General features: G+C 68.7%; 51 protein-coding genes and 4 pseudogenes (1 of these 55 running past the window's edge). 24 read left to right on the top strand and 31 right to left on the bottom strand.

All coding sequences use genetic code 11. From position 1 onward, the window contains the following. The 3 genes from ACWGO0_RS29015 to ACWGO0_RS29005 form a co-directional block, all read left to right on the top strand. Positions 1-15: the 3' end of a DUF4331 domain-containing protein gene (locus ACWGO0_RS29015; protein ID WP_453541355.1), read on the top strand. 1,659 nt of this gene lie to the left of the window's left edge; only the last 15 of its 1,674 coding nucleotides appear in the window; its start codon lies off the left edge, out of view; its stop codon occupies positions 13-15. A gap of 101 nt (positions 16-116) precedes the next feature. Beyond that, a complete protein-coding gene (locus ACWGO0_RS29010) occupies positions 117-713 on the top strand; it encodes a class F sortase (RefSeq protein ID WP_453541352.1) in 597 nt (198 codons plus the stop codon). A 36-nt stretch (positions 714-749) separates the two neighbouring features. Beyond that, positions 750-2,108, top strand: a complete 1,359-nt coding sequence (locus ACWGO0_RS29005; protein ID WP_453541349.1) for a tetratricopeptide repeat protein — start codon at positions 750-752, stop codon at positions 2,106-2,108. Positions 2,109-2,132: 24 nt separating this feature from the next. Here ACWGO0_RS29005 and ACWGO0_RS29000 read toward each other — a convergent pair whose 3' ends face one another. Then, positions 2,133-2,489, bottom strand: coding sequence for a DoxX family protein (locus tag ACWGO0_RS29000; RefSeq protein WP_453541346.1), 357 nt, complete (start codon positions 2,487-2,489; stop codon positions 2,133-2,135). Between the two features lie 236 nt (positions 2,490-2,725). Between ACWGO0_RS29000 and ACWGO0_RS28995 the strand changes: the two genes are divergently transcribed. Continuing rightward, the gene (locus ACWGO0_RS28995; RefSeq protein ID WP_453541344.1) at positions 2,726-3,019 is read left to right on the top strand and encodes a hypothetical protein; all 294 of its coding nucleotides are present in this window, start codon (positions 2,726-2,728) and stop codon (positions 3,017-3,019) included. 301 nt (positions 3,020-3,320) lie between these two features. Further along, entirely contained in the window at positions 3,321-3,857 is a 537-nt protein-coding gene (locus tag ACWGO0_RS28990) for a hypothetical protein (protein ID WP_453541361.1), read from the top strand. A gap of 174 nt (positions 3,858-4,031) precedes the next feature. Here the strand turns inward: ACWGO0_RS28990 and ACWGO0_RS28985 are convergent, their stop codons facing one another. Next, positions 4,032-4,436, bottom strand: a complete 405-nt coding sequence (locus tag ACWGO0_RS28985) for a hypothetical protein (protein ID WP_453541341.1) — start codon at positions 4,434-4,436, stop codon at positions 4,032-4,034. A gap of 614 nt (positions 4,437-5,050) precedes the next feature. Next, on the bottom strand, positions 5,051-5,320 hold the full coding sequence (locus ACWGO0_RS28980; RefSeq protein WP_453541367.1) for a hypothetical protein: 270 nt from the start codon (positions 5,318-5,320) through the stop codon (positions 5,051-5,053). Between the two features lie 8 nt (positions 5,321-5,328). Between ACWGO0_RS28980 and ACWGO0_RS28975 the strand changes: the two genes are divergently transcribed. The 3 genes from ACWGO0_RS28975 (at position 5,329) to ACWGO0_RS28965 (ending at position 7,571) form a co-directional block, all read left to right on the top strand. Next, positions 5,329-6,624 (top strand): MFS transporter, encoded by a 1,296-nt coding sequence (locus ACWGO0_RS28975; protein ID WP_453541338.1) that lies wholly within the window; start codon positions 5,329-5,331, stop codon positions 6,622-6,624. Between the two features lie 291 nt (positions 6,625-6,915). Next, complete coding sequence (locus ACWGO0_RS28970) at positions 6,916-7,344, top strand: hypothetical protein (RefSeq protein WP_453541336.1); 429 nt, start codon at positions 6,916-6,918, stop codon at positions 7,342-7,344. Beyond that, positions 7,341-7,571 (top strand): hypothetical protein, encoded by a 231-nt coding sequence (locus ACWGO0_RS28965; protein WP_453541333.1) that lies wholly within the window; start codon positions 7,341-7,343, stop codon positions 7,569-7,571. Before ACWGO0_RS28970 ends, ACWGO0_RS28965 begins: the two co-directional genes overlap by 4 nt. Before the next feature lie 362 nt (positions 7,572-7,933). On the opposite strand, the gene ACWGO0_RS28960 is transcribed toward ACWGO0_RS28965, so the two are convergent. Beyond that, positions 7,934-8,302 (bottom strand): VOC family protein, encoded by a 369-nt coding sequence (locus ACWGO0_RS28960; protein WP_453541358.1) that lies wholly within the window; start codon positions 8,300-8,302, stop codon positions 7,934-7,936. A 215-nt stretch (positions 8,303-8,517) separates the two neighbouring features. Here ACWGO0_RS28960 and ACWGO0_RS28955 point away from each other — a divergent pair. Further along, a pseudogene (locus ACWGO0_RS28955) lies at positions 8,518-8,849 on the top strand (transposase); the annotation flags it as partial. A gap of 158 nt (positions 8,850-9,007) precedes the next feature. Here the strand turns inward: ACWGO0_RS28955 and ACWGO0_RS28950 are convergent. The 16 genes from ACWGO0_RS28950 to ACWGO0_RS28875 form a co-directional block, all read right to left on the bottom strand. Next, positions 9,008-10,177 (bottom strand): agmatine deiminase family protein, encoded by a 1,170-nt coding sequence (locus ACWGO0_RS28950; RefSeq protein ID WP_453541330.1) that lies wholly within the window; start codon positions 10,175-10,177, stop codon positions 9,008-9,010. A gap of 47 nt (positions 10,178-10,224) precedes the next feature. Further along, entirely contained in the window at positions 10,225-11,655 is a 1,431-nt protein-coding gene (locus ACWGO0_RS28945; RefSeq protein ID WP_453541327.1) for a purine-cytosine permease family protein, read from the bottom strand. A gap of 195 nt (positions 11,656-11,850) precedes the next feature. Further along, positions 11,851-13,335: an APC family permease gene (locus tag ACWGO0_RS28940; RefSeq protein WP_453541324.1), complete on the bottom strand. Its 1,485-nt coding sequence runs from the start codon at positions 13,333-13,335 to the stop codon at positions 11,851-11,853. A 55-nt stretch (positions 13,336-13,390) separates the two neighbouring features. Further along, the gene (locus tag ACWGO0_RS28935) at positions 13,391-14,536 is read right to left on the bottom strand and encodes an agmatine deiminase family protein (RefSeq protein ID WP_453541321.1); all 1,146 of its coding nucleotides are present in this window, start codon (positions 14,534-14,536) and stop codon (positions 13,391-13,393) included. 107 nt (positions 14,537-14,643) lie between these two features. Then, a complete protein-coding gene (locus tag ACWGO0_RS28930) occupies positions 14,644-15,441 on the bottom strand; it encodes an ABC transporter ATP-binding protein (protein WP_453541318.1) in 798 nt (265 codons plus the stop codon). Then, positions 15,434-16,438: an ABC transporter ATP-binding protein gene (locus ACWGO0_RS28925; protein WP_453541315.1), complete on the bottom strand. Its 1,005-nt coding sequence runs from the start codon at positions 16,436-16,438 to the stop codon at positions 15,434-15,436. Before ACWGO0_RS28925 ends, ACWGO0_RS28930 begins: the two co-directional genes overlap by 8 nt. After that, positions 16,435-17,289 carry an ABC transporter permease gene (locus ACWGO0_RS28920; RefSeq protein WP_453541312.1) on the bottom strand — a complete coding sequence of 285 codons (855 nt, stop codon included), beginning with the start codon at positions 17,287-17,289 and terminating at the stop codon, positions 16,435-16,437. Before ACWGO0_RS28920 ends, ACWGO0_RS28925 begins: the two co-directional genes overlap by 4 nt. Beyond that, positions 17,286-18,245, bottom strand: a complete 960-nt coding sequence (locus ACWGO0_RS28915) for an ABC transporter permease (protein ID WP_453541310.1) — start codon at positions 18,243-18,245, stop codon at positions 17,286-17,288. Before ACWGO0_RS28915 ends, ACWGO0_RS28920 begins: the two co-directional genes overlap by 4 nt. Then, a complete protein-coding gene (locus ACWGO0_RS28910; protein WP_453541307.1) occupies positions 18,242-19,852 on the bottom strand; it encodes an ABC transporter substrate-binding protein in 1,611 nt (536 codons plus the stop codon). Before ACWGO0_RS28910 ends, ACWGO0_RS28915 begins: the two co-directional genes overlap by 4 nt. A 143-nt stretch (positions 19,853-19,995) precedes the next feature. Further along, complete coding sequence (locus ACWGO0_RS28905) at positions 19,996-21,009, bottom strand: agmatine deiminase family protein (protein WP_453541304.1); 1,014 nt, start codon at positions 21,007-21,009, stop codon at positions 19,996-19,998. A 162-nt stretch (positions 21,010-21,171) separates the two neighbouring features. Continuing rightward, positions 21,172-22,923, bottom strand: coding sequence for an urease subunit alpha (locus tag ACWGO0_RS28900; protein WP_453541301.1), 1,752 nt, complete (start codon positions 22,921-22,923; stop codon positions 21,172-21,174). Next, a complete protein-coding gene (ureA, locus tag ACWGO0_RS28895) occupies positions 22,920-23,615 on the bottom strand; it encodes an urease subunit gamma (RefSeq protein WP_453541298.1) in 696 nt (231 codons plus the stop codon). Before ureA ends, ACWGO0_RS28900 begins: the two co-directional genes overlap by 4 nt. Positions 23,616-24,028: 413 nt before the next feature. Continuing rightward, on the bottom strand, positions 24,029-24,730 hold the full coding sequence (locus ACWGO0_RS28890; RefSeq protein ID WP_453541295.1) for a SpoIIE family protein phosphatase: 702 nt from the start codon (positions 24,728-24,730) through the stop codon (positions 24,029-24,031). Positions 24,731-24,884: 154 nt separating this feature from the next. Next, positions 24,885-25,472: a TetR/AcrR family transcriptional regulator gene (locus tag ACWGO0_RS28885; RefSeq protein WP_453541292.1), complete on the bottom strand. Its 588-nt coding sequence runs from the start codon at positions 25,470-25,472 to the stop codon at positions 24,885-24,887. A gap of 87 nt (positions 25,473-25,559) precedes the next feature. Continuing rightward, a complete protein-coding gene (locus ACWGO0_RS28880) occupies positions 25,560-26,720 on the bottom strand; it encodes an agmatine deiminase family protein (protein WP_453541289.1) in 1,161 nt (386 codons plus the stop codon). Between the two features lie 101 nt (positions 26,721-26,821). Then, positions 26,822-28,411, bottom strand: coding sequence for a serine/threonine-protein kinase (locus ACWGO0_RS28875; protein WP_453541286.1), 1,590 nt, complete (start codon positions 28,409-28,411; stop codon positions 26,822-26,824). Positions 28,412-28,562: 151 nt separating this feature from the next. Between ACWGO0_RS28875 and ACWGO0_RS28870 the strand changes: the two genes are divergently transcribed. Together ACWGO0_RS28870 and ACWGO0_RS28865 are read left to right on the top strand one after the other, a co-directional pair. After that, positions 28,563-29,144 carry a TetR/AcrR family transcriptional regulator gene (locus tag ACWGO0_RS28870; RefSeq protein WP_453541283.1) on the top strand — a complete coding sequence of 194 codons (582 nt, stop codon included), beginning with the start codon at positions 28,563-28,565 and terminating at the stop codon, positions 29,142-29,144. Positions 29,145-29,587: 443 nt separating this feature from the next. Then, positions 29,588-30,742, top strand: a complete 1,155-nt coding sequence (locus ACWGO0_RS28865; RefSeq protein ID WP_453541280.1) for an agmatine deiminase family protein — start codon at positions 29,588-29,590, stop codon at positions 30,740-30,742. 371 nt (positions 30,743-31,113) lie between these two features. Here the strand turns inward: ACWGO0_RS28865 and ACWGO0_RS28860 are convergent, their stop codons facing one another. The 3 genes and pseudogenes from ACWGO0_RS28860 to ACWGO0_RS28850 form a co-directional block, all read right to left on the bottom strand. Then, a complete protein-coding gene (locus tag ACWGO0_RS28860) occupies positions 31,114-33,798 on the bottom strand; it encodes a SpoIIE family protein phosphatase (RefSeq protein WP_453541277.1) in 2,685 nt (894 codons plus the stop codon). Between the two features lie 142 nt (positions 33,799-33,940). Beyond that, positions 33,941-34,486 (bottom strand): thioredoxin family protein, encoded by a 546-nt coding sequence (locus ACWGO0_RS28855; protein ID WP_453541274.1) that lies wholly within the window; start codon positions 34,484-34,486, stop codon positions 33,941-33,943. 360 nt (positions 34,487-34,846) lie between these two features. Then, positions 34,847-34,959, bottom strand: a pseudogene (locus ACWGO0_RS28850) (IS5/IS1182 family transposase); the annotation flags it as partial. 912 nt (positions 34,960-35,871) lie between these two features. Here ACWGO0_RS28850 and ACWGO0_RS28845 point away from each other — a divergent pair. Continuing rightward, on the top strand, positions 35,872-37,947 hold the full coding sequence (locus ACWGO0_RS28845; protein WP_453541271.1) for a SpoIIE family protein phosphatase: 2,076 nt from the start codon (positions 35,872-35,874) through the stop codon (positions 37,945-37,947). 590 nt (positions 37,948-38,537) lie between these two features. On the opposite strand, the gene ACWGO0_RS28840 is transcribed toward ACWGO0_RS28845, so the two are convergent. Further along, a complete protein-coding gene (locus ACWGO0_RS28840; RefSeq protein WP_453541268.1) occupies positions 38,538-39,053 on the bottom strand; it encodes a hypothetical protein in 516 nt (171 codons plus the stop codon). Between the two features lie 61 nt (positions 39,054-39,114). Between ACWGO0_RS28840 and ACWGO0_RS28835 the strand changes: the two genes are divergently transcribed. Together ACWGO0_RS28835 and ACWGO0_RS28830 are read left to right on the top strand one after the other, a co-directional pair. Beyond that, positions 39,115-39,402: a hypothetical protein gene (locus ACWGO0_RS28835; RefSeq protein ID WP_453541265.1), complete on the top strand. Its 288-nt coding sequence runs from the start codon at positions 39,115-39,117 to the stop codon at positions 39,400-39,402. A gap of 672 nt (positions 39,403-40,074) precedes the next feature. Further along, the gene (locus tag ACWGO0_RS28830) at positions 40,075-40,884 is read left to right on the top strand and encodes an ArsR/SmtB family transcription factor (RefSeq protein ID WP_453541262.1); all 810 of its coding nucleotides are present in this window, start codon (positions 40,075-40,077) and stop codon (positions 40,882-40,884) included. A 150-nt stretch (positions 40,885-41,034) separates the two neighbouring features. On the opposite strand, the gene ACWGO0_RS28825 is transcribed toward ACWGO0_RS28830, so the two are convergent. Together ACWGO0_RS28825 and ACWGO0_RS28820 are read right to left on the bottom strand one after the other, a co-directional pair. Continuing rightward, positions 41,035-41,547 carry a YbaK/EbsC family protein gene (locus tag ACWGO0_RS28825; RefSeq protein WP_453541259.1) on the bottom strand — a complete coding sequence of 171 codons (513 nt, stop codon included), beginning with the start codon at positions 41,545-41,547 and terminating at the stop codon, positions 41,035-41,037. Continuing rightward, positions 41,517-42,446, bottom strand: a complete 930-nt coding sequence (locus ACWGO0_RS28820; RefSeq protein ID WP_453541256.1) for a DMT family transporter — start codon at positions 42,444-42,446, stop codon at positions 41,517-41,519. Before ACWGO0_RS28820 ends, ACWGO0_RS28825 begins: the two co-directional genes overlap by 31 nt. Before the next feature lie 80 nt (positions 42,447-42,526). On the opposite strand from ACWGO0_RS28820, the gene ACWGO0_RS28815 reads away from it, so the two are divergent. The 6 genes from ACWGO0_RS28815 to ACWGO0_RS28790 all read left to right on the top strand — a co-directional run bounded on the left by ACWGO0_RS28815 (position 42,527) and on the right by ACWGO0_RS28790 (position 47,161). Next, the gene (locus tag ACWGO0_RS28815; protein WP_453541253.1) at positions 42,527-43,465 is read left to right on the top strand and encodes a LysR family transcriptional regulator; all 939 of its coding nucleotides are present in this window, start codon (positions 42,527-42,529) and stop codon (positions 43,463-43,465) included. A 199-nt stretch (positions 43,466-43,664) separates the two neighbouring features. Then, the gene (locus ACWGO0_RS28810; RefSeq protein WP_453541251.1) at positions 43,665-44,255 is read left to right on the top strand and encodes a helix-turn-helix domain-containing protein; all 591 of its coding nucleotides are present in this window, start codon (positions 43,665-43,667) and stop codon (positions 44,253-44,255) included. Between the two features lie 4 nt (positions 44,256-44,259). Next, on the top strand, positions 44,260-44,922 hold the full coding sequence (locus ACWGO0_RS28805) for an SRPBCC family protein (protein WP_453541249.1): 663 nt from the start codon (positions 44,260-44,262) through the stop codon (positions 44,920-44,922). 703 nt (positions 44,923-45,625) lie between these two features. Continuing rightward, complete coding sequence (locus tag ACWGO0_RS28800; RefSeq protein ID WP_453541246.1) at positions 45,626-45,946, top strand: ArsR/SmtB family transcription factor; 321 nt, start codon at positions 45,626-45,628, stop codon at positions 45,944-45,946. Then, a complete protein-coding gene (locus ACWGO0_RS28795; RefSeq protein ID WP_453541243.1) occupies positions 45,943-46,425 on the top strand; it encodes an SRPBCC family protein in 483 nt (160 codons plus the stop codon). The genes ACWGO0_RS28800 and ACWGO0_RS28795 overlap by 4 nt, the downstream gene beginning before the upstream one ends. Positions 46,426-46,546: 121 nt before the next feature. Beyond that, positions 46,547-47,161 (top strand): maleylpyruvate isomerase family mycothiol-dependent enzyme, encoded by a 615-nt coding sequence (locus tag ACWGO0_RS28790; RefSeq protein ID WP_453541240.1) that lies wholly within the window; start codon positions 46,547-46,549, stop codon positions 47,159-47,161. A 361-nt stretch (positions 47,162-47,522) separates the two neighbouring features. On the opposite strand, the gene ACWGO0_RS28785 is transcribed toward ACWGO0_RS28790, so the two are convergent. Together ACWGO0_RS28785 and ACWGO0_RS28780 are read right to left on the bottom strand one after the other, a co-directional pair. Next, complete coding sequence (locus ACWGO0_RS28785) at positions 47,523-47,699, bottom strand: hypothetical protein (protein ID WP_453541237.1); 177 nt, start codon at positions 47,697-47,699, stop codon at positions 47,523-47,525. Positions 47,700-48,275: 576 nt separating this feature from the next. After that, a pseudogene (locus ACWGO0_RS28780) lies at positions 48,276-48,446 on the bottom strand (pirin family protein); the annotation flags it as partial. A 116-nt stretch (positions 48,447-48,562) separates the two neighbouring features. Between ACWGO0_RS28780 and ACWGO0_RS28775 the strand changes: the two are divergent. Then, a pseudogene (locus ACWGO0_RS28775) lies at positions 48,563-49,294 on the top strand (hypothetical protein). An 814-nt stretch (positions 49,295-50,108) separates the two neighbouring features. Continuing rightward, positions 50,109-51,416, top strand: coding sequence for a glycoside hydrolase family 10 protein (locus ACWGO0_RS28770; protein WP_453541234.1), 1,308 nt, complete (start codon positions 50,109-50,111; stop codon positions 51,414-51,416). Between the two features lie 1,427 nt (positions 51,417-52,843). Here ACWGO0_RS28770 and ACWGO0_RS28765 read toward each other — a convergent pair. Continuing rightward, positions 52,844-53,809: a pirin family protein gene (locus ACWGO0_RS28765; RefSeq protein WP_453541231.1), complete on the bottom strand. Its 966-nt coding sequence runs from the start codon at positions 53,807-53,809 to the stop codon at positions 52,844-52,846. A 154-nt stretch (positions 53,810-53,963) separates the two neighbouring features. Here ACWGO0_RS28765 and ACWGO0_RS28760 point away from each other — a divergent pair, with 154 nt between their 5' ends. Next, a complete protein-coding gene (locus ACWGO0_RS28760) occupies positions 53,964-54,317 on the top strand; it encodes a tetratricopeptide repeat protein (RefSeq protein WP_453541228.1) in 354 nt (117 codons plus the stop codon). A gap of 91 nt (positions 54,318-54,408) precedes the next feature. Here the strand turns inward: ACWGO0_RS28760 and ACWGO0_RS28755 are convergent, their stop codons facing one another. Next, the gene (locus ACWGO0_RS28755) at positions 54,409-55,149 is read right to left on the bottom strand and encodes a TetR/AcrR family transcriptional regulator (protein ID WP_453541226.1); all 741 of its coding nucleotides are present in this window, start codon (positions 55,147-55,149) and stop codon (positions 54,409-54,411) included. 39 nt (positions 55,150-55,188) lie between these two features. Further along, complete coding sequence (locus tag ACWGO0_RS28750; RefSeq protein ID WP_453541224.1) at positions 55,189-55,986, bottom strand: SDR family oxidoreductase; 798 nt, start codon at positions 55,984-55,986, stop codon at positions 55,189-55,191. A 145-nt stretch (positions 55,987-56,131) separates the two neighbouring features. On the opposite strand from ACWGO0_RS28750, the gene ACWGO0_RS28745 reads away from it, so the two are divergent. Next, a complete protein-coding gene (locus tag ACWGO0_RS28745) occupies positions 56,132-56,635 on the top strand; it encodes a GNAT family N-acetyltransferase (RefSeq protein WP_453541221.1) in 504 nt (167 codons plus the stop codon). Positions 56,636-56,675: the final 40 nt, after the last annotated feature.

Below are 56,675 nucleotides of genomic sequence, written 5' to 3'. Positions count from 1 at the left end.
GCCGGCCAGGCATGACCGGCCCCGCCTCCACAGGTCGCCCGCTCTCCTCACTCGAGAGCGGGCGACCGCCGCGCCACAACTGGCCCCGCCCCGCCCGCCGTCGGCGAATACTCGCGGTGACGGCCTTCGCCATGGGCATAGCCCTGGCCGCCTTCGGCGTCTCCACCCTGGTGACGGCCCCGGCCCCGGGCGGCTCGCCGGCGCGAGTGGACATAGGAACGCTCCCCGCGAACCACGGTACGAGCGAGGGCACTTCGGCCGAATCTGGTCCCGCGGCACCGATACGCATACGCATCGCCTCCATCGGACTGGACAAGACCCTCATCGGCCTCCGGGTTCAACAGGACGGGCGCCTCGCTGTACCCAAGGATCCGGCCGATGTCGGGTGGTGGAGCGACGGCCCGCGGCCGGGCGCCCCGGGCGCGGCGGTCGTCGTCGGCCACGTCGACTCGGCCACCGGTCCCGGTGCCTTCCACGGCCTCTCCTCGCTCCGTCCCGGAGACAAGATCACTGTCCGCCGCGACGACCGCACCAACGTCACCTTCACCGTCCGGGCGCTGCGGCAGTACGAGAAGGACGCCTTGCCCGACAGCCAGGTGTACGCGACCTCCGGGAACCCGGCGCTGCACCTGATCACCTGCGGCGGCGCCTACAACCGCGAGCGGGGCGAGTACCGCGACAACCTCGTCGTCTACGCGACGCTCGCCGACTGAGACCCGGCCCCACTCCCACCGGATCAGGAATTGACCATGCTCCTCCGTCGGCTCCCGAAATACCGGCGCTCCCTGCTGTCCGCCACTGTGGCCACCGCCCTCGGCCTGGGTCTCTTCCTCGCCGGGGGACTTGGCCTCGCGCCCTGGCCCGCGCCGCGCAGCGACCCGGACACGGCCGCGGAAGCGGGCGGACCTGTGATGTCCTCGGACCCGCTGTCCGAGGACATCACCGCCCTCCAGGCCCGGCTGCGCCGGACCCCGCGCGACCCCGTCGCCCTGGGCGCGCTCGGGCTGAACTACGTCCAGCAGGCCAAGACCACCGCCGACCCGACGTACTACCCCAAGGCGGAGAAGGTCCTCAAGCGCTCACTGGCACTGGACACGGCGGACAACTACACCGCGATGGGCGGCATGGCCGCTCTGGAAGCGGCCCGCCACAACTTCAGCCGATCCCTCGACTGGGCCGAGCGCGCCATCGCCGTCAACCCGTACAACTCCACGCTGTACGGGACCCTCGCCGACGCGTACACCCAGCTCGGCCGCTACGGCGATGCCGCGGACGCCGTGCAGAGGATGGTCGATCTCAAACCCGGCACACCGTCGCTGGCCCGCGCTTCCTACGCCGCCGAGCTGCGCGGCGACACCGACATCGCCCGCAGGGACATGCGGCGGGCCCTCAAGAACGCCGGCGGCACGGCGGACCAGGCGTTCGCCCGCTACCACCTCAGCGAACTCGCCTTCAACAACGGGGACCCGGCCACCGCACTCACCGAGGCCGAGACGGGCCTGCGCGCCACCCCCTCCCACACCCCCCTGCTCCAGATCAAGGCCAGGGCACAGGCCGCACTCGGGAAGACCGACGAGGCCGTAACCGATCTCGCGCGAGCCGTACAACAGCTCCCGCTGCCCGAGTACGTTCTCCAGCTCGGCGAGCTCTACCAGTCCCTCGGCCGTCGCGAGGAAGCCGCCCAGCAGTACGAGATCTTCAAAGCCGAACAGAAACTCTTCGCCGACAACGGCGTCAGCTCCGATGCCGACGCCGTCCTGTTCGAAGCCGACCACGGAGACCGCGAGCGCGCCCTCGTCATCGCCCGCCAAGGCATCGAGAAACGTCCCTTCCTGGACTCCCACGACGCCCTGGCCTGGGCCCTGCACGTCAACGGACAGCACAAGGAAGCCCTCGCCGAATCCGACCGCGCCCTGGAACTCGGCACCCGTAACGCCCTTTTCCACTACCACCGCGCGATGATCCAGCAGTCCCTCGGCAACACCTCCGCCGCCCGGAGCGAACTCACCGAGGCCCTCGCCATCAACCCGCACTTCCATCCCCTGCACGCCCCCAAGGCACGAGCGGCCCTGACCGCCATCGGACCTGCGGGCAGCGAGCGGGGATAGCCCTCACCCAATACAGCCGCGCATTCACCAGTGACCGTGATAAGCGAGGTTCACGACCAGAGCGGCCGTGGGCAGGCAGAAGAACACGAACCAGGGGCCCAACACATAGTCGCCGAGCCGGAGATGGACCCAGAGGGCGCCGATGAAGTACAGCACGAGACCGGCAGCGGCGAGCACCCCCAGCACCGGCACGACAAACCCGGCCAGCAGCCCCAGCGCGCCCGCCCCCAGCAGTATCCCGAGCGGTCGCATCCAGGAGTGGGGCACGCCCAACTTGTCTGCCTGGCTCTTCGGGTAGTCGTGTCCGATGAGGTTGGCGACGGCGGCCATGCCATTGACGACCGAAGCGAGGAGGGTGACGACGAGGTAAGCGGCGAACACGTGGGTCTCCTTCTTTCTGCGCGCGAAACGACAGCTGGATGTTCACCACATCGACGAATCGTGCCCCTGAAACGTGACATGCCAGATGCCACAACGGGCCCTTCCCCAACCACGCTCGCCCCCTGGCAGGGCGGCATCGCCCTCGTCAGCGATGCCGGCCGGCTCCGTCGTTGCACTCGCCGATGAGGAAGCCTCGATGCGGCGACAGCCCGCCGCAGCGCTCGTAGGATGCCTGGATGCCTAAGCCAATACGGAGGAGCCGCCGCACGTGGGTTGTCGTGTGGGCGGTGCTGTGCGCGGCCGGCCTCGCCGCCACTGCCGAACTGAAGGCCTCCTCGGCACCGGACCCGCAGCCCGAGAAGCCTGTCAGCGCCGAGTGCGGCGAGTACATCGCGGACATCGAGATGCAGCTGGCCAAGGCAAAGCAGGAAGGCAAGGGAGACGGAATACTGGCCTTCTCGCGAGTACCGGTCGGCACCGGGGACGACTGCCGCGACGAGCTCCGCAACCTCTTCCGTGGCGATCAGTGAGCAGCGGTAACAACGTATCCGGCTGAGTCGAGCGGACCGTGGACGCGCACGGCTGGTTCAACCTCGCCAAGCACCGAGTGAAGATCCGCGCAGAAACGCGCGAAGACGCTCCCTTCACCCCTTCGACGTCGGCGAGCGTCCGAGACTTCTCGGCGCCCGCGCCGCGGCAACGCAGTCGCCACCACCGCCGCTTGCCGTCACCATCGAGCGGAAGGCCCCGCGCGACGGCGTCGTCATGGTGTCCCGCCAGCGTCTGCGGGACGATGCCGAGGTGCTGCGGTGGTGGTCTAGGTTGACCGGCATGAGCGTGCCGCGGCGTTACCGGTATGTCGGACCAGCTGAAGTGAGGGCTGCCGTCCAACCCGGGCGCGGTGGGTTCCGCATCCGCTCCGCGGCTGACTTCGCGACATGGGTTATGGCGCGGACGGCGGAAGAACTAGCTGATCCCTTCACCTTCGTCATCGCCTCTGACGGGGTCTTGACGCTGGCTCCCCGCCAAGGTGAGCACGTGGCCTGCGCGAGCGGGGAACCGGTGCTGAGCGCCGGCGAGGTGAGCTTCCACGACGACTCCGGACAATGGGTAGTTGACGGAGTCAGCAACCAATCGACCGGCTACTGCCCGGACACGGCTTCCTGGCCAGCCGTAGCGCATGCGCTGGACCTGGCCGGCCTGCGGCACCCGTCCGGGTTCACGCACGAGGTGGTGTTCCGACGCTGCCCCGAATGTCAGGAGCACAACATCGTGAGGGAGGAACACTACGTCTGCGTCTTCTGCGACGCCGACCTTCCTCACCACTGGAACGTCGACTCAATTGCAGCCGGCCCAGTGGCGTCCTGACCACCGGTTCGGCTGCCACCGCCCGCCCGAACCACTCCCTCACCGTTCATTTCGTGTGCAACGTCTTCTCGGTGATCGAGAAGGACACCGGGGAACCGCTGGAAATGGGTCGACTGGAACCGCGCCTTTGCGATGCCGGGCATGTGCAGCTCCCTCGACCGCCCCGCAACCGGGTCAACTCGCCGGGCTGGTCAGGACGCAGTTCGGATAGTCGTTGTCCGGATCGCCGATGGCGGCCCAGAGTTTCAGGACCTTGCCTTGCCTCAAGGCGGCGTAGGCGTCGGGCTCTCGCTCACGCACTTCGGGGTGATCGGCGTCGAAGGTCACACCGACGAAGGTTTGCTTCTTGTCGGCGCCTCGCTCCCACGTGCCTGTTCCGGACCAGGCCAAACTGTCGTACCAGCCGACGGCGACGCAGACCTTATCGGCGATGAACGTCCCGTCCTGCTTCAGCGTGAGGGTGCCGCCGTCGGCATCGGTCCACGTGGTCGCAATTTCGGCCGGCTTCAGTACGACCGGTTCGCCGTCGGGCGGCGGCATGACGGTGAACCTGCCGCAGGCCGTCAGGGCGAGGGCCATGGCGAGCAAGATCAGCGCTGCACGAAAGGAACGCAACACACTCCACCCCTAGCGGGTTCCGCAGGCCGCATGCGCGACCGATGGACTCATCTCAAGAACTCATGCCGTACCCTGGCACGAAGTTTGAACACGTTCAAGTCTCAGTCTTCGGTGACCGCTCTTCACGAGGCGAGGCGTGAGGCAGCACGGCAGCGAAGTACCGCCACCCCAGCGGCCGATCGCGGTCGGGCCGCAACAGCCCATGGATCACCTTCCTCGCGAACCGCATCCTGAGCCGACTGTCTGTGCCTCTCTCGGAGCATTCCTCCCTCGATCCGAATTCGCGGACAGTGTCGATCATCCGGCGGGGCCGTGCTTTCCGTGCGAGCGGAGGTGGGTCGTTCCGAGGCGGCCCGAAATGCAGCCTGGCTCCCAACAGCGCGCCCATCGCTTCGCGAAGCTGCACGCAGGAGGGTGGCTCGCCCGCCGACGGCCACCACCTGTCCCAGCCGCGGAGTAACTGCTATCGGCCCCGCAGGAGTTCAAGGACTCCCAAAGAGCAGCTCCACCCACTACAAGCAGGGACAGCTGCGTAACTGGGCACGAACCCGAAAGGCGGAGAAAGACGGATTAGCTCAGGCCAGTGCCCTGCCCAGGACATCACCAACGACGCGTTGGGCAGCATGGGTAGCGACTGCGCTACCGGCCTGTGTGGGGTCGCGATCACTCTGTCGTCGGGTGAGGTCGTTGAGCCAGATCATGGAGGCTCGGAGGTGGAGGCCGACGTCGTAGCTTTCGGGGGTCTTGTCGTAGCGGCTGACGGCGGCGGCCCCGGCCCGCCGCCGGAGGGCCATGACATCCGGCAGGTAATTCCGTTGTACGGGGCCGACGTTGTGGGAGATCATGCGCGTTTGTGACCTCGCGAGCAGATGAACCCATCCACGACGCGGCCCCGCCCGCCCCCGCCGTGGCCGTCACCCCCTCCACCCCGGTGCACCGGGACGGCAACGTCCTGCGCTGGCTGATCGCCTACACCTTCTCCGTGGTCGGCGACGCCGCCTACTTCATGGCGCTCGGCTGGGCCGCGCAGAAGGTGGCCGGACCGGCCCAGGTCGGCCTGGTGATGGCGGTCGGCGCGATACCCCGGGCGATCCTCATGCTCGGCGGCGGTGTGATCGCCGACCGGTTCGGCCCGCGCAGGGTAGTCATCTCGTCCGACGCGGTCCGCGCTGTGGTGATCCTCGCGGCCGCCGCAGCGCTCGCGTTCAGCACCCCCGGCCTCTGGTTGCTCGTCGCGCTCGCCCTCGTCTTCGGCGTCGTGGACGCCCTGTTCATGCCGGCGGTCGGAGCCATGCCGCCCCGGCTCACCGGCCGCGACCAGCTGATGCGGGTGCAGAGCCTGCGCAATCTGGTGCAGCGGTCCGGCCACATCGCCGGTCCGCCGCTCGCCGGATTCTCGATGGGGCTCGGCGGCCCCGCCGCCGCGTTTGCCGTGACCGGCGTCCTCTTCACCCTCTCGCTGTTCCTCCTGGTCGCGGTCCGGCTCGCCCCGCTGCCGCCCGAGGAACAGCCCGCCGCGGACTCCACCGCCCGCCGCGACCTGGTCGACGGCATCGTCTACCTGCGCCACGAGCCCGTCGTCGGCCCGCTCGTCCTCTCCGGACTGCTCTCCATGATCGGCTGCATCCCGCCGATGGCGATCGGCGTCATCATGCTCGCCGAGGAACGCGGCTGGGGCCCCTCCGGGGGTGCCTGGGTGAACGCCGCGCTCAGCACCGGCGTCTGCACGACCTCGCTCCTGCTCGTCGTGCGCGGCCGCTTCCCCCGGGCCGGCCACTGGCACAACGTAGCCCTGCTCGTCGCCTCCGCCGGCATCGGCCTGATCGGCGTCATGCCGAACCTCGCCCTCGCGGTCGCCTTGGCGCTCGTCTCCGGCCTGGTCTCCGGCCTCTGCGGCGGTCTCGCCCTGGCCCTGATGCAGGCCAACACCGCCCTCGCCTTCCAGGGCCGGGTCGCCTCCGTCCAGGCGCTCAGCGCGGTCGGCATCACCCCGGTGATGTTCCCGCTCTTCGGCCTTTTGGTGGAAGGGTGGGGTGCCGGCCCCACCTTCCTCCTCTTCGGCTGCATCAGCATGCTCGGCGCCACGGTCTCCACCGCCTCCCACGCCGTCCGCCATGCCGACCTGGACTTCACGAAGACCGCGGACTGACTCCGGCCCCCGGCCGGGGCCCGCTACGGCCTGTGTGACGTTGTGATCAGTGCTGAGTTCTGCCCCGTTGAGAGGCTGGAGCCGATAGAACAGGGCTGTGACGCGTAGGCAACTCACGGACAGACATTGGGAGTTCATCGGGCCGTACATGATCTGGATGGACGACCTCCTGCAGACCACCAACTGATCACAACGTCACACAGGCCCTGGTACGCCAGCTATCGATCACGACCTTCCTCGTGGCTTGGGTGGGTCGGCTTGATCAGTCGCCTGTCGGCTACGGTGCAGGCCATGGACAGCCGCGTGTACGTGCCCTGGTTCTCAGTAGGAGAAGCCGACGAGGACGCGTTCGAGACGCTGGATCGCACACGGCGCAGGTTCGTGTCCGTACTACGCGAGCGCGCCGTCACCTGGCCGTGCGACCCGGACGACACTCTTGTCCTCCGCCCCGAGGAGACGGGGTTCGAGCATCTGCTGGCCCTGCTCTATGCGGTGACGCCGGAAACCAATGTCATTTCCCATGTCTTCGGTGCGTTCTTCGACGGGCAGGGCGTGCTCGGCACCGAACTCCACGACCAGATGTACATCCCTCTCCAGGGGTCTGTCGTGGGGACACTCCGCGTGGCCGGTTCACCTGGTCGATGCGCAGAACTGACTGCGGACTGGTTCGAACGCATTGTGCGCGGCCAGGCCGGCCCCCTGGCCGCCCCAACGTCGTGATCTTCATGTCCGAGGTGCAGCTTGTCGCCGGTAATGACAGTTGCGTGGTCATTCCTGATGGCGGCGTCGCCAGTGGTGAAGAGGCGGTGGATCTCGTTGCAGTCGCACCGCGTCCGGCCGAGAGCTTCTGCCCGGCCGTCTTCGGCACCTTCTCGGCCAGCGCATCGGCACGGAACCCGCCCGCACCGGTGGTCGTTTCGGCAGAGCAGGCCACTGCGCGAACGTAGCCGATGCCGCGTTCGATCATCGTGCGGGCCGGCTCCGGCCTGGTCGCGAAGGCGGTGCTGGGCGGCGACGGGCGGGTGCCCTTCTTCATGTCGCCGGTCTCCGCACGTCATCACGGATGGCGTCGGCGTCCCAGACGGCCCTGGGCAGCAGGTGCTGCATGCCGTGCGGGCTGCTCTCCCCGACGCACTCCGAGGTGGTCCAGGAGTAACTTGTGCGGCAGGCCGGACAGCAGCCCCACTGACCCCGCGCGCGCCGCTCACCTGTTTCGCGCGTTGCTCGTCCTGACGAACATCGAGGCCACTACCGACAATTGATCTCTACCGCAGGTAGCCCACGATCAGCACATGCCCCCAGGACACCATCAGCGGGCCGGGATCGGCTGAGTGAGGTTCACCGGGTTGCCGTCGGGGTCCTGAATGTGGGCGACGCGCTGTCCCCACGGCATGTCGTTGGAGCCGCCGCGGACCGAGCCGCCCAGCGCCTCCACCCGTCCTAGCGTCTCGTCGACGTCGTCCACACCGATGCTGAGCAGGATCCGCGAATCCGCCCCAGTCCCCGGGTTCTCCTTGGCCACCAGCCCGAGGTCGGTATCGCCGATGCGCAAGCCGAGATAGAAGGCCGGTCCTTCCGCCGGAATCCGGAAGATCTCCTCAGCGCCGAACAATTTCGTATAGAAGCCGAGCAGAACGTCCTGGTCGGCAGTCACGATCACTGGCTGGATGGTGGACATGGCACTCCTGTCGAGAACGGTCGTGTCGCTGGGTAGACCGTTCAACGGCGGTGAACTCATCGGCAGAACCACATCGCCGGACGGTCTACAACACAGATTGCCGCCCACGACCAGCACGAGCACCACGCTGACCAGCCACTTCAAGATGACGGAGCTTCGCTGCGAGCACAAGCATTCCTCGGTGGCCGAAGTGCTGCACCGCACAAGATCGTTGACGGTCCCACGACGGTCTGACCACCAAGATCCACCTCGCTGCAGTCAGTCGCTGCCTCCCACTCGCGTTCGCCATCACCCCCGGCAAGGCCGGGACGCACCCGCATTCCCCGAGTTCATGGCCTGCTGACGAGTACCCCGGCCAGTCGGCCGACCCAGAACCACGCCGGACATGGTCCTGGCCGACAAGCCCTACTCGTCCCGCGCGATCCGGACCCATCTCCCTCGGCGCGGAATCCTGACACTGATCCCGCAGCCCGCCGACCAGGCCGCCAACCGCAAACGCCGCGGCAGCCACGGCGGCAGACCGCTGGCCTTCGACCGCGATGCCCATACCTACGACTGCCGGGCGGAGCCCGCCCAGGCCCTGAGCACGCTCCAGGCCCGCGTCCGGGCCTCCTTCGAGGTGGGTGCCCTGGCCAGCGGCGCGGAATCGGTCCACGGAGGGAGACCTGGAGCCCGGGCCCCGAAAGCGGGACCCGGGCCCGTAGCTCAGCGGTTGGGCTCCTGCATCGTGACGCAGTGCGCGCCACCACCCCCGTTGCCGTAGAGATTGTCGAGGTTGAGCTGGACGACGGGCCTGCCGTAGGCGGCGGCGATCGCCGTCTTGGCCGCCGCGTCCTTGGCGGTGTCGCCGAACTGGGTGGTGATCACGGCTTGGTTGGTCACCGTCCAGTTCATGTAGGAGCTGAGGAAGTCCGCCCGCTTGCCCGCAGGTATCCGGGGCAGGGTGTCGGGTCCTTCGATGGTGAGGACCTGCAGGCGGCGCCCCTTGGCGTCGGTCGAGTTCACCAGTACGTCATGGATGGCCCGGGCGTTTTCGGTCCAGACGTCCGGCCGCACCGCTCCGGCCAACTGCACCATCGCTACACCGGGTTTGATGTAGCGGGCGGTGCCGTCGATGTGGCCGTCGGTGACGTCCTGGCCGGTGACGCCTGGCAGCCAGATCATCTTCGAGGCGCCGAACCGGGACAGCAGCTCTGCCTCGATCTGGCTTCGCGACTTGCCGGGATTGCGATTGCTGTTCACCCAGCAGCTCTCGGTCGCCATCAGGGTGCCGTCGCCGTCGTACTCGACGCCGCCGCCTTCGCCGACCACGGAAGCCTTCGCGAACGGGACGCTCGTATAGGCGGCGAGCCTCTGCGCGACTGCGCGATCCTTGTCGTAGGCGGAGGCGGGGATGCCGTAGAACCGGGTGGCGTTCTCGCCCCAGGCGTTGAAGTTCAGGCCGAAGGCGTCCAGACCACCGGCGTCGTCGACGCGGAACAGCGGGCCGGTGTCCCGCATCCAGCAGTCCGAGACGGGAACCGAGCCGATGACCGTGACGGTGGATCCGCACATGCTGCGGGCCTGCGACGCGGCCGTCGAGCCGTCCGCGCACATGACGACCGGCTCGTACTTGGCAACTTCCCTGGCGAGCTTGGCGATGTCGGCCTGGATCTTGGACAGCGTATTGCCCCAGATCGTGTAGCTGGACGGCCAGGACATCCAGGTCCGCTTGTGCGACACCTCTTCCCCCGGCACTCGCCAGGACGCGGCCCGGGCCGGCTGGATGCCGCCGAGTACAGGCCCTGCCGCCAGCGCGGCCGCGGCCGCTCCGGTTCGGGCCAGGAGGGTTCTGCGGCTCATTCCGGGTCGGTCGCCGTCGTTCTCTGTCTTCACGTGGTGCTCCTTCTCACGGAGGTTCCGTACGTGCGGGCGCGGGTTGCTCAGTGGAGTGGTGCCAGCAGTCCCTCCTCCCGGACCATCCGGCGTTCGGTGGCCAGATCGAGGCTTCGGGCGAAGGCCCAGTAGAGGACGCCGGCCACGGGCAGGCCGACGAAGATCGAGCAGTCGACGCCGCCGAAGAACTCCGCGACAGGCCCGACATAGAGTCCGGTGATGACCATGAACGGGGCCATGCAGGCCAGACCGATCCCGTAGGCGAGGTTTCCGCGCCATCCCCATCGGCCGTAGATGCCGTTCGGGTTGAAGATCTCCTTGACGACGTACTGGCCGCGCCGGACGAGAAAGAAGTCGACCAGGTTGATGGCCGTCCACGGGATGAACAGGTATGTCAGCACCACCACCACGTTGGCGAAGAACCAGTTGAACTGGTCGATGCCGACCACGGTGGAGACCGTCCCGACGGCCACCAGCATGATCCCGATCGTCACCACCCGGATGGTCCGTGTCGGCTTGACCGGCCGGAACGAGTCCATGATCGAGATCATGGTGAGGCTGCCGCCGTACTGGTTGATCGCCATGATGGAGAGCAGCCCGACCAGCAGGACGACGACCGCGACCGTGCCGAACCCGCTGAACAGTCGGTCGGCAGCCAGCTTCAGGGCCGTCACCGGGTCGGTGCCCTCGGGGGCACCGGCCGAGACCACGGCACCGAGGAGGAACACCCAGATCCCGGAGATCGCACTGGGCAGGTAGGTCCACCAGAAGGTGCTGCGGACCGGGACGTCGGGTCTGAGGTAGCGCGAGTAGTCCGAGACGTACGGCGCCCAGCCCAGTTGGAAGCCTGCGACGAAGACGAACACGAGCATGAACGGGGCGAGGTCGAACGGGCCCGCGTCCCACACTCCGTCCGGCAGCCCTCCGCCGAACAGGGCGGACACGGTGATCGCCGCGGTGACCACGACGAAGGGCCAGGTGAGCCACTTGTTCAGCCGGTGGATCCACTCGTACCCGAACAGGGCGATCACGGTAGCCACCCCGGCGGCCAGCACGTAGCCGAGCCCGTTGGGGATCCCGGTGAGCAGGTTCATGGCCTGGCCGGACAACAGGGCGTCGGACGTGTTGAAGCCGACGTAGTTGACCAGAGCGAACACCCACACGGTGAGCGCGGCACCCAGGTACCCGAACTGTGCGCGCGACTGGACCAGTTGGGGCAGTCCCAGCTGGGGTCCCTGAGCCGAGTGGAACGCCATGAAGAACGTACCGAAGAGTGAGCCGAGGACGGTGGCGACCACCGTCCAGACGAGCGAGGCTCCCATCGAGAGGGTCACGACACCGGTCGCCAGGCCGGTGAGGTTGAGGCTGCCGACGAACCAGATGGCCCCGACGTTCGAGGGTTTCCCGTGCCGTTCCGAGAGGGGCACCCAGTCGATCGAGTGCTGTTCGATGCCCGCAAGCGGTGCGGAATCATCCATCGGCGAGTCAACTGGCCCCATTTGGGCTCCTGTCCAGGGGTGCGTCCATGAATCCGCTCGGCGACCATGACCTTCCGGGGCCGACCGGGTGCGCTCACCCTAGGGACTGACTTAAATTTCAGTCAATGCCTAGGACAAAGGGAGTTGACGAAAATTTCAGTTCGGCTGTTTCTTGGGCGTCAAGGGCGGTGACGTTCAGAAGTCGGACAAGAGGCCCTCCCGTCGGCGCGCGCCGACGACCGCCTCGACATCTCCTGCGTGCTCGTCCTCGCGGTCCACGGCCCTCGGATCAAGTCGCCGGGGACGGAAGAAGGAACGCCCTCCCCGGAGCCGCGCGATGGTCACCGGTACCAGTCCGAGGGCGAGCGAACCGAGGCCGATGGCCAGTTGCGTACCGGTCAGCCTCGGAATCGACGCCGCGAAGATCCAGATGTTGAAGACCGTGCCGGCGAGCGGCCACAGGCCGAGGAGGATCAGGTTCCCGGCGGATGCGAACAGCAGGCTCCGGTAGGCGACCACGACCGCGATCCCCGCCAGCGCGTAGTAGAACGCGACGAGTAGACCGATCCCCATCAGTACGTCCTCCAGGAGGACCACGCCGGCGTCTGCGACAAGGACGCAGATCAGGGACGTCACCGCGATCGCGCCGACGGTCAGCGTCGAGGCCACGGGGGTGCGCCGCCGGGGGTGGATCCGGCCGAGGAACGAGGGAACCGTGCGGTCACGGCCCATGGCGAACAGCGTGCGGGTGGCCTGGAGGAGCGTGGTCTCCAGCGTGGCGACCATCGAGAGCGGCACGGCGATGACGAGGAGCGTACCCCCCACTCCGGGCCACGCGGCGTCGCCGAGTTGGACGAGAAAGCCTCCGTCCTTCGACGTGGCGGCGTCCGGCCCCAGGATCACGTTCGCGCTGACGGTGAGAGCGAGGAGTGTCATGGCAACGACCAGAAGGCCGATCAGGCCGCCGAGCCCGGATGCGCGCCGGCCACCGCGGGTCTCCTCGCTGAGGTTGGCCGTGACGTCCCACCCCCAGTACAGCGCGCCCGCGACCAAGGCGCCCGCGGTGAAGGTGTGGGTCGCGTCGTAGTGCCCGAAGCCGAACCAGGTGAAGGAGAACGCGGCCGCGTGCTCGTCCCGCATCAGCGCCGCGACCGCGACGGAGAACAGCAGGGCCAGCTGGGTCCCGACGGCCACGGCCCGAACACGAGCGGCGACCCTGGCCCCTGATGCGACGAGGGCCGCGATGAGCAGGACCCAGCCGAGTCCGACCGCCGTGGCCACGACATCGTTCTCGGCCAGTTCTTCGTCGATGAGCGACAGGGTGGCCCTTCCCGCGGCTGCCGTCGACGCGGTGATGAACAGAGTGGTCGCGGCGACCACGGCCCACCCGCTGAGGAATCCGAGGAAGGGGTGCAGGGTCCTGGCGACCCAGGAGTAGGAGGCACCGGAGTTGACGTCGAGTCGCCCCAGGTGCCTGAAGGCGAGGGCGATGCCCACCATCGGGATCGCGCCGTAGAGCAGAGCCGCGGGGGCGGCCAGGCCGACCGCTGCGACAAGTGCGGGAATCAGTGCGACGACGGTGTACGCCGGTCCACAGCCGGCTACTGCCATGACCACAGTGTCGAACGTTCCCAGGGCATTTGTTCTCAGCCCGTGCCCACCGTTGCCGGTTCTGTCCATTGGCTGTAGGCCTTTCCGCGGTTGTGTCGAACAGGGGCGGTCCGGTCGGCTGTTCTCAGGCGACGGGCTGCTGCTGGGTCACGCAGTGGATGCCGCCGCCACCGGTGCCGAGGCGGTCGATGTCGATCTGCTCGATGACGCGGTCCGGGTAGAGGCGGGCCAGGGTCGCCTTCGCGGTCCTGTCCGCCTGCGCGTCGCCGAAGTGGGCGGAGATGACGGCGCCGTTGCAGAGGTAGTAGTTGGCGTACGAGGCAAGGAAGTTCTGGTTGGTGGAGCGGATCCTGTTGTAGTCGGGGCCCTGAAGCTTCGCCACTGTCATCGCGGTGCCGGTGGCCGTCCTGGACGTGGACAGAACCTGGTGCTGCCGGCGCGCGTCCTTCGCGTACGCGTCGTTGTCCGACGCGAGGGGCATCTGGACGAGTGCCTTGCCGGGGCCCAGGAAGCGGGACGTGGCGTCGACGTGGTCGTCGGTGATGTCCTGGCCGTAAACCCCGTCGAACCAGATGACCTTGGAGGCCCCGTACGCCTCGCACATCGCGGACTCCAACTGGCTTGCCGACATCCCGGGGTTGCGGTTGCGGTTCACCAGGCTGCTGCGGGTGGCCATCAACGTGCCGCCGCCGTCCTGCTCGATGGCGCCGCCCTCGCCGACCAGATCGGCGTAGGTGAACGGCACACGCACGTGGGCGGCGATCCGCTCGGCGACGAGGGCGTCCTTGGCGTGGGCCTGCTTGTTGCCCCACCCGTTGAAGTTGAGGCCCACGGTGTCGAGGCGGCCGGCCCCATCGGTGCGGAAGACGGGGCCGGAGTCGCGCATCCAGCAGTCGTCGACGGGGATGGAGCTGATGACGGTGACCGAGGAGCCGCACATCGAGCGGGCCTTGGCGGCGCTCGCGGAGTTGGCGCACATGACGACCGGCTCGTACTTCGCGATCGTACGGGCGATCAGAGCGATGTCCCTCTGCACTCCGCTCAGCTTGCCGCCCCAGATCGAGGTGCTGTCCGGCCAAGCCATCCACGTACGGGTGTGGCGGACGTCTTCGAGCGGGACCCTGAAAGTGCCGGCCGCCCTGGCAGCCCCGGCCCAGCCCTGGGCCGTTGTCGCGACGGCGGCGCCGGCGGCGGTCAGCCCGGCCGCCGCGAGGAATGCTCGCCGGTTCAGGACCCGGCGTACGTGGCGGCCTGAGGTGTGATCGTTCATGGTTGCCTCCTGTGTCGACTTGCTTGCGCGGTGGGGGGGTTACCGAGGGACATGCGAGCGGCCGCGCCGAGGGACCGAGCGGCGGCCGCTCGCTCGTCAACAGGCGGTCAGAGTGCCCGGCGGGCGGCGGCGATCGCTTCGGGGTCCCAGCCGGGGCGGGGCACGGATTCCAGCAGGAGCCGCGTGTAGGGGTGTTGGGGTGCGGCGAGCACCTCGGCCGTGGGGCCCGCCTCGACGACGCGGCCCTTGCGCATGACGATGACGTCGTCGGTGACGCACCGGACCACGCCGAGGTCGTGGGTGATGAACAGGTAGCCGATCCGGGTCTCCTCACGGATGTCGGCGAGCAGGTTGAGGATCTGCGCCTGTACGGAGACGTCGAGCGCGGCGACCGCCTCGTCCAGGACGAGGACGGCCGGTTCCACGGCGAGGGCCCGGGCGATGGCGACGCGCTGGCGCTGGCCGCCCGAGAGCTGCCGCGGCCGGGCGTCGGCGGCGCGGGTTCCCAGGCCGACCTGGTCGAGGAGCTCGCGGACGCGCCGGTCGTGGTCCGTGCCGGGGAAGTGCAGGCGCAGGGTTTCGCGCAGCACCTGTTCGACGCTGGTCCTCGGGTCGAGGGAGAGGTACGGATCCTGGAAGACCATCTGGACCTCGCGGGCCCGGGCCAGGCGCCGGGCCCGGCCTCGGCCTCGCGCGCTGCGGGCCCGGCCGCGTACGAGGACGTCGCCGGCCTCGGCCTGTTCCAGACCGACGACGATCCGGGCGGTGGTGGTCTTGCCGGACCCGGATTCACCGACGATGCCCAGGGATCCGCCCTCGGGAAGGGCGAAGGACACGTCGTCGACGGCGCGGACGCTTCCGTAGGTGCGTCGGAGGCCGACGGCCTCCAGTACGTTCTCAGGCATCGACAGGGCTCCCTTCGAGACGGTCGCTGTGATGGCAAGCGGCCTGGTGGTCCGGGAGGCCGGGTGCGGGCAGCGGCCTCGGAGCCTCCTGGTCGCAGATCTCCGTGGCGAGGGGGCAGCGGGCGGCGAACGCGCAGCCGTGCAGTTCCTGCCGGAGATCGGGGGGCTGGCCATCGATGGCGGCAAGCCTCCCCCGAGGGGCTTCCAGTCGGGGGGTGGAGGCGAGCAGCGCTGAGGTGTAGGGATGCCTGGACTGCGCGAAGAGGGCTTTCGCGGGGCCGCTCTCCGCGATCCGCCCGGCGTACATCACGTAGACGCGGTCGCTGATGGCGGCGGCGAGGTCGAGGTCGTGGGTGACGAAGAGCAGGCCGGTGTCGAAGCGTTCGCGGAGCTCGGCCAGAAGGGCGATGACCTCGGCCTGGGTGGTGACGTCGAGCGCGGTGGTCGGTTCGTCGGCCAGGAGGAGGGCGGGGTCCCCCATCAGCGCCGCCGCGATCATGACGCGTTGCAGCATGCCGCCGGAGACCTGACCGGGGTACTTGTGCAGGGCGGAGTCGTCCAGACCGACCGCCTGGAGGAGTTCGGTGGCCCGGGCGGTGGCGTCCGTCCGGTTCATGCTCCCGGTCAGGGTCACGCTCTCGGTGAGGAAGTCACCGATGCGGCGCAGTGGGTTGAGGGCGGCGCGCGGGTCCTGGAAGATCATGGCCACCGTGCTGGTGCGCAGGGCGCGCAGCTGGCCGGCGTTCATGGTGAGCACGTTCTGGCCGCAGACGCGGACGGCGCCCTCGACCTCGGCGCCGGGCGGCAGCAGGTTCAGAGCGCTGCGCGAGGTGAGGGTCTTCCCGGACCCTGACTCGCCGACGAGGGCGACGGTCTCGCCGGCGGAGACGTGGAGGTCGACGCCGTCGAGGACGGGGCGGGCCGTACCGGGCAGGGTGATGCGCAGTCCTTGGATGTCGAGGGTGCGCGTGGGTCTCATCGGGTCCCTCGGGTTCATGGGGTCCTCCTGGCGACGCGGTCGGCCCAGCGTTCTCCGACCACGTTGAAGGCGACGACGGTCAGCACGATGAACACACAGGGCAGGACCGCGGAGAGCGGGTAGCCGTGCTGGATGGCGGTCTGGCCGTCGAAGACCATGCGGCCCCAGTCGGGGGTGAGTGCGGGTACACCGAGTCCGAGAAAGGACAGGCTGGCGAGGTCCATCAGCGCGTAGCCGAAGTTGATGGTGGACTGGGCGAGGACGACGGGGGCGATGTTGGGCAGGATGTGGCGCAGGCAGATCTGGAGTGCCGAGTGTCCTTGCACCTGGTAGGCGCTGACATAGGGGCGTTTGCGTTCGGCCAGGACGAGGGAGCGGGTGAGGCGGCTGACATAAGGCAGGTAGGCGATGGAGAGGGCGACGACGGGGGCGAGCAGTCCTTCCCCGTAGATCGAGATGACCAGAATCGCCAGAAGCATGCCGGGGAACGCGAAGACCAGTTCGGTGCTGCGGGACAGGACCGAGTCGAGCCAGCCGCCCCGCCAGCCGGCGGCCATTCCGATCGCGACACCGGCGAGGGTGGAGAAGACCACGACCCCGAGGGGCCCGAGGAGCGAGGTGCGCGCGCCGAGAAGCAGCCGGGAGAGGGTGTCGCGCCCCGCCGCGTCGACGCCGAGCAGGTGCTCCGGGGAAGGGCCGGCCAGCGCGTTGCCGAGGTCGACCGCGTTGGGGTCGTAGGGCACGACCCATGGCGCGAGGAGCGCGGCGGCGGTGACGAGGGCGACAAGGCCCAGGCAGACCAGGTACAGAGAGGACCGGGCGGTGCGGATCCTGGAGAGTCCGGGCCGGCGGGTCAGGACGGCGGTCATACGGAGGAACTCCTCGATCCGAGGGTGATCCGCGGGTCGACCAGAGGCAGCAGCAGGTCGACGATCAGGTTCACGGTCATGAAGAGAGCGACGATGATCAAGGAGATGGCCTGGACGGTCGGGAAGTCCTTGGTCGTGGTGGACAGCTCCAGGAGCTGGCCGACGCCGCCGATGCTGAAGGCGGTCTCCACGAGGATCGTGCAGACCAGCAGGGTGGCGACGATCAGTCCGCCGGTGGTGAGGACAGTGCCCAGCGAGTTGCGGAACACGTGGCGGCGGATGACCTGGCGCTCGGGGACACCCCTGCTGCGGGCGACCGTGACGTGCTCGCTGTCGAGGGCTTCGAGCATGGCGGACCGGGTGACCCGGGCGAGCATGCCGATCAGATAGAGCGCGAGGGCGATCGCGGGCAGGGTCAGGTGCCAGACCATGTCACCGAAGCCGTCGCCGGAACCGCTGCTGGGGAACCACCCCAGATTCACGGCGAACAGGCCCTGGAGCAGGACGGCCGCGACGAAGGACGGGGTACCGACGGCGAACGTGGTCCCGACCAGGATGGCGGAGTCGGTGCCACCGCCGCGTACGGCGGAGACCCATCCCAGCAGCAGGCCGATCACCGCGACCACGACCAGCGCCATCACGACGAGCAGCAACGTGGTGGGGAGGCGGTCGGCCAGGAGACGTGAGACGTCGGTGCGGTAGGTGATGGACCGCCCGAAGTCTCCCTGGACGATGTCGCCGAGCCAGCGGAGGTACCGGACGAGGAAGGGTTCGTCCAGGTGGTATTGGGCGTTGATCGCGGCGAGGGCCTCCGGTGAGGCCGAGCGTCCGGAGAGCAGGAAGCTGGCCGGGTTGCCCGGTGCCAGGTACATGGCGCCGAAGACCACGAACGACGCACCGAGCAGGGTGGCGGCCATCTCCGCCACCCGGCGTACGGCGAATCTCGCAAAGTTCACTTCGTGGCCCCCACGCCCGCTGCCCCGACATCCGCGGCCCACGGGTAGTACATGTACGAGATGGTTGTGGGGGCGCCGGTGATCCTCTTGTTGAGGAAGACCGCGGTGGGCCACTCGGCAACCGGGATCCAGAGCAGCTGCTCGGCAGCGTGCTTCTGGAGCTCGGCCTCGATCTCCATCCGCTGCTCCGGCTGGTAGACGGCGGTGGCCTGGTCGACGAGCGCGTCGTAACCCTTGTCGCTGTGGCCGGCGTAGTTCATGTAGGCACCGGTCTTGAAATTCTGCAGCAGGTCCAGTGGGTCGGTGATCGAGCCGTACTGGGTGAGCGGGAACATGTCGATGCCCTCGCGCGCCTGGGGATCGGTGAAGAGCGCCGTGAAGGCGTTCGGAGCGATCGTCTTGAGCTTGATCTTCAACCCGATCTGGGTGCCTGCCGCCTGGACTGCGGTGGCGAGGAGGGAGACGTCCTGGCCGATGGCACTGGTGGCGACGGTCAGGGTCTTGCCGGTGGCCCCGGCCTCCTTGATCAGCGCCTCGGCCTTCTCGATGTCCTGGGTACCGGGCGGCAGCTCGCCGAAGGCGGTCTGTCTGGTCTTCTCCGAGGCTCCGGCCCAGGCGGCCCGGGTGGTGAGCGAGTTGGTGACGGTGCCCGCGCCGCCGAGCCCGGCCTTGACGAACCCGGAGCGGTCCAGCGCCAGGGACAGCGCGCGGCGTACTCGGACGTCACCGAGCGCGCCCTTCATGTTGGTGATGTTGACGTTGACCGTGCTCAGGCCCTCGCCGAAGTACAGGGTTCCCAGGCCGCTCTCGCTCAACCGGCCGTAGCTCTCGGTGGGGATGAGGTAGCCGCCGTCGGCTTCCCCGCTGAGCATCGCGTTGGTGCGCGCGGACGGGTCGGTCAGGACCCGGAAGACGGCCTTCTTGGACTTGGCCTTGGTACCCCAGTAGCCGTCGAAACGCTCGAGTTCGATCGACTGGCCCTTGCTCCAGGTGCCGAGCTTGAACGGGCCGGTGCAGGCGAGGTCACCGGCGGTGCCGTAGTCCTCGCCCGCTGCCTCGACGCCGGCCTTGGAGGCGACCACACCCGCGGCGGTCGCCATGTACTGCGGGAACTGGGAGTCGGGCTTCTTGAGTTTGACGGTGACCTGCAGCGGTCCGGTCCTGGTCAGCGAAGCGACGTTCTGGAAGACCTGGGCCCAGGCCGCGGCGTTGTCCGGGTCCATCTGCCGCCCGAGGCTGTGGACCACGTCGTCTGCGGTCATCACCTTGCCGTCGTGGAAGCGCACGCCGGAGCGCAGGTCGTAGACCCAGGTGGTGGGGTCCGGGTTCGATGCCTTCTGCGCCAGGCCCGGCTGAAGGGTGAGCCCCGGTGTCCAGCGCATCAGGCTCTCGCACACGTTGGACAGGATCGTGTTCTGCGGGTAGTCGAACGCCAGCGTGTAGTCGAGGGTGGGCGGCTCGGCGTAGACGGCCCAGGTGAACGAGTCGATCTCGCCGCGGGCCCGCGGCGTGGAGGCGGAGAGCTTGACCTCGGTGCCGCTGGTGTCGCCGCCCTTGGGCGGGCCGGAGCAGGCCGCGAGTGCGGCGAGGGAGGTCAGGGCTGCCATCGCCGCGGCGATTCGTCCGCGTCGGCCGCGGGGGCGTCTACTGCCGAGGGGCTGGGGTGTGGTCATCGTCGCGCTCTCATTCCTGAGGGGGGCGGGGCCGGAGGGCCGCTGGAGGGGCACTCCGGGAGCGGTCCGTTCTCGATTCAGGCGGTGGCGGCTACAGCGGGGATCTGCTGGGTGATGCAGTGGACCCCGCCGCCGCCGAACGCGATAGCGGGTGCCCGCACGCCGACGACCTTGCGGCCGGGGTACGCCGCGGCGATGACCGCGAGGGCTTCGTCCTCCTGGGGCACACCGGCCACCGGGACGACGACTCCCCCGTTGGCCACGTAGTAGTTCAGGTAGGACACCTCGACCTCGCCTTCGGCCATGTCGGCGAACGCGGTCTGCGGGACGTCGACGATCTCGAACGGCCTGCCCTTCGCGTCGGTGGTGACCTCCAGCACCGCGCGGTTGGCGCGCATCCGGGCGTAGTCGGGATGCGCGGGGTCGTCGGGCAGGGAGACGACGACCTTGCCGGGAGCGGCGAAGGCGCAGACGCCGTCGACGTGCCCGTCGGTCTCCGTGTCCAGCAGGCCGCCGTACGGAAGCCAGACAACCTTGTCGATTCCGAGCCGGGATTTCAGCTCGGTCTCGATCTCGTCCCGGTTCATCCCTGGGTTCCGGTTGGGGTGCAGCAGACACTGTTCGGTCGTGATCAGCGTGCCTTCGCCGTCGACCGTGATCGCCCCGCCCTCGAGGATCATGTCGGAGGCGATGCGCTCCACGCCGAGGTGCTCCAGGAGGAGGCCGCTGACCCGGTCGTCGGAGTCGTAGGGGTGGTGCTTGCGGCCCCAGGCGTTGAAGCGGAAGTCCACCCCGGCGCGGTTGCCGTCACCGTCGAGCACGAACAGCGGGGCGGAGTCGCGGAACCACGAGTCGTCCTGCTCGATCTCCACCACGGTGATCTCGTGGCCGCACCTCGTCCGGACCTCCTCGCCGTGGCCGGGCGGCGCGACCATGGTCACCGGCTCGAACTCGGCGATCGCGCGGGCGACGTTCGCGTACTCCTCCTTGACGTCGTTCAGCACGCCGCCCCACAGGTCCTCGCGGACGGGCCAGGCCATCAGGCACCCCTCGTGCTCGGACCACTCGGCAGGCATACGGAATGCAGTCATCACGGGTCTCTCTTCGTTTCGTCAGAAGTACCCGTCGGCGATGGCCGGCTCAGCCTGGCGGAAGCACAGGACAGGTACGCGGTGTGAACAGCATCTTCCTGCCGACTGAAAATTCAGTCAAGAGGAGAGGCATGTTTTTGAAAATTCAGTCAGCCGGGCAGGTCACAGGAAGTACAGGCGACTCAGTGAGACCTGCTGCGCCGGTTCGGAACGCATCGGATCGCCGTCGAGGGTCACGAGGCCGCTGCGCGGGTCGACGTCCACTTGCCCCAGCCGGGCGTTGTGCAGCATGTCGGCCGGGCCGATACCGCGGGTCCCCCGTACGGCCACGCGCCTGCGCCGGGTGCCCAGAGCGTCGGACGGCGAGCCGAAGGAGCCCGATTCGGCGGCGGCGCGGCTGACGAAGGCCACGGAGAGCTCCGCCGGGGCGGCTCCGTGGGCGCCGAACAGCGGGCCCAGGACCAAGGGCTCGCAGGTGTCGGTCGCGGCGTTCGGATCGCCCGTGACCCCGTATGCCGGGAATCCGGACTTGAGGACCATCTGCGGTTTGGCGCCGAAGAACGGCGGGCGCCAGAGCACGATGTCGGCCATCTTGCCGATCTCGACGGAACCGACCTCGTGTGCGAGGCCGTGGGCGATCGCCGGGTTGATGGTGAGCTTGGCGATGTAGCGCAGGACCCGGGCGTTGTCGTCGTGCGGACCGTCGCCCTCCATCGGGCCCAGCTCGGCCTTCATCTTCCCGGCCATCGCGAACGTGCGCCGGACGGTCTCCCCGGCCCGGCCCATGCCCTGCGCGTCGGAAGAGGTGATCCCGATCGCGCCGAGGTCGTGCAGCACGTCCTCCGCACCCATCGTCCCGGCCCTGATCCGGTCACGCGCCATGGCGGCGTCGCCCGGCAGGTCCGTCTTGAGCGCGTGTACGGAGACGATCATCCCGTAGTGCTCCGCGATGGCGTCCCGGCCGAAGGGCAGGGTCGGGTTGGTGGAGGAGCCGATGACGTTCGGGACGCCCGCCATCTTCAGGACGTTGGGTACGTGTCCGCCGCCGCAGCCCTCGATGTGGAAGGCATGGATCGTCCGGCCCTCCAGGACCCTCAGTGTGTCCTCCACCGACAGGCACTCGTTGAGGCCGTCGCTGTGCAGGGCGACCTGCACGTCGTGCTCCTCGGCGACCCGCAGGGCCGTATCGAGCGCGCGGGTGTGCGCACCCATGTCCTCGTGCACCTTGAAACCGCAGGCACCGCCCTCGGCCAGCGCCTCGACCAGGGGCGCTTCGTGGGACGCGGACCCCCGGGCCAGGAAGCCGATGTTGACGGGCCAGGCGTCGAAGGCGCCGAAGCCGAGCTTCAGCGCCCATGGGGAGTTCACGCCGACGCCCCAGCTCGGCCCGACCTCCTGGCCAATGATCGTGGTGACGCCGGAGGCCAGTGACGCCTCCATGATCCGCGGGGAGAGCAGGTGGACATGGGTGTCGATCGCACCGGCGGTGGCGATCAGGCCCTCGCCCGGGATCATCGTCGTGCCCGTCCCCACCACCACGTCGACGCCGTCGAGGGTGTCGGGGTTACCTGCCCGCCCGATCGCGTGGATCCGGCCCTCCCGGATGCCGATGGACACCTTCCGGATGCCGAGCACCGCGTCGATCACCAGGACATTGGTGATCACGACATCACAGGTGTCACGGACGGCCGCGGCCTTCAGATGCATTCCGTCACGGGCGGTCTTGCCGAAACCGGCCAGGAACTCGTCGCCGTGCGCCTGCGAGTCCGACTCCACCCGCACGACGAGCCCTGAGTCGCCGAGCCGTACCTGGTCCCCCGCGCGGGGACCGTGCACGGTGGCGTACTCGTGCGGATCGATGTGCCGGCTGCTGCCCGGCGCGCAGTGGTCACTGTGTTTGGTGGGTCTGCTCATCGCTCTGTTCCCTCCACTCCCAGGTAGCCGCATGCGGCGGCGCGCCGCAGGGCTTCCGCCTTCGCACCGGGCGCGTCCAGCGGCCCGTCGACCAGGCCCGCGAAACCGATCACGATCCGCGCTCCGCCCATCGGTACGAGTCCGACCTCGACGACTGCACCGGGATCGAAGCGTGTGGACGCCCCGGCCGGGGCAGCGAGCCGCATGCCGTACGCGGCGGCCCGGTCGAAGTCCAGGCGGGGATTCGCCTCGAAGAAGTGGAAGTGCGAGGTCACGCTCACCGGCACCGCGGCCGTGTTGCGGACCCGCAGAGTGATCACCGGTTCCGGCTCCGGCAGGGCGTCCGAGTGGGGCAGGACGGCCCCCGGGGCACCGTCGTGGTGCTCCACGTCGCCGAACGGTTCACTGATGACGGCCAGCCGGGTGCCGTCGTCGAACACCGCCTCGACATGGATCTCCGTCACGACGTCAGTGACGCCGGGGAGCACGTCGTCCGGGCCGAGCACGCCGCGCCCACGCTTGAGGGCCTCGGCCAGCCGTAGGCCGTCACGCGCGGCCTCGCAGACCGTATCGGCGATCAGGGCGGTCGCCTCCGGTACGTTGAGGCGCAGCCCGCGCCCCAGACGCGTCCGCGCGAGCTCGGCGGCCGTGAAGAGCAGCAGCCGGTCCCGCTCAGTGGGGGTCAGAGGCATGCTGTCCCCCGACTCACGGGTCTGGTCACACGCATGGTGTCCTTGCCTTCCTCCCGGAGACCCTTCTCCGGAATGTCACAGGTGGAGCGTTCGAGCCACTGTGACACTGACTGAAATATCAGTCAAGATCTTGGACTGAGACCGGCCGGAACGATCGGCCGCTGGGGCCCGCTCAGGCCGAGCGAAGGGCGTCCGTCGGGGCTGCCCTGGCCGCGCGCAGGGCCGGGTGGATACCGGCAATGGCGGCCACCAGGACGGAGACCGACGGTCCGGCGACGATCGCGTGGGGGGACGGAGACCGGCCACCCCTGAGCGAGGGCGTAGCCGTAGACGCCGAGGCTGCCCATGACCAGCCCGCCGATTCCGCCGATGAAGCCCATCAGTACGGCCTCCAGCAGGAACTGAACGGTGATCTACGCGCCCCTGGCACCCAGCGCGCGGCCCAGTCCGATCTCACCGCGGCGTTCCATCACGCCCACCACCATGGTGTTGGCGATCCCGCCACCACCTACGAGCAGGGCGACGCCGGCGAGGGAGAGGACCAGCCCGGTGAGCGCGCCCTTCGCCTCGCCGCGTGCCGTGAGGAAGTCGGACGGCCGACTGACGGCCACCATGCCCGGATCGGCCGGGTTCGCGGTTGCCCCGGCCACGTCCTGCACGTCCGGGACGCGTTCAGGACGGGATCGCAGATAGACGGTGCCCGCGGTGCCGTCCGCACCCAGATGCGCCGTGGCCTGGGGCCAGCCACCCCGGTCCGCGACCAGCCCGTTGGTGAAGAACACCAGACGCGAGCCGGACTGGCACGTACGGATAGTCCACAGCGCCGCCGGGTGAAGCAGCGCCGGCCCCGTGTGATCCGACCGGGCGAGGGTGCACACCCCGGTGACCGAGTCGTAGACGGCGCACAGGCAGGTGGCCCCGGTCATCTTCCGCCCGTCCTCTTCCCCGGCGGCCTCATCGGTGTCGATGTGTACGACCAGCTCGTCCAGATGACTCAGGAGATCGTCGGGAGACAGGTCCAGCGCGGAGAAGTTGTGCACGGCGACGCCCAGCCGGCCCATGGTTGCGGCGGCGTGCAGGCCGTGGCCGACGACCTCGCCGACCACCAGGGCCACCGCCGTACTCCCCATCGGCACGGGCCCCCGCGATCTCGACACCGCGCTGCATCAGGCCGCCGACGATCTCACCGGAACCGCCTACGCGGTCTGCCGCCTCGCCGCCACCAAGATCGTGTATGCCTCACCGGAGCACGCGGACACAGGAGCGTCGTTACCTGTCCTGGTGACCCAGCCGTTCGACCTCGGCGGCGATCGCTTCGCTCATGAGGGTCCGGGCGTGGGAGATCTGGAGCGTGCCGCTGAGCCAGCGCATGCTCAGGCCCTCCAGGAGGGCGGTGAGCCGCTCGGCTGCCGCCGCGAGGGCGACGGCCGGGGCCATCGGCTTGACCTGGCCCAGCAGGGCCGCCACCTCCTGGACCCAGACCAGGGTGGCTCTCGCCAGATCCTCGCGCAGGACTTCGTCGAAGATGGCGCTGGCCCGCAACTCGCCCCAGGCGCTGCTGTTCTCCCTGACATCGGTCGTGTCCTGGAGTTCCAGCAGGAGCGTCTGTTCCAGTTCCTCTCGCGGACTGAGCGGTTCGTCGTCGGGGCCGCGGTGCGTCGTGTAGCGATCGGCACGGTCGCTGATGAACTCCAGGGTCCTGCGCAGGATCCCGGTGCGGTCCTTGAAGTGGTAGTAAATCAGCGCGGTGGACACGCCCGCCTCCTCGGCCAGCTCCTCCACGCGCAGGCCGCGGACCCCGCGCCGGGCGATCACCCGGGCGGCGGCTTCGAGGATCTGAGTGCTGCGAGACGCCATGCCCGAACCCTATCGGGCCCTCATTCACCGCCGGAGGCCAGTCACCGCCGATGGGCGGTGACCGGCGCGTCATACCTGATCGACCCGTCAGACAGCCGGGGGAACGACCGGCTGGGACTGGGTGGCGCAATGGATGCCGCCACCGCCGCTCGCTATGTTGTCGATGTTGAGCTGGACGATGTTCCGGCCGGGGTATGCGGCCTGCAGGATGGCGTAGGCCACGCCGTCGGCGTAGCCGTCGCCGAACTGAGGGACGAGGACGGCGCCGTTCACCGTGTAGTAGTTGGTGTAGCTGGACAGGAAGCCCTTACCCGTACCACGAATGTAACGGCGGTCCGGGCCGGGGAGTTCGGTGACGGTCAGGCGGCGGCCCTGTGCGTCGGTCGCGCTCAGCAGGGCCTGCTTGGTCTCGTTGTAGACGGCGACCCACTTGCTGTCGGTGCCGGGGCCTGGCTGGTCCAGGATGACCCGTCCTGGCGCAATGAACCGGGCCAGGCAGTCGATGTGACAGTCGGTGATGTCCTGGCCGGCGAGTCCTGGTACCCAGATCACCTTGTCGACGCCGAGCGCCGACTTCATTGCGTGCTCGACCTGGTCCTGGGTCATGCCCGGGTTGCGGTTGCTGTTGACGAGCGAGCTGACCGTGGCGAGCAAGGTGCCCTGACCGTCGGTCTCCAACGAGCCGCCTTCCCCGACGAAACCGGCCTGTACACGCTGGATGCCGTACTGGCCGAGCAGGGTCGAGGCCGAGGCCGCGTCGTTCGCGTAGGGCTGCGCGTACGGCGTGCCGGTCTTGCCCCAGCCGTTGAAGTTGGTGTCCACGCCCGCGACAGCGCCGGGGGCGACCACGAAGGTGGGCCCGAAGTCCCGGATCCACAGGTCGTCGTTGGCGATCTCGACGACCTCGATGCCGTAATAGGCCCCGGCACCACAGGCATACCGGGCATCGGCTGCCTGCTCGGGCCGGGCGAGCATCACGACCGGCTCGTAACGGGAAATCGTGTCGGCCACCTTCGCGATGTTGCTGCGGACACCGCCGAGCTGAGTGGACCAGACCGACGACAGCGCGGGCCAGGCCATGAAGGTCCGCACATGGCGGTCGTCCTCTGCGGGCATCCGCAGCGTGGCGCCCGAAGGGCTGGTGGCAGCGCGGGCCACCGCGGGCAGTGCCGACCCGAGGGCCGCGAGCGGCACAGCTGCCGCTCCGAGCTGGAGCAGTCGGCGTCGAGACGTCGTGGGCGTGTCCATGGGACTCCTACCTGAACGAACGAGAGGCGGGTGTTACGGGTGTTCCACGTATGCTCCCCCGGACTGAAAATTCAGTCAATGATCGTGCCCGGTAAAAATACCTACTGCTCACGGCGATGATGCTCAAATGATGCGGTGACCGGCCCGCCCTCGTCATATGCCTCTATCAGCCACACAATGACGATGTCCTGCCCGTCGGAGCTACGGACGCAGAAGGGCCGCTCGTCGGCCAGGTCCGCGAAGGCGATCGCGGTGACCGGCTCCGTTTCGATACCCCGGACACAGTCGGCGGGGCCGAGTTCGTCCCCTGCGGAGACGAAGGCGTCGCTGTCCTCGGGAAGGACGAACTCCGAATCGTCGCGCGCCAGATACCAGGCGGCGGTGTCCGCGGGAACGACCTTCCCGGCCTTCAGGTCGAACTCGTAGCTGTCATCGGGGGAGGTCAGCTCGACACTCGGGTTGCCTGGGACATAGGCGGCGGACGGCGAGGGCGAGGGTGGGCCGTTGGCGGAATCCTCGACCGAGGGGGACGGCGAGGCGGAACCACCGGCGGTGTCCTCGACCGAGCCCTTCGACCGCTGCGGGGAGTCGAGTAGATGGACGGCACCACCGGCCGCCACGAGGACCGCGAGCGCCGCCACCGTCAAGGCCAGGCGGCGCCCGCCCCTGCGCGCCCGGCGCGAGGAACGGCCGATCCGGGTTTCGGTCCTGGGGTGCGGCTGGGAAGCGGGAGCGGCCGGGGCCGCGAGCGTGGGTTGCGCGTGGACCGGCGCCGGCTCCAAAGCCTCCCCTGCCATCTCGCTGCTGATCGATTGAGGAAGCCAGCCCTCACCGAACTCCGGGCGGGGTCCGACCAGGGGATGCGCGTGAACGGCCGTGATCAGATCCACCGTCGTCGGGCGGTCCTCCGGCCGCTTGGCCAGACACCAGGCGAGCAAATCCCGCAGGTCGTGGGGAACTTGGGTGAGGTCGGGCTGCTCGTGGACCACCCGGTACAGCGCGGCCGACTCGAGCCCCGCCCCGAAGGGGGCTTCGCCGCTCGCCACGTACGTGATGAGCGCGCCGAGAGCGAAGACGTCGGTTGCCGGCGACACCGGCCGGCCCAGTGCCTGTTCGGGAGCCATGAACGATGCGGTACCGATCCGCAGGCCCGTCCCGGTCAGCGCACTGGCGTCGGCCGCGCGTGCGATACCGAAATCGATGACGCGGGGCCCGTCCTCGGCGATCAGCACATTGGCGGGCTTGAGGTCGCGATGGACGACGCCCGCACGGTGGATCACCTGGAGCGCCTCGGCAATGCCGGCCACGAGGAGCAGCACCGTTCGCACCGGGAGCGGGCCGTGACGCTTGACCACCTGATGCAGGGATGGTCCAGGAACGTAGGCGGTGGCGAGCCAAGGGGTCGGGGCGTCCACACCCGAGGCGACCACCTGCGCGGTGAACAGTCCATGAATGCGCTCGGCACTGGCCACTTCCTGGGCGAAGCGCAGGCGGAACTCGGGATCTCCCGCAAACTCCTCCCGTACCGCCTTCAATGCGATCGGACGGCCGCCGGGAGTGTGGGCCAGGTACACCACGCCCATGCCGCCCGAGCCCAGCCGGGCCTGGAGTCGGTAGCCGCCGATCTCGCGAGGGTCGTCGGCCGACAGCGCCGCGTGAGCAGGACGTGCACCAGGAAGCTGAGCGGACATGCGGTGGCTCTTTCGACGATGTAGAACGAGGCCCGGGAGGGTGCCTTCCGGCACGAAGCTTGATGGCTGACCCGACTCGAATGGTGCACTTAACTAAAGATTCAGTCAATATGTGACACTGTTGGTTCAGACCACTCAGGAGGGGGATCGCGTGGCGACAGACCGCCGGAGGGCCATCTTGGAAGGTGCCGCCCGAGTCATAGCCCGGCGAGGGGTCCGCGGGCTGCGCATGGAGGAGCTGGCGGACGAAGCCGGGGTGTCCACCGCGCTGATCTACTACCACTTCGATGACCGGTCCGGCGTCCTGCGCCACACCCTGGGGTTCATCAGCGACCGGGCCGAACGGTACACGTCCGACGGGGACGGCAGCGCCGGACCGTACGACGCACGGCAGGAGCTGGAGCAGTCCCTGCTGCTGGAATTCCAGGACCTTTCCGAAGTCCGCGAGAACAGCACGGTGTGGGGCGAGCTACGCGCCAGCGCGATCTTCGAACCCGAGCTGCGCGGAGACTTGGCCAGAGCCACCCTGACCTGGATTCACGATGTTGCGGACCTCTTGGGCCGCATCCGGCCGACGGCTCCCGCACCGGCTCTCACGGCGTCCGCGGAGCGGCTCACCGCGCTCCTGGAAGGACTGAGTACGCGCTGGCTGAGCGGCGCCCTGCCCCTAGCCCACGCCCGCGCACTGACGCGGGAAGCCGTCTCGGTGGAGATCGAGCAACTGGGGCACTAAGCCGTGTGCCGAAAGTGGATCTTGAGCTGTGAATGATCGTGGTTCACGGAACGGGGAGATCTCACGGATGAACAATGGGGAGCTCGATTCCACGGCGCCTCGTGGCGCACCCACCAGATACGACACGACCGCCACCTCTTACGAAGCGGCGGTCAGCTTGGCGGCGTTCCCGCTCTGGGCAAGAACCGTCTGAAGACGGGACCCAACGGCGGGCGCCCAGCACTCGGGCTGGAGTGATCGACTCTCCGGAGGTAAATGAAATTGACTGAAATTTCAGTCTATAGAGTGCTGACACGAAGACGTAACCCTTCGCGATGCCAGCGATTCATGGGCGCTACAGGCACGCCGTTCACAGCCACAGGCCGCGATCCACGCTTCTCACCTCGCGCGATGCCCATGGCCGCCTGATCCTGGTCCCGCAAGCTCACGATCGGAGACCCCCCATGCCTGACCTCCCCCCTTCTCGGCGCACGGCTCTGCGTGCGCTCGCCGGACTGGGCGCGCTCGCCCTCGCTGCCTCGGCATGCGGACCGAGCGACCCCGACCCGTCAGCGGGCTCCGCCACCGACCGCGAGGCCGCGGGCGAAGGCCTACGGATGCCCGCCGAGTGGGAAAGCCACGCACGCACCTTCATGTCGTGGCCCGCGCTGGATTCCGTCTGGGGTGAGGACCTCCCCTACGTGCGCCAGGACATCGCGCGTATCGCCCGGAGCATCGCGGATTACGAGTACGTCGTGATGATGGCCCGGCCGGACCAGCGTGCCGCGGCCCAGAAGGCGTGCGGCTCCGGTGTCGAGGTCATTTCCCTCCCCGTCGACGACCTGTGGGCCCGCGACACCGTCCCCGTGTTCGTCGAGGAGGACGGAGAGATCCTCGGGGTCGACTTCAACTTCAACGGCTGGGGAAACAAGCAGGTTCACGACAACGACGCACAGGTCGGCCGGAAGCTCCTGCGGAAGTACGGGATCCCTCGCATCGAGGCACCTCTCGTTGCCGAGGGTGGCTCCTTCGAGACGGACGGCGAGGGGACTCTCCTGATCACCGAGAGCTCGATCGTCAACGACAACCGCAACCGGGGCAAGTCCCGCGACCGGATCGAAGCCGAGCTCAAGGAGCTCCTGGGCATGGAGAAGGTGATCTGGCTGAAGGGCGTTCGCGGCGAGGACATCACCGACGCGCACGTCGACAGTCTCGTACGGTTCACGGAGCCCGGGGTGATCCTGCTGGACCGGGCGTTCCCGGGAATGCCCGCCGACTCCTGGTCACGTTCATCGGATCAGGCCATGTCCGTCCTGAGCGAGGCGACCGACGCTCAAGGCCGCGGCTTCGAGGTCATCGACCTCCCGCAGCCCGACCCCGACCTGATCACCGGCTACAGCGACGACTTCCTGTCGACGTACGCGAACTTCTACATCGGCAACGACGCGGTGTACATGCCCAAGTTCGGTGACAGGAAGGCCGACAGCCGGGCGCGGGGAATCCTGCAGGAGCACTTCCCCAAGCGGGACATCGTGCAGGTGAACGTCGACACCATCGCCACCGGAGGCGGCGGGATCCACTGCGCCACCCACGAGCAGCCCGGCAAGCCGATCGACTGACCACGATCCAAGGAGCCCTGTGCCCGAGGCCCGACGCCGGATGCCGAGCCGGAGCAGTGTGCGCGACAGCGTCTGTCACTCCGTCAGTAGAGTCAGCATGGGCTGCCGTGCGCCAGCGCCGATGGTCTCAGTCCCGGTCTCATTTCGCCGATATACAGCGCCGTTCAGACGCCCTATCCGCACCGGGCACGATGTCGAAGGGCCCCACTGTTCGCAGTGGGGCCCTTCGACGTTCTCCATCTCGGTTTCCTCTCGTTGACTCTTTCCGCCGCCCTCCGGGTTCGAACGTGGCCGCGGGTATGCCGCTGTCTGACTCAAACGGTCGCTGCCCGATGACGTTCCAACCGAGCGCGTGACTGCCACGACGACGCTCACAGGGGCGGTACGTCGTCCCACAAGGCCGGCAGCCCGGCCTCCGGGACCGGTTTCCCTGCGCCGTCCCCGTCTTCCACCGAGGTGGGGTGCAGGACCTGCTCGGCCCAGATGATCTTTCCGTCGGCCGTGTACCGCGTCCCCCACCGCTGCGCCATCTGGGCGACCAGGAACAGACCGCGCCCGCCCTCGTCCGTCGCGGCCGCCCGGCGCAGATGCGGTGAGGTGCTGCTGCCGTCGGACACCTCGCAGATCAGGCTGCGGTCATGCACCAGCCGCACCCGGATGGGCTCGGAGCCGTACCGGATGGCATTGGTGATCAGCTCGCTGAGAATGAGCTCAGTGGTGAACCCCACCACGTCCAGCCCCCAGTCCTCCAACTGCCGGGCGCATGAGGCGCGTACCCGACCGACTGCCGCGGGATCTCTCGGCACCTCCCAGTTGGCAACCTGGCCCGGGTCAAGCAGCCGGGTGCGGGCCACCAGCAGCGCGATGTCGTCGCTGCGTTCGGCGGGCAGCAGGGCGTCGACCACCGCCTGGCAGGTCGCCTCCGGGCTCCGCTCCGCCTCCGCGCCGGACAGCGCGCCGCGCAGCAGGTCGAGGCCAGTGTCGATGTCACGGTCCCGGCTCTTGATGAGCCCATCGGTGTACATGACCAGCCTGCTCCCCTCGGGCAGTTGCAGCTCCGCGGTTTCGAAGGGCAGGCCGCCCAGGCCCAGCGGCGGGGAGGCGGGGATCTCGGGGAAGTGCACAGTGCCGTCGGGGCGGACCACGGCGGGCCCCGGGTGACCGGCCCGGGTCAGGGTGCAGCGGCCGGTGACCGCGTCGTAAACGGCGTAGAGGCAGGTGGCTCCGGTGATCTGGGCGCTGTCGCCGACGGCGGGCTGGTTCTCGTCGATCCGGATGACCAGGTCGTCCAGGCCGGCCAGCAGCTCGTCGGGGGCCATGTCCAGCGCGGTGAAATTGTGGATGGCGGTGCGCAGTCGGCCCATCGTGGCGGCGGCCTGCAGACCGCGACCGGTCACATCGCCGACCACCAGGGCGACACGGGCACCCGGCAGGGGGATGACGTCGAACCAGTCGCCGCCCACCGCCTTGGCGGGCAGATAGCGGTACGCGACCTCCAGGGCGTCCTGTTCGGGCAGCCCGCGGGGCAGCAGGTTGCGCTGCAGCGTGACGGCCATGGTGTGCTCGCGGGTGAAGCGGCGGGCGTTGTCGATGCTCACCGCGGCGAGAGCGACCAGCTCCTCGGCGACGGAGACGTCCTCCTCGTCGAAGGGCTCGGGCTTTTCCGAGCGCCAGAAGGAGGCCATGCCGAGGATGATGCCGCGAGCCCGTACCGGCACGGTGATCAGGGAGTGGATGCCATAGCCGACGACCACTTCGGCCAGTGCGGGGTCGTGCTCCTGCCATCCGGAGTACGCGGGCAGCTCCGCCTCCAGCACCGACTGGCCGCTCCCGAAGCCGAACGCCTGCGGCGTGCCCGGCGCGAAGCTGATCAGCCGGCCGAGCGGATAGAGCGGGTGGTCGTCCCGGATTCCGCTGAGGGCGGTACGGCGCATTTCCAGCCCTACCGGCTCCTCGCCGCGCAGTACGGGGTCCACCAGATCGACGCTGGCGAAGTCGGAGAACCGGGGGACGGCGAGCTCCGTCAGCTCCTCGGCGGTACGCGCCACATCCAGGGTGGTGCCGATCCGCAGACCGGCGTTGTACAGCAGCTTCAGCCGCGTCCGCGCCGCCTTGGCCCGGGCGGAGAGCGCCTCCAGCTCAGTGGTGTCCCGCAGCGTCGCCACGCTGCCAGGCAGACCGCCGTAAGGGCCGGTCGGCCGGACGCTGACGGCCAGCAGCCGCTCCCCGGCCAGGTGTACCTCATCGGTGGGACTGCGCCCGGAGGTCAGTAGCGCGACGAGGCCCTCGTCCAGGCCCAGCTCGGTGATGTGGCGCCCCTCCGCATCCGCGGGCAGCTCGAGCAGCCGCTGCGTCTCGTCGTTGGCCAGCACCAGCCGGCCGTCCTCCCCGACGATGAGCACGCCCTCCCTGGCCGCGTGCAGGACCGCGTCATGGTGCTCGTACATGCGGGCCATCTCTGCGGGGTCCAGACCGTGGGTCTGCCGCCGCAGCCGCCTGCCCACCAGCGCGGAGCCGGCGGTGCCCAGAGCGAGCACGATCGCCGCGCCCCCCAGCAGGGTCGGGAGCTGTCGGTTGACCACGCCGCTCACGCTCTCGACGGTGATCCCGACACCCACCGTGCCGACGGCCGAGCCGTCCGCCGTCGTGACGGGGACCAGCGAGAGCACGGAGAGCCCCTCGGTGGTCTCGTCGATCTCCGTAAGGGCCTGCTTCGGTGGCTCGCCGCTGCCGAGGACGGGCTCCCCGATGAGGTCCGGGTCGGGGTGCGTATAGCGGATCCCCTCCGGGGAGTACGCGACGATGAGGTCCACGCCGGTCTCTATCCGGATCTGCTCGGCACGCGGCTGCAGCAGCTCGGTGGGTTCGGGGCTCGCCATGGCCGCCGCCGTCCCCGGAGCGTTCGCGAACGCCTCGGCGACGGCCATCGCCCGGTCCCGGGCCTCACGCATATTGTCGCCGCGCGCCTCCAGCACCAGCGTCCCGACAGCGGCAGCGATCAGCAGTACCACGACCACCACCTGCAGCAGCAGCACCTGGCCGGCGACACTGCGCACCCCGAGGAAGGAGCGCCGGGGACGCCCCGGGAATGGGCGGGAGGGCGGGGCCACAGAATGACCGAATCGCCTGAAAGGCCCGATCATGCCCCATTTCTACCACTCGTCGGTCAGTCATCGCTCGCCGGAAGGCGCGCGCTGGTCACGATCGCCACTTGACGGAACAGCCCATGCTCGGCCGATGCGGCTCGGGTACCGGCTCACCGGCCAGCACGTGGGTGATCGCAGCATCCAGCAGTTCACCGGTGACCGGCTTGCCGCTCCCCGGCGTGGAGTCATCCATCGCACCGCGGTAGGCCAGCCGGCGCCTGCCGTCGTAGAGGAAGAAATCCGGAGTGCAGGCGGCCTGGTAGGCACGGGCGACGGTCTGGTCGGCGTCGACCAGGTACGGGAAGGTCCACGCTGCCCGCCGGGCCTGCTCAGCCAGGCGTTCAGGCCGGTCCCCCTGATATGCGTCGGCGTCGTTGGCGCACACGCCCACCACCGCCAGGCTCGGGTACCGGGCGAGCAGGCTGCCGAGTCCGTCCTCGACATGGCGCACATAGGGACAGTGGTTGCACAGGAACGCGACCAGCAGCCCAGGCGCGTCGGCGAAGTCGTCGCGGCGGACGGTCCGGCCGGTCAGATCGGGCAGCGCGAAGTCGGGCGCCTGCATACCCAGGGGCACCATCTGTGATGAGACAGCCATATCGCCAGCCTAGGCGTCGCACCACATATGCGGGCCGGCTCGCCTCGGTCGGCGCCGTCCGTCGTTTCCACTGCCGCAGCGGAGCCCGAAAGGGGCCGACCGTCTCAATCGGCTATCTGCGGATCGGGGACGGGCGAGGCGGGCGTCGACGGGTGTTGATCGGCCGCGCGTCCACGAACGTCATGACCCATTGACGAGTCACGGTCTCGGTGTAGCAGGCGTACGTGGTAGGCGCTATGTGCAGCCGCATCCAGGCTCCGGGCCATGCAGGTCGTCGTCTCATACGGCTCAGAAGCCAGGTCGACGGAGGGCACTGGGCCACACTGGAGGGCACGGCTGAAGTCCACTTCTCGCCGAAGCGGCTTCCAAGGTTCGACGATGGTCAGCCCAATGTCGCCCCGGACCGGATCGGGCGGCATCAGCGGCTCAAGCCGGTCCCACATCGCATCAGCGATCACTAACCGGACTGACACACCCGATCAACTGACTGACCGCGGTGCTTGTCCTCATCCCGATGGGCCAAGCCGGGGCCTGCGGCGCGAAGAGCAGTCGGAGGGTGCGGGCGTCCATCTACTCCATGAGCGGGCCTCCCGCCGGCAGTCGTCCGCGAAGAGGTTCCGGTGCTCCCCCCACGCGAGGTCGACATGGACCATCTCGCCCTCGCAGAAGTAGCCGCCATCGTACGAACCCGTGCCGAAGACGAGCAGCGGCAGGATGGGGGAAAGGCCGCCGCACCTTCGCCGGAATCGCCCCGCCCTGATCTGCGGGGTTCGCGGCGCCCATCTGGGCCACGTACCGGTGAACCGTGGTCGGTTCCGGCGCCGAAACCGGCCACGAGCTGGGCATATGTGTGGCCGGTATGGCGTCGCGAACGGGAGGGCCCGATCATGGTCGCTCCAGCGGGTGCACGACGGCCTGGCCATAGGTCATGCGGTCACTGTGCCCGCGGACCTGTTCGAAGCGGTGGTGTCGTAAGGAGGATCGTGTCTGGCCCTGGGCCGGGGGGCGATCCCGGGCCGTCGGGGCGACGATGGGGTGTGTGGAGGATGCGCAGCTGCAGGCCGTTCTTGGTGAGCGGCTGCAAGAGCTGACCGCGGCGCCTTTCCTGTTCGTGGGCAGCGGGATATCGCGCCGTTGTCCGGGGCTGCCCGGCTGGGAAGAGCTGCCGGAGCAGGTCCACGGGATGTGGTCCGCCGGCTGTGCGGATCGGCGCTCCGGCGCCTGTGGGCCGGCCGGCCCCCAATCCGCTCTGACGGCCGAGATCACGTCTGACCTTGCTTCGCGGTCGCACCTGTCCCCTCGCCGCCGCCTTCGCCGCGGACCTGGTCAGCCGCAACGCAACCCGCCGGCCGACCGGGAGGGGCGGGTGCAGGATGCATGAGGGGATGCCTCTCGAGGAGCTGATCAGCGGAGCCGCCCAGGACGCCGGAGGGTGGCTGGGGGCCCTGCCGGTGGCACTGGTGGCCACCAGTGGCGAAGGAACGATCGTGCGCTGGAACCACACCGCGCAGGAACTGCTCGGCTACACCCCGCCCCAGGTACTGGGGTGGCACATCGCCGATCTGCTCCATCCCGGGGCCGACCGCAGCCTGGGCCGAGCTCTGTGGGAGACAGCCGCCACCGGGAGCGGGGTGATGGGCACTGTCACCGCCTGGCACCGGGACGGACACCCGCTGGAGCTGGAGATCTGGGCGTGCCCCGTTCTCGACCGGCGCCACGGCGCCTCGGCGGTGCTGGTCTTCGCGGCCGAAGCCCATGCGACCCGCCGCATCCGAGGGTCGTCGGCGGTATGGGACGGGTTGTTCGCGCGCTCACCGGTCGGTATCGCGGTTCTCGACACGCAGCTGCGGTTCCTGCAGGTCAATCCGGCGCTCGAAGCAATGAACGGCCTCACGGAGTCCGCTCACGTGGGCCGGCGCCTGGCCGAGATCCTGCCCGAGGTGAACGCGGGTGAGATGGAGGAGGCGATGAGTCAACTCCTGAACACCGGTGAACCGGTGCTCGGCATGCGCCGGAGGGGCCGGACGCCGGCCGACCCGGAGCACGACCGGGTGTGGTCCTGCTCGTACGCGCGCATGGAAGACCCCGGTGGCCGGGCCATCGGCGTGATCGCCTCCCTGGTCGACATCACCGAGCAGCAGCGTGACCACACCGAGGCCGAGGCCGGCCGTCGCAGGCTGGCCCTGCTCAGCGAAGCCAGCGTCCGCATCGGCGCCAGCCTCGACCTGGAGCGAACCGCCCAGGAGCTGGCCGACCTCGCCGTCCCGCACCTCGCCGACGCCGTCACCGTCGACATCCTGGACACCCTCTCCAGCGGCGACGAACCCGGCATGGGACTCGCCGGCGGCGTCGCCCTGCGGCGCCTGGGCAAAGCCCCCCTGACCGGCTCCGACGTCACCCACATCCTCGCCCCCCTCGGTAGAACCCTCAGCTTCCCCGCCTCCGCCCCCTACACCCAGGCCCTCGCCGACCGGCAGTCCTTCCTGATCCCCCGCCTCGATGAGCGTGCCATCGCCCCCGCCGCTCGCTACTCCGCCAAACCGGCCCAGTTGCTCAAGGCCGGCGTGCACTCGTTCATGATGGTCCCGCTCGTCGCCCGGGACGTGGTGCTCGGCGTCGCCGCCTTCTACCGAACGCGGCCTGCCGGCCCCTTCGGCCCGGACGACGTCACCCTCGCCGGTGAGCTCGCCGCCCGTGCGGCCATCAGCATCGACAACGCGCGCCTCTACCAGCGCGAACACGAGACCGCCGTCGTCCTCCAGCGCAGCATGCTCCCCCAGCACGTCACCCCTCCCCCCGGCATCGAGATAGCCCACCGCTACCTGCCGGCCAGCGACGTCAACGAAGTCGGCGGCGACTGGTACGACGTCCTCCCCCTCACCGGCGGCAGAGCCGCCCTCCTCATCGGAGACGTCATGGGCCACGGCATCGCCGCCGCCGCGGTCATGGGGCGGCTCTCCGCAACCGTCCGGGCCCTCGCACGCCTCGACATGCCCCCAACCGCACTGCTGCACCAACTGGAAGCCACCCTCGCCGACCTCGTCGAGCCGATGCTCGCCACCTTCCTGTACGTGGTCTGCGACCCCGCCACCGGTCGCTGCTCCATCACCCGCGCCGGGCATCCGCCACCGGCCGTGGCAGAGCCCGACGGCACTGTCTACCTGGTCAAGACCCCGCCCGGCGTCCCCCTGGGGGTCGGCGGCATCGACTTCACCACCACCGACATCACCCTGCCCCCCGGCAGCCTCCTCGTGCTCTACACCGACGGCCTGATCGAAGCCCGCAGCCGCGACATCGACGAACGACTGAACGAGCTCACCCGCCTGCTCACGGAACCCCAACGACCGCTGGACCACCTGTGCGACTCACTGATCACCCACCTGGTCCCGGCTTCCGCCGACGACGACATCGCCCTGCTCACCGCCCGCATCGGCAAGAACACGCCTCGGCCTCATCCGTAGAACAGGAGCGTGCGATGAGGTGCCTACGCCCGCGACATTCCCAGCCAGAAGTTCACGATCAGAGAGCCACCGCCGGCCGGCCGGACTGAGCTGCGCAGCACTGTCTCGCCCCCGGTCACCGACCACGGGCCGCGTGTGTGTTGGCGGCGGCTCGGCGTCCACCGCCGGATGAGAGTGAGCCGGGCGTCGGAGCGAGCGCGATACCGGGCGTACGAGCAGCTACCGGACGGCGGCGCCGAGGAGTAGCACGCCAACTACGACGCCCCGGACGACCTTGACTGCAGTTGAACTCGTGAAAGCCGTCCCGCTGTTCAGACTGCTGTGACGGCGCCGGGCCGTCTGGTGTGGATATCGGCCGCCCGGCCCGGCCACACCCACGACATCACCGCCGCCCGCTGCGACCGCACCCTGGCCCACCTGCGTGCTGCCAGCGCGGCGCCCTGGCCGGCCCAGGGTTCCTCGGCGTGGACGCCGACGCGACCTCGTCCGACAAGCAGGCGCGGCGCCTCACGCACCTTGCGAGTGTCTGGTGGATGCCGAGCAGGGCGGCACTGTGCTCACCGGTCCCGCCGCCGGGGTGCCCTCGGGCCTCACGGTTTCGTCAGGGCACCGGTCCGCAGCAGGGCCAGCCCGAGGGGGGTGATGAGGTGCAGCACGGACCTGCCTCGGCGGCTGGTGGTGATGAGGTCCGTGTTCCGCAGCACTGCCGCGTGCTGACTGGCTGCTGCGGCCGTGACGTTGAGGCGGCGGGCCAGTTCGCTCGTCGTGGAGCCTTCCGCTGTCACGTGCAGCGCGGCAGCTCGCATGCAGCCGAGCAGAGACTCCAAGTTCCGCACGGCGGAGCCGTCCGCGTCTGCCGGTCCGGTACCGGTCAGCGGCCGACGGAGAGCCGGCACGGTCAGTCGGGGTGGCTGGGCGGTATCGAGCGGGTCCCACAGAAAGCTCACCGCGTGCTTCGAGAAGACCGTGGGCGTGATGATCAGCCCCCTTCCCTGGAGACGTATCTCAACTCGGCGCGGGTAGGGAGTTTCGAGCACCGGCGGACGCCAGTTGACCAGTGGTGCGCAGATCGAACGCAGCAGCAGATCGATGCCTCCCTCCAGCACCAGGTTCGCGCAACGGGTGGACAGCGCGACCAGTTCGCCAGTAGGGCTCCACGGTCAGCCGATGGCAGGCGCGCACGGCCTCGGCGAGCTCCCGCCGCGCGTCGCGGTCGCCCTCGGACACCCGCCTGGCCCATGGCAGGTGTCCGGGGCGCAAGTCGAGACCCTCGAACTCCCGCCGCAGCCGGGACACCGGGGCGTGCAGCAGGTTGTCCACGGCGTGGTCCAGAGAGGGCACATCGCCCATCAGGGCCAGCAGATCAAGGCCGCGCGCACCGGAACCAGGGACGTCAGGGGGCGCGTGTCCGCTCCCATCCGGCCCGCGACCGCTGACCGCCACGAGCGGAAGTGAGGAAGCTCCCGATTCTCTCTCAGCAGCTCCAGGCTGTAGTAGACCTCCGCCGCGACGCCGATCGTTGCGGCCACCCGTGTCCGGGCGAGATCGTCCGCCGTGAAGTGAATGCGTAACACCGACCGGCCTCCTGCCACCGAAGTAGAGCGCGTGAGCGCACCCCCAGCATGCCCCAACCCGCCGCGCCCGATCCGGCATTCAGACGTGGGCCCGCGCCCGCCGACTGACTGCGCATGCGCGCCCGTAGACCGGTTCGTGCGACGGATCGGGTCCGCCCCGGCATGACTCGGATCAGCTGACATCTCGGTCTTCTTCGGCGGCTTCGTCACCGGGCCCGACCGCGGCTCGGACAACGGCCTGTGGGCGGGCACACCGGTACCCCGTGATTTCGAAGTGGCCCTCCTTGATGCCGGTGGCCGGCAGATGCACACCCGCCCCGATCGCGGCAGTACTGGCCATCGGGGCGGCGCGAGGGCCCCAGGCGGCGGGGCTGGTCCAGGTGCAGCGGCTGACGGTGTCGGAGAAGATCTGGCGGCGTCCGCTGTCGTCCTCGGCGTCGAAGACCCGGATCAGCCGCTGGAGAGGGCCGAGCGGCTCCGCCCTTTGACATGCAGCCTAGTGGCTGCCTATCGTAATAGGCAGTTGAACGGCTGCATATTGGAGAGGTCGGAGATGGACGAGGTCTTCAAGGCGCTGGCCGACGCCGGTCGCCGCCGGCTGTTGGACAGCCTCAACGCCCGCAACGGGCAGACGCTGCGGGAGCTGTGCGCCGAACTGGAGATGACACGCCAGTCGGTCAGCAAGCACCTGTCCCTGCTCGAGTCGGCCAACCTGATCACCACCGCCCGGCGGGGCCGCGAAAAGCTGCACTACCTCAACGTCGAGCCGATCAACGCCATCACGGATCGATGGATCAGCCGCTACGACCGTGCGCGAGCGCATGCGCTCGCCGACCTGAAGAATGCACTGGAGAATCCCCCCATGGACAGCAACACCTTCGTCTACACCACCTACATCAAGACCACCCCGGAGAAGCTCTGGCAGGGCTTGACCGACCCGGCCTTCACCAGCCGCTACTGGGGCCTGGAGTTCGGCACCGACTGGCAGCCCGGCTCGCCCATGACCTGGACCGAGCGCGGGAACGAGATCGCCCACCCCCAGCAGGTCGTCCTCGAATCCGACCCGTACCGCCGACTGTCCTACACCTGGCACACCTTCACTTCCGAATGGGCGCAGACCGTCGGAGTGGACGAGAAGATCCGGGCCGAACTCGCCAGCGAGCCGAGGACGAAGGTGACCTTCGACCTCGAGCCGCTGGATGACATGGTGAAGCTGACCGTCGTCCACGACGGCTTCGGGCCCGGCAGCACGCTCCGAGAGATGATCAAGGAAGGCTGGCCCGCCCTCGTGGCAAGCCTCAAGACGCTGCTGGAGACCGGTGAGGCGCTCCCCGAGCCCAAGCCCGCCGGCCAGGACGGCTGAGCCCGGCCCGACGATGACTGATGAGCAGGTGCGTCAAGCCCGCGACGCCGTTCGCAGCTGGTGACACGGCTCTTACCGGCACCCTCCTTTGGCTCTGTTCAGCCTGCGGGCGCCGTCGTCCACCGGCTCCGGGATCAGGTAGTGGTGCGTTCATGCCGGTCGAGGTCGTGGGCTGCGGTAGGTGCCGGGCCGGCGATGTGTTCGATGCGCGGCTGGGCGAGCAGTGCGTAGTCGGCACCTGAAATGGCGGTCGAGGCGGGCGGCGTTGAAGTAGAGCTGCGTTCGGGCGACCACTTCGGGGTCAGTCACGAGTTCGAGGTCGGGGTCGAATGCGAAGGGGAGAACAGTGCCGGGGACAGCGTGGGCCAACCGTTCTGCGGTTGCCGGGTCGCTGAATCCGACGTACCTGGCGTTGAAAAGCGCGCGGACGGCGTCGAGGTCGACGCGTCGGTCTCCGGGGACGACGGCGAGTACGTGACACGTGGTTCGCCGGTCGATCTTGACTCTGAGGATGATGCACTTCGCGGCGTGGGACACGGGGTGTCCGCGCAGGGCGCTGACCGAGTCCGTGGTGCCGTCCGGTTTGTGATCGATGAGCCGGTAGGGGGTCCGGGTGGTGTCGAACAGATCGATCAGGCGCTGGTAGGTGTCGATGTCCGGCATGCTGTGTCTTCCTTCGCAGTGGGCGGTGTGATGGTGCGGTGGGTACGTTCGATGGCCTGCCCCCAGTACGTTCCGGCGATCATCAGTGCGGCGCCGAGGGATGCCCACACGGTGAGCCGTTCGCCGCCGAGGCCGATCCCGATGGCGACGGCCCAGATCGGTTCGGTGCCCAGCAGCAGGCTGGCCCGGCTGGCCGAGGTCTGCTGCACGGCCCAGGTCTGGGCGAGGAAGGCGAACACGCTGCAGAACAGGGCGAGATGGATCAGCTGGGACCACGTACTCGCGCTGCTGTGGCCCAGGTCGGACAGGTGGGGTATCGCGAGGGGCAGGAACAGTGCCGTGCCGAAGACGGTCTGGACGGTCGTGAGGTGGAGCGAGTCCATGCGGCGGCCGGCGGTGAGCCGGCCGACGAGCGCGACGTGTCCTGCCCGTACCACTGCGGCGGCGAGTACCAGGGCGTCTCCGAACCGTGGCGCGTGCAGTCCAGTGCTGGAGGTGAGCAGTCCGACGGCGAGAACACACAGGCCCGCGGCGAGAAAGAACGCCGGGGGGAGCTTGCGGCCCCCGCTGCGGTCCAGCAGGGGGGTGAGCACGATGGTGAGGCTGATGATCAGTCCGGCGTTGGCGGCGCTCGTGTGCGCCACCCCGTAGGTCTCCAGCACGAGTACGGCAGCCTGGGTGACCCCCAGGAGCGATCCGGTGCGGACTTCGTCGAGGGTCCAGCCCCGGCGGCGCGCGGCAACCAGGGCGCCGCAGGCGAGAGCGGAGATGGCATACCGGGCGAACAGCACCGCCAGGACCGGGAGCGCGACGGTGGCCGTCTTGGCTGCCAGATAGCTGGACCCCCAGACGAGCGCGACCAGGAGAAGTACCGCATCGGTGCGGCGGGCAACGAGCATGTCTCCACGCTGCCCGAGCAGCATGTTGAAGACAACAGCCAACCTCTTCAACAAACCTGTAGTAGCCCTACACTGACAGGATGGATGAGCGACAGCTGCGGATCTTGCGGGAACTGGGAGAACTGGGGAGCGTCACCGCAGCCGCGGAGGCGCTGCACGTGACACCGTCCGCGATCTCCCAACAGCTGCGGCTGCTGCAGCGTTCGGTTCCGGTCCCGCTGACTGAACGCGCCGGCCGCAGGGTGGTGCTGACAGACGCCGGGAAGGCTCTGGCTGCTGCGGCCATCGAGGTGGAGAGGGCTCTGGCCGTGGCCCGCCGCACCGTCACTGACTTCACGGAACAACCGGACGGTGAGGTATCGGTGGCCGCGTTCCACAGTGCGGCCTCGGCGTTCTGGCCGCTTCTGCTGCGCGGCCTCACCGGCCCCGGCAGCCCTCGCCTGACTCTCGCCGACGAAGATGTCGCCCAGCACCGCTTCCCCGCCCTTACCCGTGACTACGACCTCGTGCTCGCACACCGACTTGACCACGGACCGCCGTGGCCACCCACCGTGATCGCCACCACTCTGCTCCACGAACCTCTCGACGTCGCCCTACCGGCCGGTCACCCGCTGGCCTCCAAGACGCAGCTCTCGCCCCGAGATGTGGCAGACCAGCCTTGGATCACCGTCCACGACGGTTTCCCGCTGATGGCCACCATCGAGGCCATCGCCAGCGTCGCCAACCGCCGGCTCGACATCGTCCACCGCATCAACGAATTCGCGGTGGTCGCCGAGGCCGTGGCCGTCGGCGGCGGCCTGGCACTCATGCCGCGCTGGACCGCCCGTCCGCACCCCGACGTTGTGCTCAGACCGCTGAGCGGAGTCCACGCCCTGCGCCACATCGATGTACTCCACCGGCCCGAGCGCACCGCACGAAAGGCCATCCGAACGGTCCTTGTCGAACTGCACCGCGCCGCCTCAGCGATCCAAGGCCGCCAGCACAGCACGCCCCAGCAGGATGCCCACGACGACGCCTGACCATGATCGGCAACTTGGGTTGTGTGGCTCAGGCGTGCACGCGCGGGCCTGTCGCGCCGCTGACCCCTCGGCAGCGTCGCTGTCCCTCCGACACCGCCCACGCCGAATGGGCCTTGAGCGAAGCCCTGTTGCCCGAGCCGACCTGCGAGACCCGAGCCCTCCATTTGACAAATAAATTTGTCAAATGGAGGGGTGCAGCATGAGAGAAGAGCTGGATGTGCTGCGCGAGGGAGATCGCCTGCGCGGCAGGCTGTCCCCGCTGCGGCGTCGTCTGCTGGAGGAGCTGCGCGAGCCGGCCTCGGCCACGGTCCTCGCTGCCAGGTTGGGTGAGACCCGTCAGCGCCTGAACTACCACCTTCGCGAGATGGAGAAGGGCGGCCTGGTGGAACTCGTGGAGCTGCGCCAGCGGCGGGGCAGGGCCGAGCGGGTGGTGCAGGCCACCTCGCGCGCCGTGGTGATCGCACCGACTGTCATCGGCGACCCCGCACCGGCCGGCCAGGACCGTCTCGCCGCCGACGCGCTGCTGTCCGCCACTGCCCAGGCGTTCAGCGATGTGGCGGAGATGCGCGAGCTCGCGGAGGCGGCCGGCAAACGGCTCGTCACCTTCACCATCGACACCGAACTCGCCTTCGCCGAGCCCGCCGACGTCGAACGCTTCGCCGATCAGCTCGCCGCCCGCGTCGCCGAGTTCCACACCCCCCAGTCCGGCCGCCTCTTCCGTGTCCTCATCGGCGGCCACCCCGCCCGCGGCGAAACAGGTGACCACGAACCCACTGAGAAGACGGAGTGACACCATGACCGAGCACAAGCCCTTCCAGGTCGAGACCTCCATCACGGCCCCACTGGACACCGTCTGGCAGGCGCTGACCGAACCGGAGAAGATCCGCGACTGGTTCGGCTGGGACTACGCCGGCCTCGACGGGGAGATCCGCTACATCTTCGTCGACCACGCGAAACAGCTACCGGGCCAGCGGATCGCACTGGACGACGGCCAGGCGATCCAGTTGTCGGCCGACGGCGCCCATGCCGTCGTGCGGGTGGTCCGCCCCGGTGACCTCTCCGATGCACGGTGGGCTGACATCTATGACGGGATGGAGGAGGGCTGGCGCACCTTCTTCGAGCAGCTGCGGTTCCGGCTGGAGCGGCAGCCCTATCAGGGCCGCCGGACGATCTACCTGACAGGAACGGCAGACGCAGCCGCACTACGGGAGAGCATCGAGAAGTCGGGTACCGAGGTCTGGCACTCCAGCCGCTACCAGCACATCGTCATCAACGCGGCAGGGCACCTGGTCGCCTACGGCGCCCAGCAGCCACTGGACACCGCCGGCAGCGGTCCGGTCAGCGTCACCGTGTCGGTGTACGGAACGGACGATGCAGCCTTCGCCGACCTGCGCAAGGACTGGGCAGACCGGTGGGAAACCCTCGCCCAGAACCCCGAGGTCACGACGCAGACGTAAGTGAAGCGCGATACCAGAGGGTGTTTTCGACGAGGTGCCTCACTCGTCGAGGCACTCGCTGGTCAGCAACGAAGGGGCACAGGAGGTGGGCCTCACATCCGGCGGCACGTCTCCCCCGCCGGCGGGTTACCGAGGGAACAAGCACCCATCCCCCGAGCAGCCGCCCATGCCCCACACCGACGCGACAGGGGCGTACTGCTCCAGCCGCTGTTGGACAACGCCGGTGCCGCCCATCACGCGTTCCCGGCCGCGATGGACGCAGTGCGGCCCGGACCTTGATCCGGGTGCTGATTTCCTAGGAGCAGACCGGGTCGCACCCGGCTTCTGAAGCGGGGGCGTGGTACTTCGGGGCGACCTTGCCGCCGCGGGTGCGGCAGGTGCTTCCGGCGGGCACTTCACGGGTGGGCAGTCGAACTGCTTGACAGCGGCGGCCGGTTCGGCGGGCTGGGGCATGTCGCAGAAGCTAGCTGAAGGACTTTACGCGGCAACTGTTCTGCGAGAGGTCACGAGAACGAAGAACAGGGGCAAGCCGGACATGGTTCGGCGGGGGACGGAAAGGTCGATGCGGCGCGGCCCAAGATCCCCCAAACAGCCAAGCTGAGCGTAGCGGCCCCGCTACGCACCTGGGAGGGAGGGCCGGCTCCGGGCGACGGTGGTGGAGCGCACTTGATCCTGCTGTTCCGTAAGTCTAGACTTACGGTTCGTGGGGACTTACGAAGCTGACGATGCGTGGGGTGCACTGGGCGACCCGTCCAGGCGGGCGATTCTCGCGTGCCTGGCAGAGCGGCCGCGCGCGGTCGGGGAACTCGCCGACATGCTCCCGGTCAGCAGGCCGGCGGTATCCCAGCACCTGAAGGTGCTCAAGAGCGCGGGACTGGTGACTGAGCGCGCTGCCGGCACGCGCCGCATCTATCGGCTCAACGCCGCCGGCATCGCCGCGCTGCGCGACCAGCTCGATACATTCTGGAACCGGGCGCTGGCCGGCTACCAGGAAGTCGCCGAACAACCCGAGGAGGATCCATGACCGCCGCAGCGACAACTGTGGTCCGCAAGCAGGTCGTCGTCGAGGCGCCGATCGAGCGGGCTTTCACCGTGTTTACCGAGCAGTTCGGCGACTTCAAGCCGCCGGAGCACAACCTGCTCCAGGCCGCGATTGCCGAGACCGTGTTCGAGGCCCGGGTGGGCGGCCACATCTACGACCGCGGTGTCGACGGCAGTGAGTGTCGCTGGGCCCGCATCCTCGCCTACGACCCGCCCAAGCGGGTGGTATTCAGCTGGGACATCGATCCGCAGTGGCAGATCGAGGCTCAACCGGCCAATACCAGCGAGGTGGAGGTGCGGTTCATCGCCGAGACCTCGCAGCGCACCCGGGTGGAACTTGAGCATCGCAACATCGACCGTCACGGCCCCGGCTGGCAGGCCGTCGCCGACGGTGTCGGCGGTGACGCGGGATGGTCGCTGTACCTGGATCGGTACGCCGTCCTGTTCACCGAAGACAGCTGACAGCTACCCATCGCCACGAACGCCGGGAGCTACTGCACCACCACCTTGAGAGTCTGGAGATGAGTTCGTGAGCGCACGCACAACCCGCGACCGAAGGAGCGGGAACCGGCCACTGGATGCGATGAGCCTGGCTCGCGACGAACGGGCGGAACTCGCCGAGCTGCTCGCCACCCTGACCCCGGAACAGTGGAACGCGCCGTCGCTGTGCACTGGATGGCGGGTACGAGACGTGATCGCGCACATGTTCAGCTACGAGGATCTCGGAACCGTAGGGCTCGTCGGCCGCTTCCTGAGAGGCGGTGTCCTGCCCGACAGGGTCAACGCCGTCGGCGTCGCCGCATATGCCGACAACAGCACCGACGACCTTCTGGCACGGGTCAACAGCCATCTGCGGCCGCGTGGACTCACCGCCGGATTCGGTGGCCGGATCGGGCTGACCGACGGAATCATCCACCACCAGGACATTCGTCGACCTCTCGGGCTGCCCCGCAACATCCCCGACGACCGGATGCGGTGCGCCCTGGACTTCGGTCGCACCGCACCGACCATCGGTGCCGCCAAGCGCATTCGCGGCCTCACGCTGACCGCGACCGACCTCGATTGGACTGCCGGGAAGGGCCCTGCCGTCGAAGGGCCCGCTGAAGCTCTCCTCATGGCCATGGCCGGACGCCCTGGCATCGTGCGGGAACTGTCCGGGCCCGGCCAACCCACCCTGGCCGACCGCATCACCGAGTAGCAACGGCGCCTACGACCGCGCGACATTCCCAACTGCCGAGAGGACACTGCGGCCCGGGCCCAGCCGACCTTCCTGTCAGGGGGTCCGCCCTTAGCACATAGGCGTTCAGGTGTGCAGGGCGGCGGTGGTGTGGCTCTCGCGGTCAGCAGAGCGGGCTCGGCTGTGGATTTTGCTGCCACCCAGGACGGTCGCAGTGATCACTGCGGCGCTGGCGGGGCCGCCGTAGATGATGACGTGGTGGAGGGAATGGCCGCGGCGTATCCGGCTGCGGCTTCGGCGCCGGCCCACAGGGGTGCGGCGAGCAGGCTGTAGGGGGCGAAGCGCCGTTAGCGCAGGCGGGTCGCCCCGGCCAGGTGCGGGGTCAGGGTGTGCACGACGGGACGAACCGGGACAGAAAGACGGCCTGTCCGCCGCGGCGGGCTATGAGCGCTTCGGCTCTCTGCCAGGCACCGGTGGGGATGCGGCGGCCGAGCCGTCCGGTGCGCAGGCGGCTGCCAAGCAGGTGTCCGGTGCGGTGGCCGAGGGCGTCCCCGGCCACGACCGTGCTCGCGGCGGTCGATCAGTGCGGTCACCGTGTCCACCGGGCACCCCGGGCCGTGATGTCCAGCGCTGCCGGGCCGGAAAGGAACCTGAGCCACGGCAGACTACGAATCCAAGCCACTGTGACATCACCAACGACGCATTGGGCAGCATGGGTAGCGATTTCGCTACCGTCCCGTCATTGCCTATGCCCCGGCTATCAGACGGGTCAGCATTTTGGGATCACCACAACACTCTGTTCCCTCTAGGTGAGATCCCGGCCCCTGGTGGGCCATGCGCAAGTACCCCCGCGTTCGCTCAACTGCCACGAGCCAGGAAAAGCTCCCCCTCAGGTGCCCAGTCCGCTCATCCCAGACAGCAGACCAGCCAGACTATGACGCGACATCGCCTGACGCCCCGTCAACAAGATCAGCATTGGGTCAGCATTAGATCCACTGAAGCTACCCGCACACGACCACGCTTTGGAATCCCGGGCACGTGCGGCGGAGGCTTCTTGAGACACGCTGGACCGATTCCGCTTCTGAGCATGGGACCGAACCGCCGCGACGCAGGAGCCCGCCCGGTCCCCGCAGCATCAGCGCACCCTTCCTCGCGGTTTCAGCGCCACAGGCGGCAGTTCAGGAGCGGAGAGTCGACTTCCGTCGTAGCCATGCACTTCTCCGAACCGGGCACCGTCCGCCCAGTCCGCGCGCGCCTGTGCGATGTCCTCGTGGGACCGCCCGATGAAGTTCCACCACATACCGAGACCATCACGTATTAGTGCAGGTCAGGGACGTTTTGAACCATCGGCGGTCAGGAAACCGTCAGCATTGGTCTCGAAGGAGTCGCTGCGTCATGGTGACCAAGCCTCTGGCCCACGGGATGGGCACATTGTTCAAGGACTGCGAGCACACGCAGTCCAGGTGGTCGAAGTGCCCGCACCCCTACAAGGTCCGGTATCGGAGTGCGACCGCGAAGCAAGTGGAGGAGTCCGGTTTCGCCACTCGGGACAAGGCCCTCCAACGGTTGACCGACGTCTACAAAGCCAAGAACGGGGCCCCTCGCAACCAGGCGAAAGCCGAGCGTGCGGCGAAGTACGGGGAATGCAGTTCAGGGAGTATGCCGCCGAGTGGAAGGTCGGGCAACGGGACTTGGGGCCGGGGTCACTACGACACCTCGACTCCCTGCTGGAACATCACCGGCTCCGGCGCTCGAGAACCAGCGAATGAGCACGTTCGACCACAAGGTAGTGGACGGGTGCATCCAGACACTTGAGCGTAACGGGGCCGGTCTGGCGACCCAGTCGAACGCCCTTGACAAGCTGAAGGCGATCCTGTTGGACGCGCATCGGCTCGGCATCTTTGACGAGAACCCTCTCGAGGGCGTCAAGCCGCCCCAGTACGACCCGAAGCGTGCGGGTGATCCCCTCCGTCTCCCAGCTGCAAGACATACGCCTGGCCGGCGACGCGCGAACCCGGACACTCCACGCCTACCTGCGGTGGCGCAACGCGAACGCCCGCCACCCCAACGTGCTGATCGCCCAACGCCGCGAGCGCGCTCGCGTCCGCAGCAAAAAATACTCGTTGGGGCGGACGTCCCCTGGCGGCTGCTTGATCCACACCAAGAGGGCAAGCCGCACCCGACGCCAAGTCAGTCTCCGGAAGACCCTAAGAAACCGACGTGCGTGAGCTTGTCATCGGCGTGAAGTAGCACATATAAGCCGGTCCAACGCATCTCGTGCTCCCCGAGCAGACTTGTGTCTCTATCGCCCGGGCGCCAAGCCTGCATGAACGTGTAGGACTGAGCGATCGCGTCCTCGTACTGCTGAACAGTAGGACGAACCGTACCGAAGTGGATCAAGACCCGAACAGGGGCAAGTGGCCGGACGGTGAAGTAGTCCTCCGTGCTGGACTACCAAGGCAACTTCGTCGACTCCACGACGCGACGAACGTCCAGTATCGAGTGGGTTCCCTCTTCCTCCATGAACTCCTCATCGGCATACAGCTCCTTGACCCACACTCCCGCGGTACGGCGTGACATAACTCCACCCGCTGGCACCCATACGTGGACTCCCTTCACTCCCTCATCGACTCGTGCTCAACCTAGCCCGCGGCGCCGACAGCGCAGAGAGAGGAGATGTCTGGCGCACCTCGGCGAACCAATACGGTCAGAGCACTAGACGCACCAGACGCGGCAATGCGGCAAAACTGGCGGGGAACACCAAGTCGTGCTCGAGGATCAGCCGATAACCCAGCTCATCCCACCCTTCTGCGGTCCTCAAGTCTCCCCGGGCGTACTTTCGGCGGCCCAGACCAAAGAATTCCGCACTGGTCCGCGCCGCGGGGTTGTCCCGCGCGGACGCGGCCCCGAAGATGCCCAGGAGACGGAGTGGTTCAGACCACTTCCTGACGCAGCGTCGGAGGATCACATGGTGAGCGGTAACCCCGAAGAATGGCAGCACCTGAGCCGGAGGCGATTCGGCGCGGCGGTGGCGGGCGCGGTGGGCGCGGTGGCCCTGAGCGGGCAGGCGCTCGCGGCGGATGGTGCCACGGGCACGGTCCTCAGCCCCGAGGCAGACCCGGCCCGCGGCTTCTCCGGCGGTGGCAAGCCGGAGATGCGGGGCAGCTGGGTGGCCACCGTGGCCAACATTGACTGGCCGAGCCGCCAAGGCCTGACGGCCGGGGAGCAGCAGGCGCAGCTGCTCGCCCGGCTCGACGAGGCCGTCGCCCGCAACCTCAACACCGTGGTCTTCCAGGCCCGACCGACGGCCGACGCCATGTGGCCCTCGCCCTTCGAGCCGTGGTCGGAGTTCCTCTCCGGCACCCAGGGCGTGGACCCAGGATGGGATCCGCTGGGCTTCGCGGTGCGCGAGGCCCACGCGCGCGGCCTCCAACTGCACGCTTGGTTCAACCCCTACCGGGTCCGCAACGACACCAAGGCGGAGAAGCTGGCCGCCGACCACCCGGTGAAACTGCATCCGGAGTGGCTCGTCACCTACGGCGGCAAGATGTACTACAACCCCGGCATCCCCGAGGTACGCCGCTTCTGCATCGAGACCATCCTCGACGCCGTACACCGGTACGACCTCGACGCGGTGCACTTTGACGACTACTTCTACCCGTACCCCGCGGCGGGGCAGGAGTTCGGTGACGAGGCGGCGTACCAGGAGTACGGCGGCGACTTCACGGACAAGGCGGCCTGGCGGCGCAACAACGTCGACCTGCTCATCCAGGAACTCGGTCAGGGCATCCGGCGCGTCCGCCGCCGGGTGCAGTTCGGCGTCAGCCCCTTCGCGATCTGGCGCAACTCCGCGACGGACCCGCAGGGTTCGGCCACCGCAGGTGGCGTGGAGACCTACGACGACTTGTACGCGGACACCCGCAAGTGGGTTCGCGAGGGCTGGATCGACTACGTGGTGCCGCAGGTGTACTGGAACATCGGGTTCACGGTGGCTGACTACGCGAAGCTCGTGCCGTGGTGGGCGGATGTCGTCCGGGGGACGGGCGTCAATTTCTACATTGGGGAGGCGCTCTACAAGGTGGGCGTCACCGGGCAGCCGGCCGCCTGGTTCGACCCTGCGGAACTCTCTCGGCACCTCACGTTCTGCGAGGACTATCGCGAGGTGAGGGGGCACATGTACTTCTCCGCCAAGCTCCTGCCGCAGGACCCGCTGGGCGCGGTCAGCCGGCTGGTGGCCGACCACTACCAGCAGCGGGTCCACGCCCCGCGTCGCTGACGCACAACCCGTCCCGGTCCGGCCTCCAGCTCTCGTGCCGGGGGCCGAACCTCAGCGCGCCGCGTCAGTGGTGCCAAGCCGGTTGGACGGGCTTCGCCGGAAGGTGCCCCTTGAGGACGTCGTTCAGCAGCGGGACGATTCGCAACGAGACTACGCGCTCCTATGGTTGGCACAGTTCAGTCTGTGTCCACCAGTGATGTTCCGTCATCGTCGCCTGCTCGTGCGGCAGGAGACCGGACGAGTCAAGACACTTCGGTCCAACATCTCAAGAGCCAGCCCTCGACGCTGCGGCCGTGTTCACCGACATCCTTCCCAGCGACAAGCCTCACTTACACAGGAACAGCAAAACGACCCGCACGTTAGCCAGCCATCGACGGAATGCTGCCTGCGCTGAGGCAGCATCCATCCTGGACACGAGCCTCCAGTGCAGGTCCCGAGATGGAATGCCCGTCGCGCTTGTCCCTGCCGACGGCAGGGCTCCGCTGTCCCCCGAGGAGCGATCGACCTACCGGTCCCCACAGACTGCCGTATCCCATGACCAGCGGACGTGGCAGTCACTCAGCGACGGACCCTGGAGCCACAGGCAAGCTAACTCTCTCCCCCGTCACCGTCCCTGCGCCAGCGCCACCTCTGGGGAGAGTTTGGGGAGTATCGGCGACCCTGGGGAGCGCGTGGGGAGAATTGGCTGCATAACGCAGCACGAATCCGAAAGAACCGAAAGGCATATCCGCGCAGGTCAGCGGATCGCAGAACCACAACGCCGCAGGTCAGAGCCACTCGGTAGACAACGACATGACGTGATCCACCGGTTCAACGAGGTCGGCCTGGACGAATCCACGCAGACCGAACACGAAGATCCGGAACACTCACGGTGCAGAGTTAACGAACTGGCTGGAGCGACAGCCACTCCTTCCGGTCAGTCCAGTTGGAACCTGAGCCACGGCAGACTACGAAACCACCTCACTCTGACATCACCAACGACGCGTTGGGCGGCATGGGTAGCGACTTCGCCACCGTCCCGTCATGGCCTATGTCCCCGGCTACCAGACGGGTCAGCATTGTGGGATCACCACAACACCCTGTTCCCTCTAGGTGAGATCCCGGCCCCTGGTGGGCCATGTGCAAGTACCCCTCGTTCACTCAACTGCCACGAGTCAGGCAAAACTCCAGCCCCAAGTGCCCAGTCCACTCATCACAGACACCAGACCAGCCAGACCATGACGCGACAGCGTCTGACACCTCGTCATCAAAGTCAGCATTGGGTCCGCATTGGGTCTACTGAAGCTGCTCGCACACGACCACACTTTGGAATCCCGGGCACGTGTGGCGGAAGCTTCCGGAGAAGCGCTGGACCGATTCCGATCCTGAGCATGGGACCGAGCCGCCGCGACCAGGAGCACACCCGGTCCCGGCCACATCCGTGCAGCTCAGCGCACCCTTCCCCGCGGCTTCAGCGCCACAGGTGGCAGTTCGGGAGCGGAGAGTCGGCCTCCGTCGTAGCCATGCACTTCTCCGAACCGGGCACCGTCCGCCCAGTCCGCGCGCGCCTGCGCGATGTCCTCGTGGGACCGCCCGATGAAGTTCCACCACATGATGATCTCCTCCTCGAACGGCTCGCCGCCGAGCAGCATCAGGCCGGCGTCGGAGAGTGCCCGCAGGGGCAGTTCGGTGCGGCCACAGCCGAGGTAGAGCATCGAGCCCGGCAGGACGGGGACGCCGTCGACCTCCGCCTCGCCGGACATCGACAGGACCGCGCACTCGAAGTCGGGGTCGAGTGGTACGCGGGCCTCGGCGCCGGCGGTCAGCGCCAGGTCGGCGCCGACGATCGGGGTGTACGTGGTTCCGGGCGACGCGGCGCCGTCGAGTTCGCCGAGGATCACCGTGGCCGTGAGGCCGGGCGCTACGACGGTGGGCAGGTCGGTGTGGTGCTGGAAGTGCGGCTCGACGTGCCGGTGCGCGTCGGGCAGGGCCACCCAGAGCTGGGCGCCGTGCAGAAACCTGGCGTGGGGCTTCGGGCTCTCCTCGGAGTGGCTGATCGCCCTGCCCGAGGTCATCAGGCCCAGTTCGCGTGGGCGGATCGTCCGGAGGCTGCCCACGCTGTCGCGGTGCAGCACCTCGCCGTCGTGCAGCCAGCTGACCGTCTGCAGGCCCATGTGCGGGTGGGGCGGCACCTGCATCCCGGGCTCGTCGGCGATGTCGTCGGGGCCGTAGTGGTCCACGAAGGCCCATGCGCCGACCATGCGGCGCCCCAGATTCGGCAGCAGTCTGCGGACCTCGGTGGATTCGCCCAGCTGGACACGGCGAGGGGCGAGTAGTTCACGTACGGGCTCGGCGACGACGAAGCCCCGTCCTCCGCAGACGGAGGGGGTGGCCTGGCGATCGAGATTGCTCATGGCGCTCAACCTATTCCCGGAGGGGCCCGTCGCGCCGGTCCCCACGCCGAAATTTTAGTGGAATGTTCAACCATTATGCTGTGTTGAAGCATCTGAACGGATCACCGCCATGACAGCGGGACGGGTCCGCCGAGCGTCCGGCCAAGGAGGACAAGTGAGCGACACCTATTACGAGTTCGGCACGGCCGCCGACCGCTGGGACCGGGCACGGATGTTCTTCGAGGCCAAGGAGTACGTCACCGCTGCCCGGATCCTGGACGGACTGGTCGCGGAGGTTCCGGAGCAGGTCTCTCCGCGGCTGCTGCTGGCCCGCGCCTACTACCACTCGGCGCGCCTCGGCAAGGCCGAGACGGAGCTGCGCGCCGTGCTGGAGCGCGACCCCGTGGAGGAGTACGCGCGGCTGATGCTGGGCCGCACCCTGGAGCGGCAGGGACGGCATGCCGAGGCTGCGCCCCACCTGCGGATGGCGGCGGCTCTGAACGGGGAATTCGGGTCGGACGCGCCGTAGCGGAGGTGGGCGGCGGGCCGTGAGACGTCGGTGATGATGCGAGCCCAAGCCCGAGCCCGCGTGCGTACCCGAGTGCGAGCCCCTGGCACTTTCAGGCCCGGGGCTTCGGCTCCGGGCCAGGCGCGTTGGAGACGCGGTCCAGCCATTCCGTCATCAGGGCCACCTCGGCCGTACTGAGCCCTGCCCCGTGGGACCGCCGCAGCAAGGCGCTCAACGTGGCCGCCGTGGACGGGACCGCGGTGGCGGGGGTGGGCGTGGGAGTGGGCGCGGTGGCCGGCGTATCCGCCGGGTCGGGCGTCAGGACGGCAGCGTGCACCGCGTCGCGGACCCGGCGCGAAGCCGAGCGGTCGGAGAACGTCGCCGGGCGGGCCACCAGCATGAGCGCCACGCCCACATTGGCCGACATGATCATCTGTGCCGCCAGTTCGGGGGTGACCAGCAACCTCCCCCGTTCCGCCGCCCGCTCCAGGTCCCGGGTGAGGATCCGGTGCGATTCGAGCGCCGAGGCCGGCGGGGTGCGCATGGCGGGCGAGTTCATCAGCCGGTACAGATTCGGGTTGCGCAGGGCGAAGTCCACATGGCCGTCCCAGCCGTTACGGAGATCCTCCACCGGGTCCGTGGACTCGCCGCGTTCCCGCTTGGTCGCCAGGTACGCATCGAATCCGTGGTCGACAACGGCCGACAGCAGACCCTCCTTGTCCCCGAAGTGCCGGTACAGCGCGGGTGCGCCCACCTGCGCGGCCTCACACACGGCACGCGTGGAGACATCGCCGTCCGGGGACTCCGCGACCAGTTCGGCCGCCACCTCGAGAATGCGCGCTCGTGTACTCATCGAACGGACGCTATCAAGCCGGGCACGGGACCGATCACCTCAGACCATGCCGCCGTTGGCCCGCACGACCTGGCCGTTGATCCAGCGGGCAGGACCGGCGAGGAATGAGACGACTTCCGAAATGTCCTGCGGGGTACCCAGCCGCTCCAGCGGCGCCTGGGCCGCCATCCGCGCCACGGTCTCCTCGTCCTTGCCGTCCAGGAACAGCGCGGTCGCCGTCGGGCCGGGCGCGACCGCGTTGACCGTGATGTCCCGGCCGCGCAGTTCGCGGGCCAGGATCAGCGTCATGGCCTCGACCGCACCCTTCGTGGCCGCGTAGGCGCTGTACCCGGGGAGGGACAGGGACAGCACCGAGCTGGAGAAGTTGATGATCGCTCCACCCTCCCGCAGGCGGCGGGCCGCCTGCTGATCGACGACGAAGGTGCCGCGGATGTTGGTCCGGTGCATCCGGTCCAGTGCGTCCAGGTCCGTGTCGACCAACGGGGCCAGCGTCATCACGCCTGCGGCGTGGACGACCACGTCGACTCCCCCGAAGGCGCGCTCGGCCGCGTCGAAGAGGCCGGCGACCGCGACCTCGTCGGCCACATCCGCGCGGTGGGCGAGCGCCTCTCCGCCCGCGGCGACCACGGCAGCGACCGCGGCTTCGGCCTCGGTCCGGTTGCCCGCGTAGTTGACGACGACAGCGAAGCCGTCCGCCGCCAGGCGTTCGGCACTCTCGCGACCGATGCCGCGGGAGCCTCCCGTGACAATCGCGACTCGGCGGCCGACCGGGCCAGGACTGGGACTGGGACTGGGACTGGGAGTGGGAGTGGGAGTGGGGGTGTTGCGATCGCTCATGGCGCTGCTCCTCGTGGGCGGGCCGGTGGTGTACGCCAACCTCGACATAACAACGCTAACATCGATAACGTATCAACGCTACCCCTCTCTTCTGTCGGTCATATTCGGATGCGCTCAGCCCTCGCGCCGTGATACTCCGCCAGTCATGGATGACCTTGTGACAACACGCCTCGCACTGCACCTGATGAGCCCCGCCGAAGCAGCGGACCTGGTGGCGGGCCGACCGGCGGACGACGCCCTGTGGGCCCCCGGATATCCCGACGACGGCGACAGGTTCGGCGCACGGCGCTATGTCAGCACCTGCGAAACGGTCGGGGACCCCCGGCCGTTCGGCGCCTTCGAGATCAGACGGCGCGAGGACGGACAGGCGATAGGCGGGATGGGATTTCACGGCGCGCCCGACGAGGACGGCCAGGTGACCATCGGATACAGCCTGGTCCCCGCCGCCCGGGGAAACGGGTACGCCTCCGAGGCGCTTCGCGCACTGCTGGCGTTCGCCCGCGCGCAGGGCGCCATATCCGTGAAGGGCGACGCGGACCTCGACAACGTCGGATCGCACCGCGTCATGACCGCGGCAGGGATGCGGCTCGTCGAGGTGGACGACACCTTGCATCATTACCTCGTCGACTGGCCCGTCGACGAGGCATAGGCGCCCCCGCAACCACGCGACCCGCCGGGCAGTGCCCGGC

The sequence above is a fragment of the Streptomyces sp. NPDC055749 genome, assembly GCF_053617235.1.
This window is presented reverse-complemented; position numbering and strand designations above follow the sequence as displayed.

Coding starts and splice junctions, on each gene's coding strand:
- ACWGO0_RS29005 (WP_453541349.1), top strand. CDS start 750: ATGCTCCTCCGTCGGCTCCCGAAATACCGGCGCTCCCTGCTGTCCGCC.
- ACWGO0_RS28995 (WP_453541344.1), top strand. CDS start 2,726: ATGCCTAAGCCAATACGGAGGAGCCGCCGCACGTGGGTTGTCGTGTGG.
- ACWGO0_RS28990 (WP_453541361.1), top strand. CDS start 3,321: ATGAGCGTGCCGCGGCGTTACCGGTATGTCGGACCAGCTGAAGTGAGG.
- ACWGO0_RS28985 (WP_453541341.1), bottom strand. CDS start 4,436: ATGGCCCTCGCCCTGACGGCCTGCGGCAGGTTCACCGTCATGCCGCCG.
- ACWGO0_RS28980 (WP_453541367.1), bottom strand. CDS start 5,320: ATGATCTCCCACAACGTCGGCCCCGTACAACGGAATTACCTGCCGGAT.
- ACWGO0_RS28970 (WP_453541336.1), top strand. CDS start 6,916: ATGGACAGCCGCGTGTACGTGCCCTGGTTCTCAGTAGGAGAAGCCGAC.
- ACWGO0_RS28960 (WP_453541358.1), bottom strand. CDS start 8,302: ATGTCCACCATCCAGCCAGTGATCGTGACTGCCGACCAGGACGTTCTG.
- ACWGO0_RS28945 (WP_453541327.1), bottom strand. CDS start 11,655: ATGGATGATTCCGCACCGCTTGCGGGCATCGAACAGCACTCGATCGAC.
- ACWGO0_RS28940 (WP_453541324.1), bottom strand. CDS start 13,335: ATGGACAGAACCGGCAACGGTGGGCACGGGCTGAGAACAAATGCCCTG.
- ACWGO0_RS28935 (WP_453541321.1), bottom strand. CDS start 14,536: ATGAACGATCACACCTCAGGCCGCCACGTACGCCGGGTCCTGAACCGG.
- ACWGO0_RS28930 (WP_453541318.1), bottom strand. CDS start 15,441: ATGCCTGAGAACGTACTGGAGGCCGTCGGCCTCCGACGCACCTACGGA.
- ACWGO0_RS28925 (WP_453541315.1), bottom strand. CDS start 16,438: ATGAACCCGAGGGACCCGATGAGACCCACGCGCACCCTCGACATCCAA.
- ACWGO0_RS28920 (WP_453541312.1), bottom strand. CDS start 17,289: ATGACCGCCGTCCTGACCCGCCGGCCCGGACTCTCCAGGATCCGCACC.
- ACWGO0_RS28910 (WP_453541307.1), bottom strand. CDS start 19,852: ATGGCAGCCCTGACCTCCCTCGCCGCACTCGCGGCCTGCTCCGGCCCG.
- ACWGO0_RS28905 (WP_453541304.1), bottom strand. CDS start 21,009: ATGACTGCATTCCGTATGCCTGCCGAGTGGTCCGAGCACGAGGGGTGC.
- ACWGO0_RS28900 (WP_453541301.1), bottom strand. CDS start 22,923: ATGAGCAGACCCACCAAACACAGTGACCACTGCGCGCCGGGCAGCAGC.
- ureA (WP_453541298.1), bottom strand. CDS start 23,615: ATGCCTCTGACCCCCACTGAGCGGGACCGGCTGCTGCTCTTCACGGCC.
- ACWGO0_RS28885 (WP_453541292.1), bottom strand. CDS start 25,472: ATGGCGTCTCGCAGCACTCAGATCCTCGAAGCCGCCGCCCGGGTGATC.
- ACWGO0_RS28880 (WP_453541289.1), bottom strand. CDS start 26,720: ATGGACACGCCCACGACGTCTCGACGCCGACTGCTCCAGCTCGGAGCG.
- ACWGO0_RS28875 (WP_453541286.1), bottom strand. CDS start 28,411: ATGTCCGCTCAGCTTCCTGGTGCACGTCCTGCTCACGCGGCGCTGTCG.
- ACWGO0_RS28865 (WP_453541280.1), top strand. CDS start 29,588: ATGCCTGACCTCCCCCCTTCTCGGCGCACGGCTCTGCGTGCGCTCGCC.
- ACWGO0_RS28855 (WP_453541274.1), bottom strand. CDS start 34,486: ATGGCTGTCTCATCACAGATGGTGCCCCTGGGTATGCAGGCGCCCGAC.
- ACWGO0_RS28845 (WP_453541271.1), top strand. CDS start 35,872: ATGCCTCTCGAGGAGCTGATCAGCGGAGCCGCCCAGGACGCCGGAGGG.
- ACWGO0_RS28835 (WP_453541265.1), top strand. CDS start 39,115: ATGGCAGGCGCGCACGGCCTCGGCGAGCTCCCGCCGCGCGTCGCGGTC.
- ACWGO0_RS28830 (WP_453541262.1), top strand. CDS start 40,075: ATGGACGAGGTCTTCAAGGCGCTGGCCGACGCCGGTCGCCGCCGGCTG.
- ACWGO0_RS28825 (WP_453541259.1), bottom strand. CDS start 41,547: ATGCCGGACATCGACACCTACCAGCGCCTGATCGATCTGTTCGACACC.
- ACWGO0_RS28820 (WP_453541256.1), bottom strand. CDS start 42,446: ATGCTCGTTGCCCGCCGCACCGATGCGGTACTTCTCCTGGTCGCGCTC.
- ACWGO0_RS28815 (WP_453541253.1), top strand. CDS start 42,527: ATGGATGAGCGACAGCTGCGGATCTTGCGGGAACTGGGAGAACTGGGG.
- ACWGO0_RS28810 (WP_453541251.1), top strand. CDS start 43,665: ATGAGAGAAGAGCTGGATGTGCTGCGCGAGGGAGATCGCCTGCGCGGC.
- ACWGO0_RS28805 (WP_453541249.1), top strand. CDS start 44,260: ATGACCGAGCACAAGCCCTTCCAGGTCGAGACCTCCATCACGGCCCCA.
- ACWGO0_RS28795 (WP_453541243.1), top strand. CDS start 45,943: ATGACCGCCGCAGCGACAACTGTGGTCCGCAAGCAGGTCGTCGTCGAG.
- ACWGO0_RS28790 (WP_453541240.1), top strand. CDS start 46,547: ATGAGCCTGGCTCGCGACGAACGGGCGGAACTCGCCGAGCTGCTCGCC.
- ACWGO0_RS28770 (WP_453541234.1), top strand. CDS start 50,109: ATGGTGAGCGGTAACCCCGAAGAATGGCAGCACCTGAGCCGGAGGCGA.
- ACWGO0_RS28765 (WP_453541231.1), bottom strand. CDS start 53,809: ATGAGCAATCTCGATCGCCAGGCCACCCCCTCCGTCTGCGGAGGACGG.
- ACWGO0_RS28755 (WP_453541226.1), bottom strand. CDS start 55,149: ATGAGTACACGAGCGCGCATTCTCGAGGTGGCGGCCGAACTGGTCGCG.
- ACWGO0_RS28750 (WP_453541224.1), bottom strand. CDS start 55,986: ATGAGCGATCGCAACACCCCCACTCCCACTCCCACTCCCAGTCCCAGT.
- ACWGO0_RS28745 (WP_453541221.1), top strand. CDS start 56,132: ATGGATGACCTTGTGACAACACGCCTCGCACTGCACCTGATGAGCCCC.